Annotated in this window: 48 protein-coding genes and 1 pseudogene (2 of these 49 only partly in view); 21 read left to right on the top strand and 28 right to left on the bottom strand. The window is 72.8% G+C overall.

Going from position 1 to position 57,069, the window contains the following annotated elements; all coding sequences use genetic code 11:
• The 4 genes from OHB04_RS23155 to OHB04_RS23170 form a co-directional block, all read right to left on the bottom strand.
• On the bottom strand, positions 1-6 hold the 5' portion of the coding sequence (locus OHB04_RS23155; RefSeq protein WP_326689575.1) for a Uma2 family endonuclease. 603 nt of this gene lie to the left of the window's left edge; only the first 6 of its 609 coding nucleotides appear in the window; the start codon lies at positions 4-6; the stop codon falls past the left edge of the window.
• 69 nt (positions 7-75) lie between these two features.
• Positions 76-1,785: a PTS transporter subunit EIIC gene (locus OHB04_RS23160; protein ID WP_326689576.1), complete on the bottom strand. Its 1,710-nt coding sequence runs from the start codon at positions 1,783-1,785 to the stop codon at positions 76-78.
• 105 nt (positions 1,786-1,890) lie between these two features.
• Positions 1,891-2,889, bottom strand: coding sequence for an N-acetylmuramic acid 6-phosphate etherase (gene murQ / locus OHB04_RS23165; RefSeq protein ID WP_326808211.1), 999 nt, complete (start codon positions 2,887-2,889; stop codon positions 1,891-1,893).
• A gap of 142 nt (positions 2,890-3,031) precedes the next feature.
• A complete protein-coding gene (locus OHB04_RS23170) occupies positions 3,032-4,090 on the bottom strand; it encodes a MurR/RpiR family transcriptional regulator (RefSeq protein WP_405804253.1) in 1,059 nt (352 codons plus the stop codon).
• 125 nt (positions 4,091-4,215) lie between these two features.
• Here OHB04_RS23170 and OHB04_RS23175 point away from each other — a divergent pair, with 125 nt between their 5' ends.
• Together OHB04_RS23175 and OHB04_RS23180 are read left to right on the top strand one after the other, a co-directional pair.
• Positions 4,216-4,626 carry a hypothetical protein gene (locus OHB04_RS23175; RefSeq protein WP_326689578.1) on the top strand — a complete coding sequence of 137 codons (411 nt, stop codon included), beginning with the start codon at positions 4,216-4,218 and terminating at the stop codon, positions 4,624-4,626.
• A gap of 124 nt (positions 4,627-4,750) precedes the next feature.
• Positions 4,751-5,008, top strand: coding sequence for a DUF4031 domain-containing protein (locus OHB04_RS23180; protein WP_326689579.1), 258 nt, complete (start codon positions 4,751-4,753; stop codon positions 5,006-5,008).
• Here the strand turns inward: OHB04_RS23180 and OHB04_RS23185 are convergent.
• Positions 4,979-6,286, bottom strand: coding sequence for a Cmx/CmrA family chloramphenicol efflux MFS transporter (locus OHB04_RS23185; RefSeq protein ID WP_326689580.1), 1,308 nt, complete (start codon positions 6,284-6,286; stop codon positions 4,979-4,981). The genes OHB04_RS23180 and OHB04_RS23185 overlap by 30 nt on opposite strands.
• Before the next feature lie 167 nt (positions 6,287-6,453).
• Positions 6,454-7,158 (bottom strand): HD domain-containing protein, encoded by a 705-nt coding sequence (locus OHB04_RS23190; protein ID WP_326808212.1) that lies wholly within the window; start codon positions 7,156-7,158, stop codon positions 6,454-6,456.
• A 69-nt stretch (positions 7,159-7,227) separates the two neighbouring features.
• Here OHB04_RS23190 and OHB04_RS23195 point away from each other — a divergent pair, with 69 nt between their 5' ends.
• On the top strand, positions 7,228-7,935 hold the full coding sequence (locus OHB04_RS23195) for a copper homeostasis protein CutC (protein WP_326808213.1): 708 nt from the start codon (positions 7,228-7,230) through the stop codon (positions 7,933-7,935).
• A 106-nt stretch (positions 7,936-8,041) separates the two neighbouring features.
• Here the strand turns inward: OHB04_RS23195 and OHB04_RS23200 are convergent, their stop codons facing one another.
• Positions 8,042-9,337, bottom strand: a complete 1,296-nt coding sequence (locus OHB04_RS23200; RefSeq protein WP_405804250.1) for an MFS transporter — start codon at positions 9,335-9,337, stop codon at positions 8,042-8,044.
• 268 nt (positions 9,338-9,605) lie between these two features.
• On the opposite strand from OHB04_RS23200, the gene OHB04_RS23205 reads away from it, so the two are divergent.
• Positions 9,606-9,914 carry an ArsR/SmtB family transcription factor gene (locus OHB04_RS23205; protein WP_326692851.1) on the top strand — a complete coding sequence of 103 codons (309 nt, stop codon included), beginning with the start codon at positions 9,606-9,608 and terminating at the stop codon, positions 9,912-9,914.
• 124 nt (positions 9,915-10,038) lie between these two features.
• On the opposite strand, the gene OHB04_RS23210 is transcribed toward OHB04_RS23205, so the two are convergent.
• Positions 10,039-10,998: an alpha/beta hydrolase family protein gene (locus OHB04_RS23210; protein ID WP_326808214.1), complete on the bottom strand. Its 960-nt coding sequence runs from the start codon at positions 10,996-10,998 to the stop codon at positions 10,039-10,041.
• Positions 10,999-11,000: 2 nt separating this feature from the next.
• On the opposite strand from OHB04_RS23210, the pseudogene OHB04_RS23215 reads away from it, so the two are divergent.
• Positions 11,001-11,135 (top strand): annotated as a pseudogene (locus OHB04_RS23215) (TetR family transcriptional regulator); the annotation flags it as partial.
• Between the two features lie 165 nt (positions 11,136-11,300).
• Here OHB04_RS23215 and OHB04_RS23220 read toward each other — a convergent pair.
• The 3 genes from OHB04_RS23220 to OHB04_RS23230 all read right to left on the bottom strand — a co-directional run bounded on the left by OHB04_RS23220 (position 11,301) and on the right by OHB04_RS23230 (position 15,515).
• Positions 11,301-12,089 (bottom strand): alpha/beta fold hydrolase, encoded by a 789-nt coding sequence (locus tag OHB04_RS23220; protein ID WP_326689584.1) that lies wholly within the window; start codon positions 12,087-12,089, stop codon positions 11,301-11,303.
• A 92-nt stretch (positions 12,090-12,181) separates the two neighbouring features.
• Complete coding sequence (locus OHB04_RS23225) at positions 12,182-13,159, bottom strand: serine/threonine dehydratase (protein ID WP_326689585.1); 978 nt, start codon at positions 13,157-13,159, stop codon at positions 12,182-12,184.
• Positions 13,160-13,205: 46 nt separating this feature from the next.
• A complete protein-coding gene (locus tag OHB04_RS23230; RefSeq protein ID WP_442814929.1) occupies positions 13,206-15,515 on the bottom strand; it encodes a HelD family protein in 2,310 nt (769 codons plus the stop codon).
• Between the two features lie 534 nt (positions 15,516-16,049).
• On the opposite strand from OHB04_RS23230, the gene OHB04_RS23235 reads away from it, so the two are divergent.
• From OHB04_RS23235 to OHB04_RS23245, 3 genes are all read left to right on the top strand, one after another.
• Positions 16,050-16,310 carry a hypothetical protein gene (locus OHB04_RS23235; protein WP_326689586.1) on the top strand — a complete coding sequence of 87 codons (261 nt, stop codon included), beginning with the start codon at positions 16,050-16,052 and terminating at the stop codon, positions 16,308-16,310.
• A gap of 98 nt (positions 16,311-16,408) precedes the next feature.
• Positions 16,409-18,025, top strand: coding sequence for a glycosyltransferase 87 family protein (locus OHB04_RS23240; protein WP_442814930.1), 1,617 nt, complete (start codon positions 16,409-16,411; stop codon positions 18,023-18,025).
• Positions 17,910-19,256 carry an AMP-binding protein gene (locus tag OHB04_RS23245; protein WP_326689587.1) on the top strand — a complete coding sequence of 449 codons (1,347 nt, stop codon included), beginning with the start codon at positions 17,910-17,912 and terminating at the stop codon, positions 19,254-19,256. The genes OHB04_RS23240 and OHB04_RS23245 overlap by 116 nt, the downstream gene beginning before the upstream one ends.
• Before the next feature lie 80 nt (positions 19,257-19,336).
• Here OHB04_RS23245 and OHB04_RS23250 read toward each other — a convergent pair whose 3' ends face one another.
• Together OHB04_RS23250 and OHB04_RS23255 are read right to left on the bottom strand one after the other, a co-directional pair.
• The gene (locus OHB04_RS23250) at positions 19,337-20,989 is read right to left on the bottom strand and encodes a DNA repair helicase XPB (RefSeq protein WP_326689588.1); all 1,653 of its coding nucleotides are present in this window, start codon (positions 20,987-20,989) and stop codon (positions 19,337-19,339) included.
• A 189-nt stretch (positions 20,990-21,178) separates the two neighbouring features.
• Complete coding sequence (locus OHB04_RS23255) at positions 21,179-23,923, bottom strand: helicase-associated domain-containing protein (protein WP_326689589.1); 2,745 nt, start codon at positions 23,921-23,923, stop codon at positions 21,179-21,181.
• A 507-nt stretch (positions 23,924-24,430) separates the two neighbouring features.
• Here OHB04_RS23255 and OHB04_RS23260 point away from each other — a divergent pair.
• From OHB04_RS23260 to OHB04_RS23285, 6 genes are all read left to right on the top strand, one after another.
• Positions 24,431-25,591: a hypothetical protein gene (locus tag OHB04_RS23260; RefSeq protein WP_326808215.1), complete on the top strand. Its 1,161-nt coding sequence runs from the start codon at positions 24,431-24,433 to the stop codon at positions 25,589-25,591.
• Positions 25,592-25,857: 266 nt separating this feature from the next.
• The gene (locus tag OHB04_RS23265) at positions 25,858-27,912 is read left to right on the top strand and encodes a CocE/NonD family hydrolase (RefSeq protein WP_326808216.1); all 2,055 of its coding nucleotides are present in this window, start codon (positions 25,858-25,860) and stop codon (positions 27,910-27,912) included.
• The gene (locus OHB04_RS23270; RefSeq protein ID WP_326689592.1) at positions 27,909-28,850 is read left to right on the top strand and encodes an ABC transporter substrate-binding protein; all 942 of its coding nucleotides are present in this window, start codon (positions 27,909-27,911) and stop codon (positions 28,848-28,850) included. The genes OHB04_RS23265 and OHB04_RS23270 overlap by 4 nt, the downstream gene beginning before the upstream one ends.
• Positions 28,851-28,995: 145 nt before the next feature.
• Positions 28,996-30,120, top strand: coding sequence for an ABC transporter ATP-binding protein (locus OHB04_RS23275; protein ID WP_326808217.1), 1,125 nt, complete (start codon positions 28,996-28,998; stop codon positions 30,118-30,120).
• Complete coding sequence (locus OHB04_RS23280; RefSeq protein WP_326689594.1) at positions 30,117-30,827, top strand: ABC transporter permease; 711 nt, start codon at positions 30,117-30,119, stop codon at positions 30,825-30,827. The genes OHB04_RS23275 and OHB04_RS23280 overlap by 4 nt, the downstream gene beginning before the upstream one ends.
• A gap of 3 nt (positions 30,828-30,830) precedes the next feature.
• Complete coding sequence (locus OHB04_RS23285) at positions 30,831-31,484, top strand: ABC transporter permease (protein ID WP_326689595.1); 654 nt, start codon at positions 30,831-30,833, stop codon at positions 31,482-31,484.
• Positions 31,485-31,550: 66 nt separating this feature from the next.
• Here OHB04_RS23285 and OHB04_RS23290 read toward each other — a convergent pair whose 3' ends face one another.
• The 6 genes from OHB04_RS23290 to OHB04_RS23315 all read right to left on the bottom strand — a co-directional run bounded on the left by OHB04_RS23290 (position 31,551) and on the right by OHB04_RS23315 (position 38,263).
• Complete coding sequence (locus tag OHB04_RS23290; protein WP_326808218.1) at positions 31,551-32,774, bottom strand: serine hydrolase domain-containing protein; 1,224 nt, start codon at positions 32,772-32,774, stop codon at positions 31,551-31,553.
• Positions 32,775-32,951: 177 nt separating this feature from the next.
• A complete protein-coding gene (locus tag OHB04_RS23295) occupies positions 32,952-33,470 on the bottom strand; it encodes an excalibur calcium-binding domain-containing protein (protein ID WP_326689597.1) in 519 nt (172 codons plus the stop codon).
• Positions 33,471-33,760: 290 nt separating this feature from the next.
• Complete coding sequence (locus OHB04_RS23300; protein WP_405804231.1) at positions 33,761-34,762, bottom strand: ABC transporter substrate-binding protein; 1,002 nt, start codon at positions 34,760-34,762, stop codon at positions 33,761-33,763.
• Complete coding sequence (locus OHB04_RS23305) at positions 34,759-35,898, bottom strand: ABC transporter ATP-binding protein (protein ID WP_326808219.1); 1,140 nt, start codon at positions 35,896-35,898, stop codon at positions 34,759-34,761. Before OHB04_RS23305 ends, OHB04_RS23300 begins: the two co-directional genes overlap by 4 nt.
• Positions 35,895-37,091, bottom strand: coding sequence for a FecCD family ABC transporter permease (locus tag OHB04_RS23310; RefSeq protein WP_326809500.1), 1,197 nt, complete (start codon positions 37,089-37,091; stop codon positions 35,895-35,897). Before OHB04_RS23310 ends, OHB04_RS23305 begins: the two co-directional genes overlap by 4 nt.
• Positions 37,092-37,177: 86 nt before the next feature.
• Positions 37,178-38,263: a FecCD family ABC transporter permease gene (locus OHB04_RS23315; RefSeq protein ID WP_326689599.1), complete on the bottom strand. Its 1,086-nt coding sequence runs from the start codon at positions 38,261-38,263 to the stop codon at positions 37,178-37,180.
• A gap of 329 nt (positions 38,264-38,592) precedes the next feature.
• Between OHB04_RS23315 and OHB04_RS23320 the strand changes: the two genes are divergently transcribed.
• Positions 38,593-39,171, top strand: a complete 579-nt coding sequence (locus OHB04_RS23320) for an HAD family hydrolase (RefSeq protein ID WP_405807406.1) — start codon at positions 38,593-38,595, stop codon at positions 39,169-39,171.
• A gap of 56 nt (positions 39,172-39,227) precedes the next feature.
• On the opposite strand, the gene OHB04_RS23325 is transcribed toward OHB04_RS23320, so the two are convergent.
• Positions 39,228-39,461 (bottom strand): hypothetical protein, encoded by a 234-nt coding sequence (locus tag OHB04_RS23325; RefSeq protein ID WP_326808220.1) that lies wholly within the window; start codon positions 39,459-39,461, stop codon positions 39,228-39,230.
• Positions 39,462-39,732: 271 nt separating this feature from the next.
• Here OHB04_RS23325 and OHB04_RS23330 point away from each other — a divergent pair, with 271 nt between their 5' ends.
• The gene (locus tag OHB04_RS23330) at positions 39,733-40,116 is read left to right on the top strand and encodes a cold-shock protein (RefSeq protein WP_326689601.1); all 384 of its coding nucleotides are present in this window, start codon (positions 39,733-39,735) and stop codon (positions 40,114-40,116) included.
• Between the two features lie 374 nt (positions 40,117-40,490).
• Here OHB04_RS23330 and OHB04_RS23335 read toward each other — a convergent pair whose 3' ends face one another.
• The 4 genes from OHB04_RS23335 to OHB04_RS23350 form a co-directional block, all read right to left on the bottom strand.
• On the bottom strand, positions 40,491-41,369 hold the full coding sequence (locus OHB04_RS23335) for a 1,4-dihydroxy-6-naphthoate synthase (protein ID WP_326689602.1): 879 nt from the start codon (positions 41,367-41,369) through the stop codon (positions 40,491-40,493).
• Between the two features lie 56 nt (positions 41,370-41,425).
• Positions 41,426-42,067 carry a futalosine hydrolase gene (locus OHB04_RS23340; RefSeq protein WP_326689603.1) on the bottom strand — a complete coding sequence of 214 codons (642 nt, stop codon included), beginning with the start codon at positions 42,065-42,067 and terminating at the stop codon, positions 41,426-41,428.
• 301 nt (positions 42,068-42,368) lie between these two features.
• The gene (locus OHB04_RS23345; protein WP_326689604.1) at positions 42,369-42,890 is read right to left on the bottom strand and encodes a DUF2771 domain-containing protein; all 522 of its coding nucleotides are present in this window, start codon (positions 42,888-42,890) and stop codon (positions 42,369-42,371) included.
• Positions 42,891-42,916: 26 nt separating this feature from the next.
• Positions 42,917-44,347, bottom strand: coding sequence for an MFS transporter (locus tag OHB04_RS23350; protein WP_326809502.1), 1,431 nt, complete (start codon positions 44,345-44,347; stop codon positions 42,917-42,919).
• A 279-nt stretch (positions 44,348-44,626) separates the two neighbouring features.
• Here OHB04_RS23350 and OHB04_RS23355 point away from each other — a divergent pair, with 279 nt between their 5' ends.
• On the top strand, positions 44,627-45,583 hold the full coding sequence (locus OHB04_RS23355) for a DUF3027 domain-containing protein (RefSeq protein WP_326689605.1): 957 nt from the start codon (positions 44,627-44,629) through the stop codon (positions 45,581-45,583).
• Between the two features lie 123 nt (positions 45,584-45,706).
• On the top strand, positions 45,707-49,051 hold the full coding sequence (locus OHB04_RS23360) for a sacsin N-terminal ATP-binding-like domain-containing protein (RefSeq protein WP_326808221.1): 3,345 nt from the start codon (positions 45,707-45,709) through the stop codon (positions 49,049-49,051).
• 90 nt (positions 49,052-49,141) lie between these two features.
• Here OHB04_RS23360 and OHB04_RS23365 read toward each other — a convergent pair whose 3' ends face one another.
• The 3 genes from OHB04_RS23365 to OHB04_RS23375 all read right to left on the bottom strand — a co-directional run bounded on the left by OHB04_RS23365 (position 49,142) and on the right by OHB04_RS23375 (position 53,532).
• Positions 49,142-50,500 carry a YncE family protein gene (locus OHB04_RS23365; protein WP_326808222.1) on the bottom strand — a complete coding sequence of 453 codons (1,359 nt, stop codon included), beginning with the start codon at positions 50,498-50,500 and terminating at the stop codon, positions 49,142-49,144.
• Positions 50,501-50,679: 179 nt separating this feature from the next.
• A complete protein-coding gene (locus OHB04_RS23370) occupies positions 50,680-53,100 on the bottom strand; it encodes an HAD-IC family P-type ATPase (protein ID WP_326808223.1) in 2,421 nt (806 codons plus the stop codon).
• A gap of 177 nt (positions 53,101-53,277) precedes the next feature.
• Entirely contained in the window at positions 53,278-53,532 is a 255-nt protein-coding gene (locus tag OHB04_RS23375; RefSeq protein WP_405807402.1) for a DUF2530 domain-containing protein, read from the bottom strand.
• 253 nt (positions 53,533-53,785) lie between these two features.
• Here OHB04_RS23375 and OHB04_RS23380 point away from each other — a divergent pair, with 253 nt between their 5' ends.
• Complete coding sequence (locus tag OHB04_RS23380) at positions 53,786-55,264, top strand: NCS2 family permease (protein WP_326689610.1); 1,479 nt, start codon at positions 53,786-53,788, stop codon at positions 55,262-55,264.
• 344 nt (positions 55,265-55,608) lie between these two features.
• On the opposite strand, the gene OHB04_RS23385 is transcribed toward OHB04_RS23380, so the two are convergent.
• The gene (locus tag OHB04_RS23385; RefSeq protein WP_326689611.1) at positions 55,609-55,827 is read right to left on the bottom strand and encodes a hypothetical protein; all 219 of its coding nucleotides are present in this window, start codon (positions 55,825-55,827) and stop codon (positions 55,609-55,611) included.
• A 127-nt stretch (positions 55,828-55,954) separates the two neighbouring features.
• Here OHB04_RS23385 and OHB04_RS23390 point away from each other — a divergent pair, with 127 nt between their 5' ends.
• Complete coding sequence (locus tag OHB04_RS23390) at positions 55,955-56,425, top strand: MarR family winged helix-turn-helix transcriptional regulator (RefSeq protein ID WP_326689612.1); 471 nt, start codon at positions 55,955-55,957, stop codon at positions 56,423-56,425.
• 33 nt (positions 56,426-56,458) lie between these two features.
• A protein-coding gene (locus tag OHB04_RS23395) for an MFS transporter (protein ID WP_326689613.1) crosses the window boundary here: on the top strand, positions 56,459-57,069 show its start. The gene runs 778 nt beyond the window's last position; only the first 611 of its 1,389 coding nucleotides appear in the window; it begins with the start codon at positions 56,459-56,461; its stop codon lies beyond the right edge, outside the window.

Below are 57,069 nucleotides of genomic sequence, written 5' to 3' on the forward strand. Positions count from 1 at the left end.
GCTCATTGCTGCTCCCATGGCCGGGATCCTCGCCAGGGGCCCAGGCTACTGGGAGCCGTATGTGCGGTGCTTCATTCATACGAGTGAGCCGGGCGGGTCCGCCGAGGTGGCCGCCGGGGCCGGGGCGGGCTCGGGGCCGGAACCGGGCCGGGGTTCGGTCGTCGGCGGAGTGGCGGCGGCGGGCGCTGTCTCGGGCTCCGTTGCGGCGTTCAGATCGGTGAGCATCTGCTTGCTGAAGCCGAAGAAGTACGTCGCCAGGAAGCCCACGCCGTAGCCAGCGGCCAGGCCCACCGCGTAGATCGCGGCGATGGCGCCGAGGCCGTGGTTGCCCTTGAGCAGGGGGAAGAGGGCCCAGCCGGAGGGGCCGATGGCCGTGGAGCCGACCGAGGTTCCCAGTTGGTAGAAGAGGCCGACGATGCCGCCGCCAAAGGCACCGCCCACGCACGCCGTGATGAAGGGGCGCCCCAGCGGCAGCGAGACGCCGTAGATCAGCGGCTCGCCCACGCCCAGGAAGCCCGCGGGCAGCGCGGAGCGGATCGTCTTGCGCACCGAGGTGTTGCGGTGCAGGCGGAGGTAGATCGCGACGGCGGCACCGACCTGTCCGGCGCCCGCCATGGCGAGGATCGGCAGCAGGACGGTGAACCCGTCCTGCTCGATCAGCGTCGTATGGATCGGGATCAGCGCCTGGTGCAGGCCCAGCATGACCAGCGGGAGGAAGAGCCCGCCCAGGACGAAGCCCGCCGCGGCGCCGCCGTGCTGGAGCAGCCAGTTGGCGAGATGTCCGATGCCGGTGGCGAGCTCGCCGCACACGTACATCAGCCCGAACAGCGTCACCAGGCCCGCCACCAGCACCGTCACGGTCGGCGTGACCAGCACGTCGAGCGCGGTCGGTACGACGCGACGGCACCCCTTCTCGACGTAGACGGCGAGTAGGGCGGCGAACAGCGCGCCCAGCACGCCGCCCTGGCCCGGCGCCAGCTTCTCGCCGAACGCCGAGACGTCGGCGACTCCGGGGAAGACGATCACCGCAGCCGCGGCCCCGCCCAGCACCGGCGTACCGCCGAACTCGCGTGCGGTGTTCAGTCCGACGAAGACCGCGATGAGCGACATGAAGCCGCTCGCGACGGCGGTCAGCGCGGGGGTCAGGGACGGCAGCCAGCCCGCGTTGGTGAGCAGGCCGTTGATGCCCGCGACGATGCCGCAGCCGATGAGCGCCGGGATCAGCGGCACGAAGATGTTGGCGATACGGCGCAGCATCAGCTTCACCGGCGTCGCGTTCTTCTCCTTGCGGGCCGCGCGGATCGCGGCGCCCTCGGCCGCCAGTTCGTCCGCCGTGCTGCCCGCTCCGGCCGTCCCGGTCCGCGATTCGGCCGTCTCCGCTGCTTGTACGAGAGATTCGAACTCGGGGGTGATCCGCGCGACCTTCCCCGGGCCGAGCACGATCTGGTATGTGTCGTCGTCGACCACCCCCATCACCTGGGGCAGTGCCTTGAGCGGCTCGTCCTGGACGAGGGAGCGGTCGGCCAGGCCGAGCCGCATCCGGGTCATGCAGTGGGTGACGGAGGTGACGTTCGCCGCGCCTCCGACGAGGGGGAGGATCGCCTCGGCGGCCTCACGGCCGGGATTGCCGCCGGCGTTCTTGGAGGCGCCGGTGCTCTTGGGGGTGCTGGTGCTCTTGGGGGTGTCGGTGTTGTCGGGGCTGCCGCTGTTACCAGGGCTGCCGGTGTTGTCAGGGCCGCCGGTGTTGTCCGGGCCGTCTGTGCTGTCTGTGTGCTCTGTGCTCATGGTGCATTCGCTCTTCTTTGAGTGGGTGCCATGGTGCGGAGTGGGGGAGTGGAGGGCCCGGCGGACGGGCGCCGGGGTCGGTCTCGGGGTTGGCTGGGATCGGGGTCAGGGCTGGGCCGTGGCCGACTTCAGCGCGGCGCGCAGATGTCCTTGGGCAGCTGCCAGCAGTCGCGCGGCCGTCGGGCCGTCGACGTCACCGAGGAGGATGAGAATCGCGTTCTTGACCTCGCCGTCCGTCGCGGCCAGCGCCGCCTCGATCTCCTCGTCCGGCGCCCCGGTCGCCAGCGCCACGATGCGCCGCGAGCGCGCCCGCAGCTTCTCGTTCGAGGCGCGGACGTCCACCATCAGATTCCCGTAGGTCTTGCCCAGCCGGATCATCGTGATCGTGGACAGCATGTTGAGCACGAGCTTTTGCGCCGTGCCCGCCTTGAGCCGCGTCGAGCCGGTCAGCAGCTCCGGGCCGACGACGACCTCGATGCCGTGCTCGGCAGCGGCGGCCAGCGCCGAGCCCGCGTTGCAGGACAGCCCCACGGTGAGCGCGCCACACGTGCGGCGCGCGTGTTCGACCGCGCCGATCGCATACGGCGTACGGCCCGAAGCGGAGATGCCCACCACCGTGTCGTCGGCGGTCAGCTTCAGCGCGTCCAGGTCCGCCACCGCGGCTTCAGGGCTGTCCTCCGCGCCCTCGACGGAGGTCACCATCGCGCCGGGCCCGCCCGCGATCACTCCGGTGACCTGCCCCGGAACGGTGTTGAAGGTGGGCGGGCACTCGCTGGCGTCCAGTACGCCCAACCGGCCCGCGGTGCCCGCGCCCGTGTAGAAGAGCCTGCCGCCGCCCGCCATCCGCTCGGCGATGGCGTCGATCGCGGCGGCGATCCGCGGGAGCTGCGCGGCGACGGCGGCGGGGACGGTGCTGTCCTCACCGTTCATGATCTTCGCGATCTCCAGCGTGGGCAGCTGGTCGATTTCCGCCAGCTCGCTGCGGAACGCCTCGGTGGTGAGGGTGTCCAGCTGCTGCCGGAGCTGCTCGTACCGGCCGTTTCCGGCGTGCGCGTTCCCGGTGTGTGCGCTGTCGGCGTTCGTGGGGGGCTTCGACGTGGTCATTCGGTGCGGCTCTCTGGGGAGGGGGTGGCGTACGGCGCTCCGTCGTACAGGGGGCGTGGATCGGCGGAGCGGATCGGCGCGCTCGGACCGGGGGACCCGGATCGGCGGGCCCGGTCAACGGGTGCGGCTCAACGGGGAGGGCTCAACGGTTGCGCGGGCGCGGTGAGTGGCGGTGGGCCAGGGCCTCGTACGAGGCGGACAGCGCGGGTGCCGCCGTCTCGTACGTGCGCTGCGCCACCCCTATGAACAGGCAGTCCACGACCAGGAGCTGGCTGGTCCTGCTGGACATCGCCGCCGGGCGCAGCTCGCTCTCGCGTGCCGTGGAGGTCGTCAGCACGTGGTCCGCGTACTGCGCCACCTCGGCGTCCGGACGGCCGGTGATCGCGATGGTCGTGGCGCCCCGGTCGAAGGCGACACGCAGCGGCTCGATGACGTCCACCGTGCGGCCCGAGTGCGTGATGGCGAGGGCGACATCGCCGGCGCGCAGCTGCACGGCGTTGGTGACGGCGAGGTGGGGGTCCGCATGTGCGTGCGCGACCATGCCGATACGGAGCAGCTTCTGGGCCAGGTCCTGGCTGACGAGGCCCGAGGCGCCCACGCCGTACACGTCGATGCGGCGGGCGACCGCCATCGCCGCGACGGCCGCCTCCACCTGCCCGGTGTCCAGCGCGGCGGCGGTGTCGGCGAGGGTCTGCTGCTCGTCGAGCGCGAGCTTGGCGACGACGTCGCCGATCGGGTCGTCCACCGCGATGTCGGCGGTCACGGCGGGCGCGGCCCCCGACTCCTGCTGCGCGGCGAGGCCCGCCAGCGCGAGGCGCAGGTCGCGGTAGCCGGGGTAGCCGAGCAGCCGCGAGGTGCGGACGACGGTGGCCTCGCTGGTGCCGGTGCGCTCCGCGAGCCCGGTGACGGTGAGCTGTGCGCAGCCCGCGGGATCCCCGGCGACGGCCTCGGCGACACGCTGCATGGAGCGCGTCATGGAGGGGCCCATGGTGCGGACCTTGGCCGCCAGCGCGGACGGGCCGGGGCCGGGGGCGGCGGGGCTGGGCCCGGGTGCGGAGGGTCCGGGCCCGGGTGCGGAGGGGGCCGCGCTCTGGCGTGGTTCGTGGGGGCGTCGCTGGTGGCCGGGGCCCTTGGCAGGGGGCTGGCCCTGCGTCTGGGCGGCCGGGCGGGTGGCGAAACTTTCCTTCAGATTGCTGCTCACGGATGGAAGATATTTTCGAACGGGTCGCCCGTCAATGCCCGCCACGTCGGGTGCTTCCGATGGGTGCACATCCCGGGACAACGGGACAGCGGATCGGAGGGTGTGCTCAGTGGTGCAATGGAGGTATGGAACCGAAGGAAACCGGCCCGGATCCGGACCCGGGAGAGGGCGGCGGGCCACAGGACGCGCTGGAGCGGGCGCTGCATGCCGCGCGGGCGCTGATACTGGCCGATCTGGAGGCCGGGGACGTGGCGCGCGCGGACATCGTCTCGCTCGTCGAGGAGTCGGTCTCGCATCGCCGCTGGTGGGTGAGTCAGTGGCCCGAGGGCATCGCCTTCGTGGACGGGCTGGTGGCGCAGGACGTGCAGGACGCGCTGCTGGAGCGGTACGGGCGCTGGCCCGTCTGCCCCGTGTGCGTCGGCGCCGACCCGCACGCGCTGGATGTGGAGCCCGAGCTGGGGGAGGAGCCGCACTGGGTGTGCGGTAAGACCTCCACCGTGGTGGCGCGGGTGGGATCCCTGGGCGGACGGCTGTGAGCGGGGCTCCGGGCGGGCGGCCTTACGGGGTGTCCGGGGCGCCTGGGATGTCTGGGGTACCTGGGACGGGAGCCTCTCGCGAGAGGGCCGGGAGACGCGAGAGGGCCGGGAGAGTGGTGCGGAGATGACCCTCTACATCGACCCGCCGATGTGGCCCGGTCACGGGCGGATGTGGTCGCACCTGGTGAGCGACACGTCCTACGAGGAACTGCACGCCTTCGCGGCGGGCATCGGATGCCCGCCGCGTGCGTTCGACCACGACCACTACGACATCCCGTCGACGCAATACGCTGCCGCCGTCCGGGCCGGTGCCGTCGAGGTCGGCCCCAAGGAACTCCTTCGCCACCTGACCTCAGCGGGGCTCCGCCGCCGGAAGAGGTGAGCTCTCGCCGGGGGCGGGAGTCGGGGCGGGAGCCGAAGCGGGCGACGGGGCCGCGACGGCCGGAACCGACTTCGCGATCACGCGGGAGCGCACGTGGACCCGGGAGGCGACCGCCGTCACCGCGACGCCGCCCGCCGCCATCGCCGCGGCCACCCAGGCCACGGCCGCATAACCCCAGCCTGCCGAGATGACAAGGCCGCCGACCCACGGGCCCACGGTGTTGCCGATGTTGAAGGAGGCCGTCGTGGTCGCCCCGGCCAGCGTCGGTGCCGCGTTGGCGACGTTGAACATGCGGGCGTTCAGCGCCGGTGCCGTCGTGAAGGCCGTCACCCCGAGCATCAGCGCGAGCGCGACCGCCGCGACGCGGTATTCGGCGAGCAGCGCGAGCAGCCCCAGCACGACGGTGGAGGCGGCGATGCCGCCGTACATCGTGCCGAACAGGTGCGCGTCGGCGACCCGTCCGCCGATGATCGTGCCGATCAGCCCGCCGAGCCCGAACAGCCCGAGCACGGTCGGTACCCAGCTCTCCGGCAGCCCCGCGACATCGGTGAGCAGCGGTGCGAGGTATGAGAAGAGCGCGAAGACCGCACCGGCGTTGAGCGCGATCGTCACCAGCGCGAGCCACACCTGCTTGTCGCGGTAGATGCCCAGCTCGCGGCGGAGGTTGGGGGCGTCGTCGCCGGTCGGCACGGCGGTGCGCGGCACCACCGTGAGGACACCGACGAGACCGATGGCGGCCAGCCCGGCGACCGCCCAGAACGCCGAACGCCACCCGGCCTGCTGACCGAGGAACGCTCCGGCGGGCACGCCCGCGATGTTCGCGACACTGAGCCCGCCGACCATGATCGCCATGGCGCGGGCCCGGGCGTTGTGCGGGACGAGGGAGACGGCGACGGCCGCGCCCACCGCCCAGAACCCGGCGCAGGCGAGCGCGCTGACCACGCGCGAGGCGAACAGCACCTCGTACGTCGGCGCGAGCGCGCCCGCGATCTGCCCCAGCATGAAGACGGCGAGCAGCGCCAGGAGCGTCGTACGCCGCGGCAGCTTCAGCGTCGCCGCCGCCAGCACCGGAGCCCCCACGACCATGCCCACCGCGAACGCCGAGACCAGCAGCCCCGCCTTGGGGATGGAGACCCCCAGGTCCCGGGCGAGCGGTTGGAGAATCCCCGAAAGCATGAATTCGGAGGTCCCTAGGGCGAAGACAGATAGTCCCAATATGTAGACAGAAAGTGGGATACGAGCAGCGCGTGGCTCGTCCGTCGCGGGATCAGCAGGCATGTCAGGCACCAACCAGGCTCGGCCCCGGCCGCATTCCCGCCCGGCCCCGCCCCGGCTCCGGTGTGCTCGGGCTCACTCCCCGGAGGGCCGGGCCCGGGGGTGAGGAGCAGGGGGCAAGGAGTGGGGGACAGGGGCGGCGGTCAGGGAGCAAGAGGCAGGGGAGCCCCTTACGGCGTCAGCAACTCCAGCTCCGTCGTGAGGTTGCGGCGGGCGATGTGCTCCCACTGGGCGCGGCCGTACGCGGTGCGGAAGAGGCGGGGGAGGCCGAGGAGCTGTCCCAGAACAGAGGCCCTGCCCTCCCGGAAGGCGGCATCGGGGACGAAGGCGTACTCCTGGCGGACCTCGGCGGCGTAGTGCGCGTACTCCTCGGGGGAGCCGGCCAGGACGGCGAGGTCGGCGTCGCACAGCACCGCGCCGTTGAGGTCGCCGGACGCGGGGTCGTGGGTGACGGTGAGCCGCACGAGACGGGCCGTCTCGGCGGTGCGGGGCTCGCTCACCCCCACCTCGGGCAGCGCGCGCTCGGCGAGCCGTGCGCTGCGCTCCTCGTTCTCGCTGCGGTCGGGGCGGTAGACGGCGTCGTGGAACCAGGCGGCCAGGTGCACGGCGTCCAGGTCGAGGTCCTGGGCCCCGGGCTCGGGCGGGCCCTCCGGGTCCTCGACGTGTGAGGCGAGCTCGTCCACCCGGTTGAGGACGGTCAGCAGGTGGCTTGTCCCGTGGTAGTGGCGGTGCGGTTCGGCCCAGCGGGAGAGCAGCTCTTCGCCGTAGGGGGTGGGGTCGGGGCGGGCGCCGCCGTCGCGCGCGCTGACCAGCAGCGCGTTCCATCGCGAGAGGAGCGCTTCGTGTCTGCCGTCGTGCGGCTCGGTCGTAGCCATGTGAACAATTGTGTTCCGGAATGATCGGTGTCTTCCAGGGCTCCCTTCCCGTATGGCAGTCTATGGAATATGTCTAGACCAATTCTTGAGGTGATCGCGCTCAGCGCGGAGGACGCGGCAGCCGCCCAGGCAGGAGGGGCCGACCGCCTTGAGGTGGTCACCGACATCGCCGCCGACGGACTCACCCCTGCCCTGGAGACCTTCGCCGCCATTCGCGAGGCCGTCAGCCTCCCCATGCGGGTGATGCTGCGCCTCTCGGACGGCTTCCACGCGGGCGGCGAAGCGGGCATCGAGCGGCTGTGCGAGCGGGCCGGGGAGCTGCGGACCGAGGGCGCCGAGGAGTTCGTGCTCGGTTTCCTGGACGACGCGGGCCAGGCCGACCTGCGCGCCGTCGGCGCCCTGAGCGAGGTCATCACCGGATGCGGGTGGACCTTCCACCGCGCCATCGACCGTGCCGCCGACCGCGACGCGCTGCGCAAGCAGCTCACCGGGACGCCGGGCCTGGACGCCTACCTCACCGCCGGCTCCCCCGACGGGGTCGACCAGGGGTACGACACCCTCCTCACCGAGGCCGCCCGGACGGCCGACGGCGAACCGGGATACGGCGCCCGCCTGCTGGTCGGCGGCGGCCTCGCCCTGGACCACGTCGCCGGACTCCGCGGGGCCGGTGTGGACGCCTTCCACATCGGGGGCGCCGCCCGCCCCCGGGGCTGGGACGCCCCGGTCGACCCGGCCGCCGTAAGGGAGTGGCGCGAGGCCCTCGACCGGGAGGTCTGAGACTCCCGGCCAGGACCTGCTCCAGGGCGATCAGGGCGACCAGGCCGTCCGCTCTCCGGGCCGCGTCGTCAGCGGAGACCATGCCGGTGTTGGCGACCACGCCCGCCTAGGCCATCGCATCCGCGCGTCCTCGGTCCCCTCGGCCCCGCTCCCGTATGACGGCCGTCGCTCCCATCAGGGCCAGTGCGGCGACCGTGATGCCGAAGAGGGTCGTGCCTGTCGTGAGGCCCGCCGCGTCGCTGAGGGCGCCTGCCGCCACCGGGAGGGCGCCGGCGAGGAGGTAGCCGCCGGCCGTGAGTGCGGCGTTGGCCTCGGCGAGGCGGCCGGCGGGGACGTTCGCGCTGAGCATCGTCAGCGCGCCGAGCTGGGTCAGCCCCTGGCCGAGCCCCGCCAGCACGGCCGAGGCCAGCAGCGCGGTCACCGAGGTTGTGGCGACGGCGAGGACGAGGGCGCCCATGCTCAGCACCGTCAGCGCCGCTCCTGTCAGCAGGTCCGTACGCACCCGCAGACGGCGTGCGGCGAACTGGACGCCCGTCGCCGCCGCGAACAGCACGAAGATCGTCGCGCCCGACAGCGCCCGGTTGCTGGTGTGCAGCAGGTCGGCGAGGAGGGTGGGTCCCAGCGAGAGGACGAAGCCGGTCGCGGCGATCGCGGGTGCGAATACGGCAAGGCCCAGCAGTAGTTGGCGGCGGTTGGCGCGGGGTGCGGAGGGGATGCGTATCCAGCGTCGTGCCGCGCCCTCGTGGTTGCCCCGGGCCCGGGGTGGCAGCGGCATCCGTACGACGACCACGAGTGCGACCAGCAGCAGTGCGATCTGCACCAGGAAGACCGTCACCGAGGGGCCGGGCAGCACCTCGGACAATACCCCAGCCAGCAGCGGCCCGACCGCGGCGCCCGCCACCATCGAGGAGGAGGCGATGAGTCCCGCCGTTCGCTTCTGTGTGCTTTCGGCGAGATCCGATACGGCCGCCATCCCCGCCGAGAGGAAGGCGCCGACGGCGATCCCGCTCAGCAGGCGCGCCGCCGAGAGTACGGGGACGGAGTGTGCGGTGGCGAACATCCCCGACGCGAGCACGGCCAGTGCCAGCCCCGGGAGCAGGACGGGCTTGCGTCCGAACCGGTCGGACAGCGTGCCCGCCACGGTGAGGGTGCCGAGCAGGCCCGCGATGTAGAAGGCGTAGATCACGGTGAGCGTGGCGGAGGAGAAGCCGAATCTGCCCTGCCACAGGACGTAGAGCGGGGCCGGTTCGTTGGAGAGCGCGAGCACGGCGACGACGGGCCAGGCCGCCAGCCACATCCACCCTCGCCGGGCGGGGGTGGCTACGGGAGGTGCGGGGGGAGGGGCGGCAGGCGTGGGAGGGGCGCTGGTGGGACTGGTGTCGGGGGAAGCGACCGTGGACATAGGGGCTCCAGGGCAGGGGAGGGCGACCGAAGGGAGTACGAGTAGACTCGTACAAGAAGTACGAGAGAATTCGTACCAGGGGGAGTAGTACGATGCAACTCGTACTCCGCTGATCGAGGCAGCCGGAGGCAGCCGAATGAAGGTCGAAGGAGGTGGCACCCTCGTGCCTGCCGCAGCAGGAGCCCAGGCCCCGGCCGGGGCCGCACCCGAAGCCGTCGAACAGGGCTTCCGCGCCCCGCCGCCCCCACCCGGTGACCTCCCCGGGCCGCTGCCGGAACCCGCGCGTGACGAGATCCGTCTGGAGTCGGTCATGGCCGCGCTCAGCGATCCACTGCGCATGGGTGTGGTGCGCAAACTCCTCCTGGAAGCGGAGGACTTCGATCACGCCTGTACGTGGTTCGAACTGGACCGCCCCAAGTCCTCCCTCACTCACCACTTCCGCACCCTCCGCGAGGCGGGCCTCATCCGTCAGCGGCAGTACGGGCCCTCGCGCCGCAACCGCGTCCGCATCGACGACCTCGAAGCCCGCTTCCCGGGCCTGCTCTCCCTCGTCGCGGCCTGGTCCCCGGCCGAGTAGGGCTCTCTCGCCGCTGTCTCTCGCCGCTGTCCCTCGCCGCCGCCCCTCGCCGCTGCCCCGGGGAGGCCGGTGTGGCGACCACCTCGCGCCGTTGGCCCGCCCGCCGAGGTGGTGTCTCTTCGGTCTACTTGGATTCGACTCGTCCGAGCGGACCGGGGCCGGCCGCCAGCGCGTCACACGCCGCCTGCCAGGCGGAATCCCCCGGGTAGAGCGCGGTGCGGAGGTAGGCCGAGGTGAGCCGCTGGATCGCGGCCACTCGCTCCGGGCTCTCGTCCGTGGTCTCGGCGACGTCATATCCAGCGACCCCGCCGCGCCCGTGCTCCGCGTCGAACAGGGTGAGCAGGGATTTGGGGCCCGGGGAGAGGGAGTACGGATCGGCGTGCCGGCCCGGGCCCGCGACCGTCAGGTGGGCGGAGGTGTCCTTGTCGCCGACGACCACGAGCGTGGGTGTCGTCATCTTGGAGAAGTCCGTGGTCACGAGGAAAGGGAGATTCTCGGCCACGGACCGGGTGAGGGCATCGCCGCCTCTGCCGGTCGCGGCAAGCAGCACGCCCGCCTTGATCCGGGGCTCGGTCAGGTCCACCTCCGTTCCGTCGTCCGGATCGGTGAGCCGGGTGCCCAGCAGCAGGCTCGCGGTGTGCCCGCCCATCGAGTGTCCGGCCACGGCGACCTTGCTTCGGTCCAGGCGCCCGAGGAGCTGCGGTACGGCGGCCTCGATCGCGTCGAGCTGGTCGAGGACGCGCGTCATGTCCTCGACCCGTGAGCGCCAGAACAGCGGCGCCCCGGGGGTGTCGGGATCCAGGCTCAGCGTCCTCGAGCTCAGATGGGTGGGCTGGATCACGACGAATCCGTGCGCCGCCCAGTAGTTGGCGAGGGGGCCGTAGCCGTTCAGCGAGGAGAGGTTGTTCGAGTAGCCCTGACCGTGCGAGAGGAGGATGACCGGCAGGTCGCTCCCGGTCATGGGCGCGGAGACCCGCACCTCCAGGTCCACGGCGCGGCCGGGAGCTGACAGCACTACCGGGCTGACCGAGAGGACTGGAGCGGGCGAACTGGAGGTGCCGGCCGGGTGAGTGGGTTCGCTCATGGCCGGGTACGGACGCCTACGAACTGATGCGCGGCATCGGCAACCTCTGTATCGGACGTGACAGCGACCCTCGCTACGACCCCCGCCGACTGGTCGGACTGCTCCTTCAGGGGCTACAGCAACCGCAGCAATCCTGATGCCGACGGCGAATCCGGCTGCGGCGAGGGGCCGTTCGGGCAGCGCCCTGTCGCCCGGGGCCGGGAACTCGGAGCCGGGAACCCGGGACCGGGAACCCGGAACCGGGATCGAGGGTGGCGACCCTGACAAGGTCTGACAAGGTCTGAAAAGGACGGCGGCGGCTCCTACGAAGCGGCAGCGGCGGATGCCTGGGCGACCGCGCGGGCGTAGCCGTCCGGGTTCTCGCTGGGCATGGTGTGGCCGGAGGACGAGACCGTGAGCACTCCGGCCCCGGCTCCCACCGCGTCCGCCTCCTCTTCGTACGGCCTGCTCAGCTCGCCGATCAAGAATGTCTTGGGCCCCTCGAACGCGGCCAGCATCGCGGCGAGCTGCGGCGACGTGCCGCGCACCAGCCCCACCGCGCTACGGTGCAGGGCGTGCGGCGCGCTCAGCCGCAGGGTGGTGAGGTATCCCGGATCGGTCTCGTCCGCCATGAACTCCGTCATCCCACGTGCCACGAAGTCGCTCTCGCGCCACGCCGCGATCTTCGCGCTCCACGGCCCGCCTCCCGCGCGGAGGTTGGCCTCCGCCAGGGTGAGCGCCCCGACCAGCTCGGGCCGCCGCGCGGCCAGTGCCAGTGCGATGGCCCCGCCCATCGAGTGCCCGACGACCTCCGCACCGCGTATGCCCTCCGAGTCCAGCACCGCGGCCACCGCGTCGGCATGCTCCTCCAACGCGTACCCGAACTCCTCCGGCCGGTCGCTGTGGCCGAACCCCAGCAGGTCGACGAGCAGCGAACGCCGACCCGTGGCCACCAGCGACGGATGCAGGGCGATCTCGGAGTAGTCGTACGTCGAACTGGCGCCGATCCCGTGCAGGAAGAGCCGTACAGGAGCGTCGTCACCCTGCGAACCGGGCAGATCCGCCCACCGGATTCGGGCCCCGGATGCGAAGGAGAGCTGAAGCTGTTTCATCCCCACACCGTAGACGCGGCCACTGACAAGGCCGCCTCCGCCTCTACGGAGCGCCCAAGCCGGCACCCGCGACGTCCGGTCGCGACGTCAGGTCACAAATCCCCGAGCTCCGTGTTGGCCCCGCACAGCACGACCGCCACCCGCTCCCCGGAAGCAGGCACATACGGCGCCCCTTCCCCCACAACCCCCGCGAGCGCCGCCCCCGCGGCGTGCTCAACGGCCAGCCGGTGCGACTCCCACAGCCCACGCCGCGCGGCGACCACCGCCGCATCCGGCACCAGTACGGACCGCACATTGCGGTGCCCCGCCGCGGCCAGCGCCATGGGTGTGGCGCGGCGGGCCCCCAGCGAGTCCGCCGCGACGGAGTCGACCGGCACGTCCACCACCCGCCCGGCCTCGATCGCCGCGTTCAGCGCACGGCACCGCTCCGGCTCGACGGCGACGACCCGTATGCCGTGGTGCTGCGCCGCCGCCGCGACGCCCGAGAACAGGCCACCGCCGCCGACGGAGACGACGATCGTGTCCAGCAGCGGCACTTGGGCGCGGATCTCCTCCACGAGGGTCCCGGCGCCGGCGGCGATGAGGGGGTTGTCGTAGGCGTGCGACGCCAAAGCCCCCGTCGTGGCCACGAACTCCTCGCACGCCGCTGCCGCCTCCGCGTACTCCGTACCGGCGAACCGCACGTCGGCGCCGTACGCGCGCAGCCGCTCCACCTTCACCGGCGGCGCGCTCTCCGGCACGAAGACCGTCGCCGGAACGCCCTGCTCACGCGCCGCCCAGGCGCACGCGAGCCCGGCGTTGCCGCCGGAGGCGATGGTGACGCCCGCGTTCGGGAGGGTGCCCTGCTCGCGGTGGGCGAGCAGGAAGTTCCGGGCCCCGCGGGCCTTGAAGGTGCCGGTGTGCTGGAGGAATTCAAGAGCCAGCCACAGCTCGAAGCGCTCCCCCTGCGCGGCCGAACCGGTGCCGCTCGAACCGGCGCCACCCGAACCGCGAGCGAGCGTCACGGTCCGCACCTGCCCGTCGATACGCTCGGCGGCGGTCTTGACGTCTCCGTATGAGAGATGGTGCACGGCGCAACTCCTCGGGCGCGAAGGGACAAACGGCTACGTTACGGGGTTACGGGGAGGAGTGCGTCAGCGCCTCCGGAAGCGGTGCCGTATGCAGCACGGCGAGACCCGAGACGGCACGGGTGAGGCAGACGTAGAGCCTGCGCAGACCGGTGCGTTCATCCGGTTCGGCGGCGACGATCGCCGTCGGCTCGTCCAGCACGACGTAGTCGTATTCGAGCCCCTTCGCCAGTGTCGCCGGCACCAGCGTGAGGCGTGCCTCGCGGCTGGTCTCCTCGCCGGGTGTCAGCGCCGCGAGACCGGCGGCCGAAAGCGCCGCCTCCAGCGCGGGGATCCGGGACTCCGCCGCGATCAGACCGATCGAGCCTTCCTTGCGCAGGGCCGCCCGGCACGCCGCGACGATCGCCCCGTCCTGCCCAGACGGCTCGTCCGGCGAGGAGACCCGCTCGACGGCGAAGTCGCCCGGCGACTCCCGGACCGAGGTCGCGGGCGTCAGCGTCGGCGCGATGGCGCCCAGCAGCCGCGAGGCGTAGGCGATCACGTCGCGCGGCACGCGGAAGCCCTCCGTCAGCTCCTCGACGACCGCCTCGGCCTTGCCGAGATGGGCCAGCGCCTCGTCCCAGCTCTCGGTGGCCCAGGGGGTGGTGCCCTGGGCGAGGTCGCCCAGGATCGTCGCGGAGCCGGTGGTGCAGCGGCGGCCCACCGCGCGGTACTGCATCGCGGACAGGTCCTGCGCCTCGTCCAGGACGACATGGCCCAGGGAGTGGGTGCGCTGGACGAGGTCGGCGGCCTCGTCGACCAGCACCACATCGGCGGCCGACCACTTGGCGCTCCTCACACTCCGCGCGGGCCGCGTCCACAGAAGCTGTTTCTGCTCCTCGGACGAGAGGACACCCTGCGCGTGCTCGGCCAGAAAGTCCGCCTCCGACAGCAGGCGCAGCACCAGCCTGGCGGGATCCACCGTCGGCCACACCTCTTTGACCAGCGCCTTCACCGGGGCGCTGCGCGCCACCGCGTCCTGCACGCGGTCGTCGGGCGCCTCGCCCGCGCGCTCCATCCGGGTCAGCACCGCGTGCGCGATCCGCTGCGGCAGGGCCTCGCGTGCCGCGCCGTAGCGCATGTCGCGGCCCAGCAGTTCGCGGACCATCTCCTCGATCTCGTACGCCGGCACCCGCCAGCGCCGCGAGCCGCGCACGACCACCAGCGGCTCCTGGTCCCGCTCGGGGGGCGCCGACGTCCTGGTCGTAGGCGCATCCGAGGCCGTACGCACGTCCGAGGCCGTACGCACGCCCGAGCGCACCGCGCGGCGGAGCACCTCCGCCATGCGCGCGTCGCCCTTGAGGCGGGCGGCTTCGGCGGTGTCGGTGCCGCGTACCGGGACGTCGGGCCGTGCGACCAGGCTCTCGACCGTCGTCTGCCGCGCCTCGAACTCGCCCAGCGCGGGCAGCACCTGCTCGATGTAGCGGAGGAAGGAGTCGTTGGGGCCGATGACAAGAATGCCCGTACGAGTGAGCCGCTCGCGGTGCGCGTACAGGAGGTAGGCGACGCGGTGCAGGCCGACGGCGGTCTTCCCGGTGCCGGGAGCGCCCTGCACACAGACCGTGCCCTCGATGCCGGAGCGCACGATCTCGTCCTGCTCGGGCTGGATCGTCGCGACGATGTCCCGCATGGGGCCCACGCGGGGGCGCTCGATCTCCGCCTGGAGAAGGGCGCTGGTGCGGCGCTCGGCCTCCGCGGGGTCGGTCAGGTGCTCGTCCTCGTAGGCGGTCAGCTCCCCGGCCGTGTACCCGAACCTGCGGCGCAGCGCGACGTCCTGCGGGTCCTTCTTCGAGGCCCGGTAGAAGGGCTGCGAGACGGGGGCGCGCCAGTCGATGACCATCGGGTCGCCGTCGGGGTCGTGGACGTGGCGTCTGCCGATGTAGAGCGAGTGACCGGGGCGGCTCTTGGCCTGCTGGGCTTCTGCTGTGCCCCGGTCGCGGTCGCCGCCGCCGCTGCTCCTCCTGTCGTTCCTGTCGTTCCTGTCGCTGCCGTCGCCGGGGCCTTCGGCGGCGTCCGGCTCCGGGCCGCCCACCGTGTGCAGATAGTCGAGGCGGCCGAAGAACAGCGGCGCGTGCGCGAGATCGGCGAGCGAGGCGATACGGGCCTCGATGCCGGCGGCCAGCGCCTCGGCGTTGACCCAGTTCGCCGCGACATCGCGGATGTCGAGCGACTCGGCGTCCGCGCGCATCGCCCGCAGCGCGGTGCGGGAGGCGGTGAGATGGGCGCGCTCACGGTCGAGCGGATTGCTGTCGCCCTCGCCCACGCCCGCCGGGAGCGAGCGCTGCGCGGGCAGGGGTTCGGATTCGGATCGGGCGGTCACCAGGCTGCCTCCGGCATGGCACGCGGACGCGCCGCGACAGCCCGACCGGCGCTCCCTTCCTGGCGAGAACGCGGACCGCGAGAACGCGGGCATGCGAGAGCGCGGGCATGCGAGAACGCGAAAGTGCGGGGCACGCGAGGAGGGGGCGCGGGGTGCGGCTGGGTGCGGTGCGTCGTACGAATACGGTTCTGACGGACGGCCCGGCCGGTTTCCGTGCGGCGGGCGCCTCGGGGCCGGTGGACCGGCGGCGAGGGGGCAAGTCGGCGATTCTAGCCCCGCCTCTTCCGGTCGTCGAACGCTTTATGCGGGGCCTCGACGGGACCGCGACAGGGCCGCGACGGGGCCTTCGCAGGGCCCCGAAGAGGGGGCGCCAGGCGCGCGCGGGGCCGGACTCAGGGGCGCCCCTGAGATCCCCCCGGGGGTGGCCGTGCGACCGGAGGCGTACCGCCATGCGACTCGAGGCGTACAAAGCCCCTGCGTACCACGACCTTTCGGCCGATGCGCCGGGGAGCTGCGGAAATGGACCATGAGGTCATGGACACCGCATTCACGAACCCCGGACCGATGCGGCCCGCAGGCGCCACCGCGCTGGGCGCGGGCCGCCGCACCCGTATCGTCACCCCCCGTACCCGTAACGCCGGCCCCCGCACCAGCACCCCTGCCGATGTCCGCCTCCGCACCCGGTTGCGCCGCGGCGGCCACGAGGCGCTCCGCGCCATACGCGCCTTCGGCGGCGCCGCGTTCAGCGTCGTCGTCCTCGGTAGCGGCACCGAGGCCGCCCCGCCTCGCCACTGAGTACCACCGGCGCGGGCGCACGCGCCGTCGTCTAGGGTCGTCGGGCACGGAGCCAACGGCGATCCGGGAGCCGTCCCGGGGACGAGGAGTCGGCACGGGTGACTGCCCCCACCAGCCACACGTCACCCCCGGCGGTCCGCACGCCGCTCACCCGTACCCCACAGGCCCTCGGTCTGTTCGCCCTCTCCGTGGCGGGATTCGTGGTGCTGGCGGTCGCCCTGCGCTTCCCCATGTCGGACGTGCTGGTCTACCGCGCCGAGGGCAGCGCGGTGTGGAACGGCACCGATCTGTACGGCTTCGCGGTCACCGAGTGGCGGCTTCCGGCCACCTACCCGCCGTTCGCCGCGCTGCTGTTCGTGCCGGTGGCGCTGGTGCCGCTGGCCGTCGCCAAGGCCGCGTTCGTCGTCGGCAACGTCGCGCTCTTGGCCGTGCTGGTACGGCTGTCGCTACGCGCGGCCTCCGGGTCCCTCGCCCCCGAACGCCTCACCTCCGGGTCCCTCGCCCCCGCGCGGCTTCCGCTCGTGCTGGTGGTGACCGCGGGCGCGCTGTGGCTCGAACCGGTCTTCCAGACAGTCGCGTTCGGGCAGGTCAACCTCATCATGGCCTGCCTCGTCCTGGGGGACCTGAGCCGTCCCGACGGGGCGCGCGGCAAGGGCTTCGTGCTCGGGGTGGCCGCGGGCATCAAGCTCACGCCCGCCCTCTTCGTCGTCTACCTGCTGCTGACCGGACGGTTCCGGGCGGGCCTGACGGCAGTGGGGGGCTTCGCGGCGAGCGTGGCGGTGGGCGCGCTGGCGCTGCCGGGGGCCAGCGTGGAGTTCTGGACCCGACGGGTGTTCGAGACGGGGCGGGTCGGCAAGGCGTGGATCGTGGACAACCAGTCCCTCCAGGGGCTGATCGCCCGCCTCGCCCACGACCCCACGCCGGGCCCGCTGTGGCTGGTGCCCGCAGGAGCGCTGGCCGTCGCCGGCATGTGGCTGGCCCGGAGGGCGTACGTACGCGAGAGCGCGTCCCGAACGAGTACGTCCCGAACGGGGGACTTCTGGGGCGTGCAGGTGACCGCGCTGGTCTCGCTGCTCGTCTCGCCCATCAGCTGGTCCCACCACTGGGTGTGGTGCGTCCCGCTGCTGATCGGCCTCGCCGCGTTGGCGCGCCACAAGACGGGGCACAGGGCGGAGCACGAGGCGGGTCGTGAGGCGGAGCACAGAGCGGGTCGTGAGGCGGGGCACCCGGTCCCGCTCCCGGTATCCCCCCGGGTGCTCCGCCGGGTGAGCGCGGGAGCCGTCGTTGTCTTCGCCGCGCGCACGATGTGGATGATCCCCAAGAAGGGCGATCTCGACCTGCGTCTGCCCTGGTGGCAGCAGCCGTTCGCGGCGCCGTATCCGCTGCTCATCCTGGCGCTGCCGGCCGCGGCGGCGGCGCTGTCGGCCGTCGGCCGCGGAACGCTCCCGCTGACACCACGCGTTCCCCCGGCAAGAATCGGTAGGGACCATCCCGTGGGCCGGCCCACGGACCACCCCGTCGACAAGCACGCGGCAAGCCCCGCGGACCAGCGCGGAGGCCACCGCGAACACGAGTGTGTAGAGGCCCGAGGAGGCCGGTGTGCGAAGCACGATGCAGGACATCCCGCTGACCGTGACCCGACTGCTGGTGCACGGGGCGCTGGCACACGGCACGTCCCAGGTGACCACCTGGACGGGGACGACAGGCGGCGCTGAGCCCGACCGGCGCACCTTCCTCGCCTCGGGCGTCCGCGCCATCCAGCTCGCCCGCGCGCTCCACGAGGAGTTCGGGGTGGACTCGGGCGACACCGTCGCCACGTTGATGGCCAATACCGCCGACCACCTCGAGTCCTACCTCGCCGTGCCCGCCATGGGCGCCGTCCTCCACCCACTCGACCCGTGGCTGCCCGCCGACGAGCTGGTGGCCGCCGCCGCGAGCGGCGGTGCGAAGGTGCTGCTCACCGACGCCATCGGGCTGGCCCCGCTCGCCTCGGTCCTGCCGCGCCTCAAGCACGTACGGCACATCGTCGTGGCGGGCGGCGGCAGCGGCTCCGGCGCCGTCATCGGCGGCACGGCCTGCGGCGCCGAGGTGCACGACTACGAGGAGCTGATCGCCGACCGCCCCCGGCACTACGACTGGCCCGAGATCGACGAGCGCGACGCCGCCGTCCTGTGCCACACGACCGAGACCCACGGCTCCGGCTACGCCGACGTACGCGCCAGAGGTGTCGCCTACAGCCACCGCGCCCTGTATCTCCACGCGATCCAGGCCCAGACGCCCCAGGCGTACGGCATCGGGGAGCACGACCTGGTGCTCTCCGTCGTCCCGATGTCGCGCATGCTCGCCTGGGGCCTGCCCTACGCGGCCTTCGCAGGCGGGGCCTCGCTGCTGCTGCCCGGCGCCTACGACCAGCCGGCGCCGCTGGCGGAGATGGCCGAGACGGAGCGGCCGTCGCTGGTCGTCGCCGATCTGGCGGTGTGGGAAGGCCTGCGGGACGAGCTGGACGCCCTCCCGCGCGACCTGTCCTCGCTGCGGGAGGCCGTCGTCGTCGGGGGCCCGGGGGAGGAGCCGGGCGGGCCCTTCCTGGTGCGGGAGCTGGGCCGGCGGCACGGCATCAGCACGGCGGCGGCCTGGGGCGCGCCGGGCACGCTGTCGCCCGCGTGCGTGGCCCGCGCGGCGAGCGGCGAGGCCGGCAGATCCGACCACTACCGCTTCCCCGCCTCCGTCGAGTACGGCGTCACAGGCCCCGACCTGTCACCGCTGCCCTGGGACGGCGAGTCCGAGGGCGAGCTGCTGCTGCGCGGCCCGTGGATCACCGCCTCCTACGTGGAGGAGGAGGCTCCGCTGCACGAGGGCTGGCTGCGCACCGGCGAGACGGCGGCGATCACCCCGGACGGCAGGGTCGCCATCAAGAGCACGCACTCGGCGGCCGAGGACAGCGCGTAGCGCCCCGAAAGGGGCGCGGGGAACCGCGCGGCCAGCCACGACGCAGCCGCAGTCGCAAACCGAGGAGGCCCCCGGAGGGGCTACGCGTCGTCGTCCGACAGCAGGTCCGTCGAGTCAACGATCCGGTACGCGTAGCCCTGCTCGGCCAGGAAGCGCTGGCGGTGGGCTGCGAAGTCCTGGTCGATGGTGTCGCGGGCCACGACGGAGTAGAAGCGCGCCTCATGGCCGTCCGCCTTCGGCCGCAGGACGCGGCCCAGCCGCTGGGCCTCCTCCTGACGGGAGCCGAAGGTGCCGGAGACCTGTATGGCGACCGTCGCCTCGGGCAGGTCGATGGAGAAGTTGGCGACCTTGGAGACGACCAGGCAGTCGATCTCGCCCTGGCGGAAGGACTCGAAGAGCTTCTCGCGCTGGGCGTTGCTGGTGTCGCCCTTGATGACGGGGGCGCCGATGTGTTCACCCAGCTCGTCGAGCTGGTCGATGTACTGCCCGATGACCAGCGTCTGCTCGCCCGCGTGCCGGCGCACCAGCGCCTCGGTGACCTTCCGCTTGCTGTCGGTGGTCGCACAGAAGCGGTATTTCTCCTCCGGCTCGGCCGTCGCGTAGGCCAGCCGCTCGGAGTCGGTCAGGCTGACGCGCACCTCCACGCAGTCGGCGGGCGCGATGTAGCCCTGGTTCTCGATCTCCTTCCAAGGCGCGTCGAAGCGCTTGGGGCCGATCAGCGAGAACACGTCGGACTCGCGCCCGTCCTCCCGCACGAGGGTCGCCGTCAGGCCGAGGCGGCGGCGGGCCTGGAGGTCGGCGGTGAACTTGAAGACCGGCGCGGGCAGCAGGTGCACCTCGTCGTAGATCACCAGGCCCCAGTCGCGGGAGTCGAACAGCTCCAGGTGCGGGTAGACGCCCTTCCGCTTCGTCGTCAGCACCTGGTAGGTGGCGACGGTGACGGGGCGGATCTCCTTCTTCGTGCCGCTGTACTCGCCGACCTCCTCCTCGGTGAGCGAGGTGCGCTTGATCAGCTCGTGCTTCCACTGGCGGGCCGAGACGGTGTTGGTGACCAGGATCAGCGTCGTCGCCTTGGCCTCGGCCATCGCACCTGCCCCGACCAGCGTCTTCCCGGCCCCGCAGGGCAGGACGACGACTCCGGAGCCACCGTGCCAGAAGCCCTCGACAGCCTGCTTCTGGTACGGGCGCAGGGCCCAGCCGCTCTCGTCCAGCGCGATGGGGTGCGCCTCGCCGTCCACGTACCCGGCCAGGTCCTCGGCGGGCCAGCCCAGCTTGAGCAGCACCTGCTTGATCTGCCCGCGCTCGGAGGGGTGCACGGCCACGCTGTCCTGGTCGAGCCGCGCCCCGACCAGCGGCTGGACCTTCTTCGAGCGCAGGATCTCCTCCAGCACCGGGCGGTCCGTCGTCTCCAGCACCAGCCCGTGCGTGGGGTGCTTGGCGAGTGTGAGCCGCCCGTAGCGGGCCATCGTCTCGGCGATGTCCACCAGGAGCGCGTGCGGGACGGGATAGCGCGCGTACTCCACCAGCGCGTCCACGACCTGCTCGGCGTCGTGCCCGGCGGCCCGCGCGTTCCACAGCCCCAGCGGGGTCAGTCGATAGGTGTGGATGTGCTCGGGGGCCCGCTCCAGCTCCGCGAACGGCGCGATGGCCCGCCGGCACGCCTCGGCCAGCTCGTGATCGACTTCCAGCAGCAGAGTCTTGTCGCTCTGCACGATGAGTGGCCCACCGTTCACCCGCTCACCCTCTCCTCTGCGCCCTTGGGACGCGGTCTCTGCGCCCTTGGGACGCTGTCTCCGCGCCTTGGGGGACGCGGTCTCCGCGTCCTTGGGACGCGTTTCGTCCGTGCCCTGGGACGCGGCTTTGCCGCTGGGATGCGGCCAAACGTCCAGTGTGCAGCATCGCGGGGGTGGTGCGGGGCGCGCTCAGCTCTCCGTGACCTCGGCCACGCCCGTGATGCGGTGGAGGGGGTAGGTGCGGACCTCGTCGGCGGTGTGGTCGTAGGCGGTGACGAAGCCGCCTTCGACCTTGACGGGGGCGATGACGCGCTGGGAGGCGGCGCCGTCGGCGTTGACGTAGCCGATCCACAGGTGGCTGCCGGTGAGGGTCGCGGACTGCATGGTGGCGAGGGTCTCGGCCATGACCGTACGGGGCAGCCCGCCCTCGGGGACCGGGCCCGTGGGTGCCTGGCCCGTGGGGGCCTTGGGCTTGTGGGGGAGAGTGGCGGCGCGGTCCCCCGCGCGGATGGCCCGTATGGCAGCGGCCAGCAGCGTCCCGTCCGGCTGCGGCGGGCCGTCGGGCACCGGGTCCGGCGGGGTGCGCGGCGGGGTGCGGTGCGCGTCGGGCCGGGCGAGCAGCACGTCGCCCTCGGCGGACTCGGCCGCCGGCGCGTAGCCCATCTCGCGCAGCCGGGCCAGCAGCTGGTCGGGCGGCGCCGGTGAGGCCAGCACGGTCGGGGCCAGCAGCCGCAGGCGAAGCGGCGCTGAGCGGCGGTCGGCGAGGATCTCGGCGAGCAGCGCGTCGTCGTCGCAGCGTACGTACGAGGAGGCGGCGCCCACCCGCAACTGGCCGTGCTTGCGCGCCACATCGTCGATCAGGTACGAGAGCGGCTGCGGCACCGGGGTACGGGAGTGCGCCGTGAGGAAGGCGTGCAGGTCGGCCGCGGTGCGCCCGGTGTCGAGCGCGCGGCGCACCGAGCCGGGCGTGAAGCGGTAGACGGTGGCGCCGCCCTTGGACTCGACGTCGGCCAGCACCGAGAGCGAGGTGGCCAGTTCGCGCTCCAGAGGGCCTGGCGCGACGGCGGTGAGGTCGGCTTGCAGCAGCACCTCGGAGACCGGCTCGGGAAGGTGGGGGGTCAGCGCCTTGGCGGCCTCGCGGGTGGCGTCCTCCAGCAGGGGACGCGCGTAGGAGGCGAGGGCGCCCCTGCCGGTGACGCCGAGGGACTCGGCCTCGTCCAGCGCCTGGTGGGCCAGGCGGCTGCGGAGCCCACCGGTGGCGTCGGCGTGCCGGCCTGCGGCCCCACTCCCCGGCGCGCCCTGCCTGTCCGTGCCGCGCGCGTCCGCCTCGCGTCCGTCCGTGGCGCGCCCGTCCGTGCCGCGCGCGTCCGTGGCGCGTCCGTCCGTGCCACGTGCGCCGCGTTCGGCCGGGGACTCGCGGGCTTCCCTGGCGCCCTGCAACGGCCGCTCCCAGCGCAGCCGTTCGAGTACGGAGGTCCGGTCGGGGGCCGAGCCCGCCTCCAGCGTGGCGAGCAGGCCGAGTGACCGGCGCCGCACCTCGGGCGCGGAGCCGCGGTCGAGGCCCGGTCCCAGCGCGGCGAGGGAGCGCCCCTTCGCGTCGCGCTCGCCCACCAGGCCCGCCACCCGGGTCGCCGACATCCAGGCGGTCGCCAGCACCGCCCAGCGCTCCGCCGGGGCCGCGCGCAGCCACTCGTCGTAGGCGGGCGTCGGCGCGTACACCTCGTCCGCCTCGCCGTCCGAGGCCAACAGGCCCGCCGCGTAGGCGAGTTCCACCCAGAAGGCGGCAGCGGGCTCCGGCAGGTCCAGCGCGACGGCGGTGCGCTTGAGGTCGCGTACGCCCAGGCCGCCGGCGCGCAGCACCGTCGGCGGTTCCGTCTCCCAGTACCCCAGCAGCTCCTCGACGGTCGACAGCGCGGTCATCGCCTGCCCCGCGGCTGTCGCGTCCACCGTCGCCGTGGCGTGGGCGCGGGCCGCCGTCACCCGCGGCGCCACCGGCTCCAGCTCGCGGTGCGCCCGGCCGCCGCGCAGGTGCAGCGCCGCCTCGCGGGGCAGCACCACACTGCCCGTGCCCGCCGGGCCGCCGGGGGCATCCGGGCCCGCCGGGATGAGCAGGCCGCGGTCCAGGAGCCAGGCGACGGGCGGCGAGGGCGCGTTGACGTCGACGGCGCCGTAGGGCGGGCCCCACTCCAGCTTCCGGAGCACGGCCTCCGCGCCCTCGGGTGCCTGTGCGAGGAGGGCGGCCATGCGGTCCGGGTCACCGAACAGCGCCGCGAGCGCCGCCAGCGCGCTGACGGGGTCGTGGGTCGCGGGCAGCCCCGCCGCGCCGAGCACCTCCTGGAGGCGCGCGGGGGAGAGCTTCGCGCTGCCCGCCGCCTCCGCGAGCGTGGGCCCCAGCCCGGTGGGGGAGGGCGAGATGAGCAGCTCGCGGGCGGTGCGCACCAGCCGGGGGCGCTCCTCGTCGCCCCACACGAGGGCGCGCGCCCTCAGCTCGGCGAGCGCGTGCGGCAGCCGCTCGGCGGCCTCCTCTCCCGGGAGGAGCGCGGCGAGCGCGGCCCGGACCCGGGGCGTGCTCTCTTCCGGGTGACCTGGTGTCCGACCGGGGGCGGAGCCTGATCCGGACCCCTGCGCGGGCCCCTGCGCGAGTCCTTGGGCGGGCCCCTGCGCGGGGGCGACGGCCAGCGCCTCGGCGGTCTGGAGCGTGAACTGATCCAGCCGCTCCAGCGCCCGCACGACCGAGGCGCGCGTGCCCGCGCGGGTGGCGAGCTGGGTGAGGTCCCCCGGCACCGGCGAGAGCAGATCGGGCCGCACCCGCAGCAGCGCGGCGAGCGCGGCATCGTCCCGCCCCCGCAGATCCTCGGCGAGCGTACGCGGCGCCGACCCCGGCCCCCGGCCGTCCGGACGCCCACCACGACCACGCCTCTGCTCGCTGCTCATCCTCCCCACGGTAGCGGCAGGCGGGGGGCCGGGTCGCTGGCCGAGGCGCTGTGGGGTGCGCGGGGGCGCGGGGTGGCGCGGCCGAGGTGAGTCGGTGACTGAGGGTGAGTGACCGTGCGATGACGTCAGGAACGGTTCGGCGGTGGTGGGGTTGGTTCGGTTCGGGGAGCCGTCGTCCGGCGGAGCGCTCGAAGCGTCACCAGCCAGACCGGTGACGACCGCCGTGCCCCCCCGGGGAGGGGCGGTGGCGTCGTCGTGCGGCTCAGCCGGCCAGTCCTCGCTGTCCGTCGGCTCGGCCAACCAGGCATACGGCCGCAGTCGTTTCCGTGACGGGCGGTCAAGTCTGTGACGCACGGTCAATTCCGTGACGGGCAGTCAATTCCGTGACGGCCGGAGGCTTGTCGGTGCCGCGCCCCGCGGCTGACGCCGGGGCACGGCGAGGCGGCTCGGGCAGGTGGGGCCCCGTGGGGCCAATGGTTCGGGTGGGAAGATCCACAACAGGGGGGCGTGCGCGGTACGGTCGTTGCGGAGGCGTGGCGGCGGCCGGTGGCCGTCTACGAGCGAGCAGCCGTTGGGGACTTGGTGGGGATCGAGAGCGATCAGCTCGTATTCGACTATCTGAGCCGGATCGGGGATCTGGCCCACAGCACCCGCATGACCGCGGCCGAGCGGGCGAAGCTCGTCGGCGGGTTGCGCGGGGAGATCGACAAGGCGCGGGCCGCCGAGGGCGGGGCCGAGAGCAAGGCCGCCGTGCGCAAGATCCTCGGCCGGCTGGGGCGTCCCGAGGACGTGGTCGCGGCGGCCAACGGCGGCACCGGCACCGGGTCCGTCTCCGCCGCGCCGTCGCCCTCCGTGCCCACACAGCGGGGCGCCAGGGGGTCCGGCGAGGGGGCGGACGCCGATGAGGCCGCACCGCCGCCGTTGCCCGGCCGGGGCACCGGCCCGAGCGCGGCCTTCGGCGCCTCGTCCCCGCACCTGGCGAGCCTGGATGAGCTGGGGCCCGTGGGCGAGACCGACCCCGACTGGTGGCGGGTGGACCCGAGCCCGTACGGCAGCGGGCCCGGTGGCGGCGGCGGGGTGGCGGCGGGCGAGCCCGTGCCGGGCTTCGTCGGCGGCATCGAGCTGCCGGAGGTACTGAAGCCGCCGCCCACCGAGGAGGAAGCGGCGCGGGCGAAGAAGACTCCTGCCGCTCCTGTGGCTCCTGGTACCCCTGCGGCAGAGGAGGCCGTGCCCGCGCCCGCCACCGCGCCCGCCGGTACGGGGGCCCTGCTGCGGCGGGCGCTGGGCGGCGGACGCGGCCCCAAGGCCGAACGCGTCGCGCGCACCGGCGGCTTCGTGGAGCTGACCGCCGCGGGACTCCTCGTCGCGGGCGTCGTCACCGGCTCCTTCGTCCCGCTGGCCCTGGGCTGGCTGGCAGCCTGGTGGTCGCCCAAGCTCAGCCGCATCGAGGCGAAGTGGGCGGCCGTCGGCATGCCCGCCGTCGTCGCGGTGGGAACCGGCGTGTGGCTGTGGGGCCGCACCGACGGCCGCTGGGGCGCCCCCATCGCGCAGGGCGGCGACGCGTTGCGCGAGGCGATGGGTGATGTCTTTCCGATACTGCTCCGCGTGGCGGCGGGGGCCAGCGCCCTCTACCTGGTGTGGCGGGCCCGCCGCCCGTCGGGGGGCTGAGCGCCGCCACCACCCGTCGGGGGGTGAGCGCCACCACCCGTCGGCCCCCCGGCGGGGCGGCGGCGGGGCGGCGGCGGGGCGGCGACGGAGCGGAAATCGGGGTGCGGCCACCGCGCGATCGTGCAACCGGCAATCGTGCAAACGAGAGCGCGCCTACCCCATGCGGAGCCGTGCATTCCTGTGTTGTTGTTCATCGTTGAACAACCATCGAAAATCGCCGTACACAGGGCAAATAGGCGTCTAGCGCTCGTCTAGGGTGCCACCCCATGAGCACCGCCCGCCCCACCGGCACCCCGCACAGGCCGTCTCATGGCGACCGCACCCACGCCGTCCGCGTACTGCGGCACGTATGGGTCCCGCTCAAGGACGGGACCAGGCTCGCCGCGCGGGTGTGGCTGCCCGCTGACGCCGAGGGGCCCGTGCCCGCCGTCCTGGAGTACATCCCGTACCGCAAGAACGACGGGACCGCGCCCCGCGACGCCACGCTGCACGGACAGTTCGCGCAGGCCGGGTACGCCGCCGTGCGAGTCGACTGCCGGGGCAGCGGCGACTCCGACGGCGTGATGCTCGACGAGTACCACCAGACCGAGCTGGACGACGCGCTTGAGGTCCTCGCCTGGATCGAGCGGCAGGAGTGGGCGGACGGCCAGGTCGCGATCATCGGCAAGTCCTGGGGCGGCTTCAACGGGCTCCAGATCGCCGCGCTCCAGCCCCCGCAGCTGCGCTGCGTCGTCACCGTCTGTTCCACCGACGACCGCTACGCCGACGACGTGCACTACGCGGGCGGCTCCCTGCTCGCCTCCGAGATGCTGCCGTGGGCCGCGACGATGCTCGCCTACAACGCCCGCCCCCACGACCCCGCCGTACTCGGCGACGCCTGGCGCGCCGAGTGGCTGGACCGGCTCGACAAGACCGTGCCGTACGCCGAGGAGTGGCTCACCCACCAGCGGCGCGACGCCTACTGGCGGCACGGCTCGGTGTGCGAGGACTACTCCGCGATCAAGGTGCCCGTCTACGCGGTCGGCGGCTGGCTGGACCCCTACCGGGGCGCGGTCTTCCGCCTCATGGAACACCTCGACCCGGCGACGGCACCGGTCAAGGCCATGGTCGGACCCTGGGCGCACACCTACCCCCACCAGGCGGAGCCCGGCCCGGCGATGGACTTCCAGGGCGAGTGCGTGCGCTGGTTCGACCACTGGATGCGCGGCGCCGACAACGGGATCATGGACGAGCCCCGGCTGCATGCCTGGATACCCGAGTCCACCCCGGTGGGCAGCGACCGCGAGATACGCCCCGGACGCTGGACAGCCGAGCCCTCCTGGCCCGCGCCCGGTGTGACGGCGCGCCGTATCCCCCTCGCCGAGCTGGGCGGAGGGGAGGGGACGGCGCTGCTGCGCTCGCCACTGCCCCTCGGCGCGGCCTCCGGCGACTTCCTCAAGTTCGGCGACATATCCGGGCAGTACGGTGATCAGGCCGCCGACGACGGCCGCTCCCACACCTTCACCGGGCCGGTGCTGGAGGAGACCACCGAGATCCTCGGTGTCCCCGAGGTCAGCCTCCGCGTCACCAGCGACCGGCCGCAGGCGCAGCTCGCGGTGCGGCTGTGCGAGGTCTTCCCCGACGGCTCCGCCAAGCTGGTCACCACCGGACTGCTCAACCTCACCCACCGCGACGGACACGCCGAGCCCGAGCCGCTGGAGCCGGGCCGCGCCTATGAGGTGAGCGTGCCGCTGTTCGCCATCGGTCACGCCTTCGGCGCCGGCAACCGGATCCGGGTCGCCGTCTCCGCCTCGCTGTGGCCCTGGGCCTGGCCGTCCCCCGAAAAGGTGACGGTCGAACTCGACGCCTCGTACGGCGAGCTGACGCTCCCGGTGCGCGCCCCGCGCCCCGCCGAGGAGGCCGCGCTGCGCCCGTACGACCCACCACGCGAAGGCCCACCGCACAGCATCGAGCTGACGGGGATCCCCGGGGACCGCACGGTGACCCTCGACCTGGAGACCGGCGAGCAGACCGTCACCACCACCCCCGCCGACGGCACCATGGTCGACCACGCCGACGGGCTGACCCGCACCGGAAGCGACCTCAACCGTTTCCGCCTCACCGAGGGCGACCCCCTCTCGGCGGTCGTCGAGTGCGAGCGCGACGAGGCGATCAGCAGGGGCGAGTGGGCCACCCGCGTGCACACCCGCTCCCGGATGACGGCGGACGCCACCGACTTCCTCGTGGTCAACACCCTGACCGCGTATGAGGGCAGCGGCGCCGACGAGCGGCAGGTCTTCGCGCGCACGTGGACCTTCTCCGTCTCCCGGGACCAGGTGTGAGGCCGCCGCAGCCCCGGTTGTGGGGCTACCGCTCCCGGGGGTACGGCGTGGCCGTGGGGCTGCTGGTCCTGGGCCTGCTCCTGGCCCTCACCAGCTGCGGGCGGGCCGCCGCGACGGCGACCGGCGGCAGACCCACCGTCGTCATCGGCGCCAAGCAGTTCACCGAGCAGTGGATCATCGGCGAGATGTACAAGCAGGCCCTCACCAAGGCCGGCTACGACGTCGAGCTGAAGTCCAACATCGGCTCCACCAACATCATCGACGGCGCCCTCACCTCGGGCCAGATCGACCTGTATCCCGAGTACACCGGCGTCATTCTCCAGTCGCTCGCCCGGGACAACTCCATTCCGCACTCGGCGCAGGAGACCTTCCGCAAGGCGAAGGCGTTCCAGAAGACCCGCGGGCTGACGATGCTCGAGCCCACGCCCTTCCAGAACAAGAACGCCGTCGCCGTGAAGCCCGCGTTCGCCAAGAAGCACGGTCTGAAGACCATCGGCGACCTCAAGAAGGCGGGACACTTCCGCTTCGCCGAATACCCCGACAACATCGCGGGCGCCTTCGGCTACGGCGAGATGGCGAAGACGTACGGCCTCAAGAACTCCAAGGTCAAGTCCCTCAACATCGGCCTTCAGTACAAGGCCCTCGACAACGGGGACGTGGAGGCGGCCGACGTCTTCACCACCGACCCGCAGCTCGCCAAGGGCGACTACACGATCCTCAAGGACGACAAGAACTTCTACGGCTTCCAGAACGTCGCCCCCGTCGTGCACAAGGACGTACTCAAGGAGCAGGGCCCCGCATTCGCGAAGACGCTGAACAAGGTCGACGCCCTGCTGACGGAAAAGGCCGTACGGGACCTCAACCGCGCCGTCGACACCGTCCGGCTCACCCCCAGCGAGGTCGCCGAACGATTCCTGAAGGCCAACGACTTGCTCTGAGCCGCGGACGCGCCGGCCCCCCGCCATAAGCCGGCCTGGCCCCGCCAGAACTCGCCTGGCCCCGCCAGAACCTCGCCCGGCCCCGTCAGAACCTCGCCCGGCCCCGTCAGAACCTCGCCTGGTCCCCGTTAGAAGAAGGCACCCCATGAGTTCGGAAAGTACGCAAGCCCCCGACCGCAAGCCCCCTGCTGCGGCCCACAAGTCCCCTGCCGCAGTCCGTAAGCCCTCTGCCGCGGCGCAGGACATCGTCTTCGACCACGTCGTCAAGACCTACCCCAACTCCACCACCCCCGCCGTCGACGACCTGTCGCTCACGGTCCCCGCGGGCGAGATCTGTGTGCTGCTCGGCCCCTCCGGCAGCGGCAAGACGACCGCGCTGATGATGGTCAACCGGCTTGCCGAGCTGACCGGTGGCGACATCCGCATCGGTGAGCGCTCGATCATGGACCACGACCCGATCAAGCTGCGCCGCTCCATCGGCTACGTCATCCAGCAGACCGGGCTGTTCCCGCACCTGACCATCGCCGACAACATCGCGACCGTCCCCAAGGTCCTCGGCTGGGACAAGAAGCGGGTCAAGGAGCGGGTCTCCGACCTGCTGGAACTGGTCGGCCTGCCACCCGGCGAGTACGGCAAGCGCTACCCCTCCCAGCTGTCCGGCGGCCAGCGCCAGCGCGTCGGCATCGCCCGAGCCCTGGCCGCCGACCCTCCCGTGATGCTGATGGACGAGCCCTTCGGCGCGCTCGACCCGATCACCCGCGAACATGTGCAGGACGAGTTCCTGGCGCTGCACGAACGCATCCGCAAGACCGTGATCTTCGTCAGCCACGACATCGACGAGGCCGTGAAGATGGGCGACCGGATCGCCATCTTCCGCGAGGGCGGCAAGCTCGCCCAGTACGACACCCCGCGCACCCTCCTCAAGGAGCCGGCGGACGCTTTCGTCGCCCGCTTCGTGGGTGCCGATCGGGGTCTGAAGCGGCTGACGCTCACCAAGCTCGCCGACCTCGACCTCGACCCCGCCCCCACGGACCAGGACACCGCACAGCTCCCGGCCCTCACCGCCGACGCCAGCCTGCGCGCCGCGCTCTCCCTCATGGTGGCCGAGGGCACCGACGCCGTCCGCGTCACCGGGCCGGAGGCCGCGGGCGAGAACAAGGGGAAGGCCGAGGGGAAGGCTGAGGGGGAGGCCGAGGGGAAGGCTGAGGGGGAGGCCGAAGTGCTGGGCCTCGCGACCCTCGACGCCGTGCGGAAGGCGGGCGCGGCGTGAGCGCGGAACCCGTCATCCCCGACTTCGGGGACCCCAGCGCCTGCGTGGCCGGCGACGCGACCTTCTGCACCGACTGGTTCACCGGGCACTGGTCCAACCTCTTTTGGCCCGCGCTGCTCCAGCACCTCCAACTGACCCTGATCGCCGTCGTCCTCGGCTTCGTCCTCGCCGTCGCCGCCGCGATCCTGTGCCACTTCCACGGCTGGCTGGCCGCGCCGCTCTCCGCGGTGACCTCCTTCCTCTACACGGTGCCGCCGCTGGCGCTCTTCCAGCTGCTGGTCCCGGTGACCGGCTTCTCCGTCCTCACCGTCGAGACGGCCCTCGTCCTCTACAGCCTCTATCTGCTGTTCACCACCATCCTCACCGGCCTGCGCGAGGTCCCCCAGGACGCGGTGCGTGCCGCGCGCGGCATGGGGCTGACCCGGCTCCAGATCCTCTTCAAGGTCGAACTCCGGCTCGCCGTGCCCTCGTTGATCGCCGGCCTCCGGGTGGCCACGGTCATGACCATCGGCATCGTCGCCATCGCCGCCTACGTCGTCGACCAGGGACTGGGCTCGCTGATCCTCAAGGCGCTCCAGTCGCCCTTCAACACCCAGTTCATCGGCGCCGGCGCGCTGGCCGTCGTGCTGGCGCTGGTGGCCGACGGCGTGCTCGTCCTCGCCGGGCGGCTGCTCACACCGTGGGCGCGGACGAGGAGGGCCGCATAAGCCATGTCCACCTTTCTCGGGTCCTTCACCTTCATGGGAGACCAGCTCTCCCTGCTCCTGGACAAGACCGGCCAGCACCTGTGGATGTGCGCGGTCGTCATCGCCGTCTCGCTCGTCGTCGCCGTTCCGCTCGGGCTGTGGCTGGGTCACCTGCACAAGGGCGAGTTCCTGACCACGAGCATCTCCAACATCGGCCGAGCGCTGCCGAACCTCGCGGTCATCGCGATCGGTCTCGGCATCTTCGGACTCACCTTCACCAACATCGCCATCGCCCTCCTCATCACGGCGATCCCCCCGATCCTCAGCCAGGCATATCTGGCCGTCGACCAGGTCGACCCCGACATGGTGCGCTCCGCGCGCGGCATGGGACTCACCCCCACCCAGGTCCTGTTCAAGGTGGAGCTGCCGCTGGCCCTGCCGCTGCTGTTCTCCGGCATCCGGATCGCGGTGGTCTACGTCATCTCCAGCGCGACCCTCGCCACCGTCGCCGGGGGCGGCGGCCTCGGCGACATCGTCCTGGGCCAGGCCACCTACGGCCTGGAGGGCGTCATCGCCGCCGCGCTGTGGGTGGCGGCGCTCGCCCTCGCCGCCGACGGGCTGCTGGCCCTGCTCCAGCGTGTGCTCGTCCCGAAGGGCCTGCGCGTCAGCCGGGGCTGACGCCCCTCGCCGGGTCCGGCCCCGCGCTCGCCGGTCCGGCCCCGCCTTTGCGGGGGCGCCCGCCGCTCAGCCGTCCTTGCCGCACAGCGCGTGGTCGACCAGGCGGCGGGTCGCCGCGTTGAGCCGCACCTGGTCGGGGACGCCCCCGTCGCTGGTGACCGAGATCGCGACGGACCGGCGGCCGTCCTGGGTGACGCCCGTGCGGGTGTAGGAGCCGAAGCCGTCGCCCTCGTGGTGCCAGTAGCTGCCGCCGCACGAGAGCGGGGTCTCCCGCACCCCCAGGCCGTAACCGCCCTTCGGCCAGGCGGCGACGTCCTCCGGGTCGTCGGTGCGCTCCACCGTGTGCCGCATCTCCTTCAGCTGGGCCGGGGGAAGCAGCTTGCCGCCCATCAGCGCGCGGAAGAAGGTGTTCACGTCGCGCGTGGAGCTGATGACCCCGGAGTCGGCGGTGTGCTGGAGGCTGTGCTCCGTGGCATCGAGCGGCTTCCCGTCGGCCCCCGGCAGCGTGACCTTGGCGTGGGGGCCCGGCATGAACGGGTTGGCCCCGCCTATGGAGGTCTCCCGCAGCCCGAGGGGGGCTATGACGCGGTGCTCGACCTGCTCTCTCCACGGCAGCGTGCCCGCCTTCTCGATGATCATCTCAAGGAGCAGGTAGTTGGTGTTCGAGTAGGCCCATCTGGTCTTCCCGGCGCCGGGGGTGAACAGGGGCTTGTGCCGCATGGCCACCGCCACGTAGTCCCGCGCCGGGGTGGTGTCGTGGCGGTACTTGTCGAAGTCCTTGAGCACTCCGCCCAGCTCGGGGTCGTCGACGTAGTCGAACAGCCCGCTCGTCTGCCGCAGCAGGTCGCGCACGGTCACCCGGGAGCCGTCGTTGCCGTGCCCCGATACGACGCCCGGCAGCCACTTCTCCACGGTGTCGTCCAGGGACAGCTTGTCCTCGGCGGCCAGTTGCAGTGCGACGACGGCCGTGAACGTCTTGGACGTGCTCGCCGCGCGGAACCGCGCGTCCCACGGCACCTTCTTTCCCGCCCCTGCCCTGGCCCGCACCGAACCGCCCCCGTCCTCCGCCTGGGCCAGCACCTTGACCTTGCCGCCGCCCGCCTTCCGCACGGCGGCCACGTCCTTGTCCAGGAGCGCGGAGCCGGGCTCCGCGCGCGTCGTGCCGCCGGAGTGCCCGGCCGCGCCCGCCTGCTGGGCCCCGGTGAGCCCCGTGAGCCCCGCGATCCCGGCCAGCACGGCTGCCGTCGACACAGCCGCCGTCCCCCAGCGCACCCGTCGGTTACCGCCCATCGTGCATCCCCTCGTCCCCCCGGCCCGTGAGCACGGATACCGGCTCCCGCCAGGCCCATCGCCTCGTCGTGCGACCAGCCAACCAGGCAGAACAGGTGCCGCACGAGGGCAGCAGTACGAGTCTGCGGAGTAGACCTAGATCTACCTCGCGAGTGCGCCCACCGGCGCGGCGGCCGGTCAGGTGTCGCAGCCGACGCCGTCCCCGTCCCGGTCGAGATGCGGCCCGTACCCGGGATCGCCCCGGTGCACGGGCGCGGCGTTCGCCGCGCGCGCCTCGGCACAGTTGCCGAAGGGGCCCGAAGCGGCACCCCCGTCGCCCCCGCCGTCGCCGCCGCCCCCGCCTCCGCGCGCGGGCTGTGCGGTGACGGTGGCGCGCACGGTCCTCGTGGCCTTCACCGTCTTGGTGGCCGTGACCGTCGGACCCGCTTTCGGCTTCGCTCTCGGCTTCGCTTCCGCGGCGGGCGAGGCGGCGGCTTCCGCCGTCTTCGTGGCCGTGACGGTGGCCGTGGGACGAGGCCCCGCGGCGCTCGCACCAGCACTGTCGTCGCCGGCCCCGATTCCCGCACCGATGAGGAGCGCGAGCGCCGCGCCCGGCAGCACGTAGCGCTTGCGCGCCCATCGTGGCGCGGGGCGTGACGGTACGGGATATGGCGGTATGGGCTGCGGTGACTGCGGCGGTATATATGGATTTGCCATGACTCCCCCTGGGTTCAGGTGAGGTGACAGTAGTGTTCCGGGTGGTCCCGCACGAGAGGTTCGGTGCTAAGTGATGGTTCCGTGACCATTGGTCCGGGAACGCGCAGCAGGCGGAAGGGCTGCCGCCCCGCTCGTCCGCCCTCCGTCCTCCGTCCTCCCCAGTGACAACAACGGCGCGCCCGACCCAGTCGCGGTCGGACGCGCCATTCCCGTACGGGCTCGGGCTCGTACGGCTCGTACGGCTCGTACGTCCCGTACGGCCTATACGGGCCCCTACGTCGCCGGATCGGTCACTTCGCCAGATCCGCCTGCATCTCGTCGAGGATCTTTCCGGCCGCCGTGTAGCCGATGCCCTGGATCCACAGCTCGTCCTCGACGTGGAAGGCTTTGCCGTCCTTGACCGCCCGCATGTTCTTCCACAGCGGGCTCTTGACGGCCTTGTCCTCGCCGGACTTCTTCGGGTCTCCGAACGAGGTGTAGAAGACGGCGTCCGCGTCGCCCTTGTCCACCTGTTCGGGGCTGACCTCCAGCGCCAGGCCGCCGAACGCCTTCGCCTGCTTGACCACCGGGGGGCGGCCGAGTTTCACGTCGTCCAGCAGCGTCCCGATGTATGCCTTCTTGCCGTATATCCGGGTGTCCGCGCCCTGGGTGAAGCGGATGACGCTGGTCTGGAGGGACCTGGCCTTCTTCTCCCCGCCGAGTGCCTCGGTGACCTTCGCAGTGTGTGCGGTGTAGTCCGCGAGGACCTTCTTCGCCTCCGCCTTCTTTCCGAGCGCGTCCGCGTGCGCCTGGAAGTTCTCCTTCCAGGGGTATCCGGTCGTCTTCGTCATCACGGTCGGGGCGATCTGGGACAGCTCGTCGTAGCGGTCCGCGTCGCGGTCCTTGTTGGTGAGGATCAGATCGGGCTTGAGGGCGGCGATCTTCTCCATGTTGGGCTGGGCGACGGCGCCGACGTTCTCGACGCCCTTGAGCTCGTCCTTGGGCAGGTAGCTGAGGAACGGCTTGCCGGGCAGCGCCGTCGTCGCGCCGACCGGTTTGATGCCCAGGGTCACCACCGAGTCCAGCTCGGCGGTGTCGAGGACGACGACGCGCTTCGGCTTGTCGGGCACCTTCACCGGGCCGTTGACGGTCTTGACGGTGTGGGTGGCGCCCCCGCCCTTGTCCGAGCCGGAGTCCGCGTCGGAACCGCACGCGGACAGTGCGAGCGCCGAGGCGAGAACGACGGCCGTGCCCACGGCCGATCTGCCGACCACCTTCATACCCTGCTCCTTCATCCGGTCCCCCTGTGTCATGCCCCGCCCCTGCCCTCGGAAGCTTCGCCCTTCTCTGCCGACGCCCCGCCCTTCCCTGCCGACGCCCCGCCGCTTTCCGTCGTCGCCCTCCCGGATTCCGCCGTCGCCCCGCGTGGAGCAGGCACGTCGGCCACACCCACGCCCGGCTGCCATGGCGCGCCCGGCACCACCAGCGGATCGCCCGTCACGGGGCAGGGCACGACAACCGACTCCAGCCCGAAGACCTCGCGCACCAGCTCCGCGTTCACGATGTCGCCGGGCGGGCCCTGCGCCACGAGGCGGCCCTCCTTCATGGCGACGAGGTGATCGGCGTAGCGCGCGGCCTGGTTGAGGTCGTGCAGGACCATCACCACCGTGCGGCCCAGCGCCCCCTCACCCGTCGATGCGTCCCCTGCCGACGCGACCCCCGACGACGCGTCCCCCGTCGCCGCGTCTCCCGACGACGCCTCGGCCCTCGACGGGTCACCCGTCGACGAGGCGAGCTGCCGCACCAGGTCCAGCACTTCCACCTGGTGGGCGATGTCCAGGTAGGTCGTCGGCTCGTCCAGCAGCAGCAGGTCCGTCTCCTGCGCCAGGGCCATCGCGATCCACACCCGCTGCCGCTGACCCCCCGACAACTCATCGACGGGGCGGTCGCCGAGCGCGGTCACATCCGTGCGTTCCATGGCGTCCGTGACGGCCCGCTCGTCCTCCCGCGACCACTGCTGCCACCACCGCTGGTGCGGCTGGCGGCCCCGCGAGACCAGGTCGGAGACGGTGATCGCCTCGGGCGCCACGGGGGATTGGGGCAGCAGCCCGATCGACTGGGCGATCTTCCGCGTGGGCAGCCGCGCCAGTTCCTCGCCGTCCAGCAGCACCGCGCCCGCGCGCGGCTTCAGCAGGCGGCCCAGCGCCCGCAGCGTCGTGGACTTGCCGCACGCGTTCGGGCCGACGACGACGGTGACCTGGCCGTCGGGTATGTCCAGGTCCAGGTGTTCGACGACCGTGCGGTCCTCGTAGGCGAGTGTCAGCCCGCGTGCGGCGAGACGTCCGGCGCCACCCGCCCCGGCGACGGCCCCGGCGACGGTGTCGGCATCCCCATCCTTGGCGAGGCTGTGGGTCCCCCCGGCGAGGCCGTGGGTGTCGGATGTGCTCATTGCGCGGCTCCACTGCGGCTGCGGCCGGTACGGCCGGTACTTCCCCTGCCGGCACGGCCACCGGCACGACCGTCGGCACGACCGCCAGTACGGCCACCAGTACGGCCACCGGTACGGCTTCGGCTGACGCGGTCGCGGTCGCGGCCGGCGCGCCCGCCGCCGCCCGTCCGCATGATCAGCCAGATCAGATACGGGGCACCGACCGCCGCCGTCAAGACGCCCACCGGCAGCTCCGTGGGCGCGAACAGCTTGCGGGCCAGCAGGTCTCCCAGGGTGACGACGAACGCGCCCAGCAGCGCCGAGGACAGCAGCGGTATCTGTGCCGTGCGCGTGAGGCGGCGCGCGATCTGCGGCGCCAGGAGCGCGACGAAGTCGACGGGACCGGCCGCGCCCGTCGCGACGGAGGCCAGCACCACACCGGTGATCACCAGCAGCAACCGGTCCCGGCCCAGGCGGACGCCGAGCGCGGTGGCGGTGTCGTCGTCCAGCGTCACGTTGCGCTGGGCCCGCGCCGCCCACACCACGCACGGCAGCATCACCAGCAGCGCGACGGCCAGTGGCCCCGCCTGGTCCCAGCCGCGCCCGTTGAGGGAGCCGGTCATCCACACCTTCGCCTGCTGGGCCACCAGATAGTCGCCCTTGGTCAAGAAGAGCTGGGTGACCGAGCGCAGCGCCACGGAGAAGCCGATGCCGATCAGCACGAAGCGCGCGGCATGCAGCCCGCCCCGCCACGCGAACACGTAGACGAGGGCCGCCGCCAGCAGGCCGCCGGTGACCGACAGGTAGGGCAGCGTCGTGGAGGAGGTGACGCCGTACGTCATCGCGCCGACCGTCAGCGCCGAGGCCCCGTGCGTGACTCCGATGATCTCGGGGCTGGCCAGCGGGTTGCGGGCGACGGTCTGGATCAGTCCGCCCGCCACTCCGAGCGCGGCGCCCGCCATCAGCCCGACGACCATGCGGGGCGTCCGCAGCGTGCCGACGACCAGTTCGTCGGGGGACGGCCGGCCGAAGAGCACCTTGACGACCTCGGTGGGCGAGACGGTCGTCTCTCCCAGCGTCAGATTCGCGACGACGGCGGCGAAGAGGGCCACGGCGAGGACGACGGCCACCGCAGCGCCGCGCCGGTGCACGAGCCAGGAACTTTTGCGCCCCCGCACCACCGCGTACCCGGCGGGCCGGGTGCCGGACCCCACGGACCGGTTGCCGGACGCCGCGGGCCGGGTGCCGGGCGCCCCCGCGGGCCGGGCGCCGTTTCCGGCGGGCGGGGTGCTGAGCGCGCTCACGCGGGCACCGCCTTCCTGCGTACCAGGGCCACCAGGAACGGCACCCCGATCAGCGCGGTCATCACCCCGGCGGGCACCTCGCCCGGCGGCATCACCAGGCGGCCCACCACGTCGGAGACCAGCAGGACGACGGGCCCCAGCAGCGCGGCCATCGGCAGCAGCCACCGGTGGGCGCCGCCCACGAGCGCGCGGGCGATATGCGGAACGGCCAGCCCCACAAAGGCGATCGGCCCGGCCGCCGCGACCCCGGCGCCGGTCAGCACGGTGGCCCCCAGCCCGCCGAGGATCCGTACCCGCGCGACCCGCTGGCCCAGCCCCTTCGCGGTGTCCTCGCCCAGCGCGAGCGCGTCCAGCCCTCGCGCGACCGAGAGGACGAGCACGACACCGGCCAGCAGGAACGGCCAGATCTGCCCGGCGATTTCCGCGTCGCGGTCCGAGAGGGAGCCGACCTGCCAGAAGCGGAACTCGTCCATGGCGGCGGCGCGTGTCGTCAGGATGCCGGAGACGACGGCGACCAGCAGCGCGTTGACGGCGGCGCCCGCCAGCGCCAGCTTGACCGGTGTGGCGCCGCCGCGTCCGCGAGCGGCCACCGCGTAGACGGCGACTGCCGCGAAGCCCGCGCCCACGAAGGCGAACCACACGTAGCCGCTGAGCGAGTGGACCCCGGCGAACGCGATGGCGCACACGACCCCGAGCGAGGCGCCCTGGCTGATGCCGAGGATGCCGGGCTCGGCGATGGGGTTGCGGGTGACGCCCTGCATGACGGTCCCGGCGAGGCCGAGCGCGGCGCCCACCATGACGCCGACGAGGGTGCGCGGCACCCGCATGGTGCGGATGACATCGGCGGCCTTGCTGTCGCCGCCGTGCAGCAGCACGTGCCACACCTGGTCCGGTGCGATGGAGCGGCTGCCGAGCGCGAGGCTCAGCAGCACGGCCACGGCCAGCCCGCCCGCGGCGGCCAGGACCCAGGCGAGGCGGCGCGCGAGCACGGCCCGGCGCGGGGTCCGCAGCGCGGCGGCCTCAGTGCCGCTACCGCCGTGTGGCGCCCCGGCAGGGCTGGCGGTGGGCACGGCGGCAGGCATCGCGTTCCTCGGTGCGTACGACGGGCGGGATCGCTGAAAGAGGCGGAGCGGAGCAGGTAAGGCGGACCTAAGTGTAAGGCGTAGGGCAAGGCACAATGATCGACATGGTTTCGCACGCTTCGTCCCCCACGACCTCCCCCACGACCCCCGGCACGGCGTCCCCCACGGCCCCTGGCCCGGAGTCCGCCACCGCCTCTCGCACGGCGTCCCCCTCCGAGCCCATTGAGGCTTCCCCCACGGCGGCACCCGTAGCCCCCCGCACGGCATCCTTCGACGCGGCCCGCGCGGCCGGTGCCCCGGGAACCCTGACCATCGGCTTCGACCTCGACATGACGCTGATCGACTCCCGCCCCGGCATCCACGCGGCCTGGCGCAGGCTGTCCGCCGAGACCGGGGTGCGGGTCGACGCGGACCTGGTCGTCTCCCGGCTCGGCCCGCCGCTCACCCAGGAGCTGGCCCACTGGTTCGCCGAGGAGGACATCCCGGCAGCCGCCGAGCACTACCGCGCGCTGTACCCCGACTACGCGATCGAGCCGAGCCCCGCCCTCGCGGGCGCCCGCGAGGCCTTCGCCGCCGTCCGGGAGGCGGGCGGACGCGCGCTCGTCGTCACCGCCAAGCACCGGCCCAGCGCCCAACTGCACCTGGAACACCTGGGCATGGAACCCGACCTGCTCATAGGCGAACTCTGGGCCGAGGGCAAGGCGGAGGCCCTGGTCGAGCACCGCGCCGCCGCGTACGTCGGCGACCACGTGGGGGACGTGCGAGGAGCGCGCACGGCCGGAGTGGTCTCCGTCGCCGTCGCCACGGGACCGTGCTCGGAAGCGGAACTGACCGAGGCGGGCGCCGACATCGTCCTGCCCGACCTGACGGCCTTCCCCCGCTGGCTGCGGGAGTTCACACGCCCCTAGGGGCCGGACTCACGTGACCCCCCGGCCCGGGGGTCACGCCCCCTTGAGGCGCCGGTTCAAGCGCCCTCGGCGGCCCGACGCTGTGCCCTGGCCGTGCGGACGACCCCGGCGGCGGCCAGCGCGAATCCGGCGCCCATCAGCATGCAGACGAAATAGGCGGGCGCCGGGAGCGGTGTGGTGCCCAGGAAGAGCGGAGCGACGGTGGCGAGCGTGGCCACCGCCCCGACCAGGGAGACGATCCCGCCGATTCGTACGAGAAGATCACCGGCGGAGGGAGTTTCAGTGTTCACCCGCCCAGGGTAGATCGCACTGCGGGCGCTCTCCCAAACGGTGCGGGCGCTCTCTCAGCGGCACCGGGGGGTGCCCAAGAACCACTCGGTGGCACCTTGCCACCAGGGCGGGGGCCATTAACCTTGGTGGTAGCGGGTCTTTCGGCCCGCTCGACTGCTCTTCAGGGGGGTTGGGGGGCCATCGCAGGCGACCTTCGCCCCAGTACAGCAGACCCATTTTCCAGTAGCCGCAGCCCGGTGCTTCCGGACGAGTACGAGGACGAGGACAGACGTGCCTACCGGCAAGGTCAAGTGGTTCAACAGCGAGAAGGGCTTCGGCTTTCTCTCCCGTGACGACGGCGGCGACGTCTTCGTGCACTCGTCAGTGCTCCCGGACGGCGTGGACGCGCTGAAGCCGGGCCAGCGCGTGGAGTTCGGCGTGGTCGCCGGACAGCGGGGTGACCAGGCGCTTTCCGTGACGATGCTGGACCCGGCCCCGTCCGTGGCTGCGGCGCAGCGCCGCAAGCCGGACGAGCTGGCCTCGATCGTGCAGGATCTGACGACGCTGCTTGACGGCGTCTCCCAGTCCCTGGAGCGCGGGCGCTACCCCGACAAGCAGCACGGCCACAAGATCGCCGGCTTGCTTCGCGCCGTCGCCGACCAGCTCGACATCTAGTGCCGTGACCGGCAATGTTTGCCCGTCAAGGAGCGTCGTCGTGGGGGCACCGCCCGCGCGAGCGGAGCCGAGCGTGGGGGAGCGTGCGATCGCAAGGCGGCCGGAAGCCCTTGATCGGGGTCTCCTCTGCTCTGGGGGCACCTCCCGGCCGAAGGCCGGGGGAGGAGTTGAGAGCTTGGGGAAGGAGCTACCAGGGCTTTTGGCCAACGCCGCTGGGGGCACCCCCTGCTCGGAGAGCTTGGGGGAGTGCGTGCCGGGCGGCGCGACAGGGCAAAGCTTGCCGGGAGGGGCACTAGGGACTCCACGCTGGTCCAGGGGCGCCACGCTCCACGTCCGGGGAGAGACCGGCAGGGGGAGGGGATCCCAGGAGGGGATCAGGGAAAGCTGAGCGCGTCCGGGCCGAGGGGCGGTACGAGCCCCTCGGCCGCCGCGCGGCTGAGCAGCCCGCGCACCGCCGCGTAGCCGTCCTCGCCCAGCTCCTCGGTGAACTCGTTGACGTACAGCCCGATGTGCTGCTCGGCCACCGCCGGGTCCATCTCCTGGGAGTGCGCCAGCACATAGGGCCGCGAGATCTCGGGGTCCTTCCAGGCCGTCCGCACCGAGGTGCTGATCGTCGCCGCCAGCTCGCGCAGCTTCTTCTCGCCCAGCGAGCGCTTGGCGATGATCGCGCCCAGCGGGATCGGCAAGCCGGTGGTGGACTCCCAGTGCTCGCCCATGTCGGCGAGGCTGTGCAGGCCGTAGTCCTGGTAGGTGAAGCGGGCCTCGTGGATGACGAGTCCGGCGTCGACCTCGCCGTCGCGGACCGCCGGCATGATCTCGTGGAACGGCAGCACGACGATCTCGCCGACGCCGTCGGGCACCTCGGCGGCGGCCCACAGCCGGAAGAGCAGATACGCGGTCGAGCGCTCGCTCGGCACCGCCACGCGCTTGCCGCTCAGCGCCTTCGCCTCGCCCGCCTCGCGCGTGAGCACCAGCGGGCCGCAGCCGCGTCCGAGGGCGCCGCCGCAGGGGAGCAGGGCGTACTCCTCCAGCACCCACGGCAGGACCGCGTACGACACCTTCAGCACGTCCAACTCCCCGCGCTCGGCCATCCCGTTGGTGAGGTCGATGTCCGCGAACGTGACCTCGGGCGCCGCCGCGCCGGGCACGCGGCCGTGCACCCACGCGTCGAAGACGAACGTGTCGTTCGGGCAGGGCGAAAAGGCGATGGAGAGGGGGCGGGGGGCGGTGTCTGTGTCCCTGACTGTGTCCATGGCTGTGTTCATGGCTCCGTTCACGACTGTGTTCATGACTGCGGGGGGCCTGCCCCTTACCGGGTGAGCTTGCCGAAGGCGGTCGTGAGCGCGGCGAGCGCCTCCGGGATACGCCACGCCGCGCGGTCGCGGGGCCCGACGGCGTTGGAGACCGCACGGATCTCCATGACGGGCACCCCGTGCGCGGCGGCGGCCTCGGCGACACCGAAGCCCTCCATCGCCTCCGCCGCAGCGCCCGGATACCGCTCCAGCAGGAGCGCGGCGTGCTCTTGGGTGCCGGTGGCGGTGGAGACGGTCAGCACGGGGCCCGTGCGCGCGCCGGTCGCCTCGGCGGCGGCCCGTACGAGGTCCTCGGGGGGATGGTGCGCGGAGGTGCCGAAGCCCAGCTCCGCGACGGACGCGAACCCCGTCGGGGTCTGCGCGCCCAGATCGGCCGCCACGATGCGGTCGGCGATCACCGTGTCGCCGAGCGCGATGCCGCCGGCCGCGAAGCCGCCGCCGATTCCGGCCGAGACGACCAGGTCGTACGGCCGGCCCTCGTACGCGGCCGTCACCAGCGCGGTCGCCGTCCCGGCGCCGGCCGCGCCGGGGCCTACGCCCACGGCTGTGACGTCGGCACCGGGCGCCGCCCGTTCGACGGCCTCCCGCTCGGCGGCCACGGCCACGACGACGAGCACCCGTCCGAATGTTTCCAGCACGCGCCACACCTCCGGCGGCCCATTCTCCGCGTTGCCGACTCCCGCCTCGATGGCACCCCCCGCGTCAGTGGTGGGGCCGCGCCGCCTTGTTTCCGCCGCCTCCCGTTCCCGCCGCGATGACGGCTGGGGCCCGCCTCCCTTTCCGCCGCAACGGTGGCGCGCTACGACGGACAGGGTCCGGCGGAAGGGCCGACGGCCGAGGCCGGTTCGGCACCGCCGGTCCGCGCCGTGGGGCGTCTCGCCGTCACGGCGGGAAAAGGGGGTGCGGTCGGGAAGGGGTGCGCGGCGGGGCGAAAGGGCGTCAGTCCGTGGTGGTGCTCTTCAGAGTGAAGTGCCAGATGCCCTTGAAGTCGCCGCCGGAGGTTTCCACGATGCTGATCTGGACGCTCTTCTTCGGCGCCGAGGGCTGCCCCTGCGCCGACTGGCTCTGGAAGAACGCCTCGCCGGGGAGGGAGTAGTAGGTCTTCTTGACCGGTTCGGGCAGCGCGGGCTTGCCGTCGACGAGGACGAGCCAGCCGTGGTCGCCCGTCTCCGGGTCGACTCCGAGGCGGAGCTTGTCGCCCGTGCTGACGGAGACCGTCTTGTCGGCCTTCTTGCTGAGGCACTTGCGGACCTCGGCCTGCGGGAGCGCCTTGCCGTCGTCGTAGCAGGCGGCCTCGGTGGTCACCGAGTCGCTGCCGACCGTCGCGGTCACCATCGGGGTCGGCTTGTCGCACGCCGAGAGGGCGACGAGGCCGAGCGAGGCGGCACCGAGGGCGGTGGCGGTGCGCACGCCCCGCCGCGACTGTGACGACATGCGGCTCCGCCGCGTGAGCTTGCTCATGCGGGCAGGCTACCGGGCGGTTCCGGTCAGGCGACGCGGGGGTGCGGCGTGCCGCGGCGGGCGGCGACGAGCAGCCCTCGTACGGCCGTGAGCACACCGGCGGCCACCAGCCCGGCCGCCACGGCCATGCCCAGGCGGCCGACGAGGGGGAGGGCGATGCCGATGGCGCCCCCCGCGACCCAGGACATCTGCATCAGCGTCTCCGAGCGCGCGAAGGCGGAGGTGCGGACCTCTTCGGGCATGTCGCGCTGGATGAGCGCGTCCAGCGACAGCTTGCCGAGCGCCTGCACGATGCCCGCCGTCGCGGCGACGGCGGTCACGGCGACCGCGCCGTAGAAGGCCGCAGCGACGATGGTGGCGGCGAGCGCGCACAACAGGACGCAGGTGATGATCAGTTCGGGCCCACGGCTGCGCAGCAGCGCGCCGAGCGCGGTGCCCAGCGCGTTTCCGGCGCCGGCCGCGACGCCCGCCAGGCCGAGGGAGACGGCGGCCGACAGCCCGCCCAGCGGGTGCTCGCGCAGCAGGAAGGCGAGGAAGAAGGTGAGGAACCCGGACAGCGCGCGCAGCGAGGAGTTCGCGAACAGCGCGCTGAGCACCGAGGAGCCGACGGTCCGCAGCCCGGGCCGCCGCTCCGGCCGGTCCTGGCTGCGGGTCTGCTCCCGGGCCCGCTCCTGGCGGTTGGTCCGCTCCCGGCCCCGAGCCCGCTCCCGGCCCCGGGCCCGCTCCCGGCCCCGCCCGCGTGGCGCGTCGCGTACGAGGTGCGCGGGGCGCTCCCCCTTCGCGGAGTCGACCTTGTGGTCGAGGGAGAAGGAGAGGAAGGTGCCGACGATGAACACGGCGAAGGCGCCGTACAGCGGCCACTTGGCACCCAGCGCGTGCAGCCCCGCACCGGCGGGCGCCGCGGCGCCGGTGGCCAGCAGCCCGGCGAGGGTCACCCGGGAGTTGGCCTTTACGAGTGAGATACGCGGCGGCAGCAGCCTCGGTACCACGGCCGAGCGCACCACGCCGTACGCCTTGGAGGACACCAGTACGCCCAGCGCCGCCGGGTACAGCTCCAGGCCGCCGGTGGCCACGGCGGTCGCCATCGTCAGCGCCAGCAGCGCGCGGGCCAGCATCGCCGCGGCCATCGCCGCGCGCCGGCCGTGCGGTACGCGGTCGAGCAGCGGGCCGATCACGGGCGCGAGGATCGCGAAGGGCGCCATCGTCACCGCGAGGTACAGCGCGACGCGGCCTCGTGCCTCCCCCGTGGGGACGGAGAAGAAGACCGTCGAGGCGAGTGCCACGGTGATGAGCATGTCGCCCGCCGAGTTGACGGCGTGCAGTTCGATGAGCTTGCCGAGGCCGGACTCGCCCGCGCCTTCCGCGTGGGTGGCGCGGCGGATGCGGCGCGCCACCGCGGCCGGTGGCCGGCTGAGGGCGCGTGCGACACGGCGGAGCCCGCTGGGTTTCCCGGGCATGTCGGGAGCCACGCCGTTCAGTGTGCCCCAGAAGCCGGGCCGGAAGCCGGTGGCGCGAGGGCCGCTGCGGCTGGCTGCGGATTCCTTCTCGGGGCCCGTGGGGTAGCGTGGGTGAACGGTGCGCACCGCACGGCCCCTTTGAGCGCGGGCGCGCGGACGTCGCAGCGGCCCCCCGGTCCCGCTCCGTCCCCGACCCCGCCCCTCCTTCTGTGGCCGTACGGGCAGCGCATGCCGACAACGGCGCGACGGCCTAGGAGAGACGATTCTTGTGAGTGCTGCATGAGTGCCGCGACGCGGAGTGCGACCCGTAGCGCGCGGAGCCGCCGCGCCCCCGACAAGCTGTGTGCCGAGGCCGTCGAGCTGGCCAGGGAGGCGGTCGAGGAGGCCGCCGACCCGGGAACGGTCGGTGAGTGGATCGAGGCCGTCGCCGACGAGGACCGAGTCGTCACTCACCTCTTCGAGGCCCGCATGTCCGGGTACCGGGGCTGGCGATGGGCTGTCACCGTCGCCCGCGCCTCCCGGGCCAAGAAGGTCACCGTCGACGAGTCGGTGCTGCTGCCCGGCGAGGACGCGCTGCTGGGCCCCGAGTGGGTGCCCTGGAGCGAGCGGCTGCGCCCCGGCGACCTGGGGCCCGGCGACCTGTTGCCGACCGAGGCCGAGGATCCGCGCCTGGAGCCCGGCTTCCTGGGCGAGGACGTCCCGCCGCCCAACTCTCCCGTGGCCGACGAGGAGCTCCCGGTCCCAGGGCTGGAGCGGGTGGGTATCGGCTCCGTCGCCGACGAGCCCGGCATGGGGCGCAAGCGCGTCTTGTCGCGGGTGGGTCTGCACGAGGCGGCCGACCGCTGGGAGGAGTCCTACGGGCCCAAGACGCAGATGGCCCAGTCGGCGCCGGCGAACTGTGTGAGCTGCGGTTTCCTGGTGCCGGTCGCGGGCTCGCTGCGGCAGGCGTTCGGGATCTGCGCCAACGAGTTCAGCCCGGCCGACGGGCACGTGGTCTCCCTCGCCTACGGCTGCGGGGGCCACTCGGAGGCCGCCGTCATGCCGCGCCCGCCCCAGCCGCCGCCGCATGTGATCGACGAGACGCTCGCCGATCCCTTCACGCTCGCGGACCCGGCGCCGGGGGCGAACGGCGCCTCCTCAGCGGACGCCGTGAACGTCGAGGCCGGCGCCGAAGCGGCTGCGTCCGCCCGCGCGGACGCGGGAGCGGGCGCGCGCGAGGGCTCCACGGGCGAGTGACGTAGCCTCTCCTGGCCGCAGGGCCACCGCCGCACCGACCGACGGGCGTGGCCCCGCGCGGGCGGGGGACTCGGGCTCCCGTGAGGTGTCGGGACGGGACTCGTGGGTGAAGGAGCCGGTGACGTGAGGGACGCGTTCGGGACCGAACGGTTGCGACAGGGCGTGCTGGACGGGTGGGCGGCCTCCGCCGCGCGCTTCCGCGAGGACGCCAACGCCGAGCAGGACCTCGCGCTGGGGGGCTACCGCGACCGCCTCGTGGTCGAGCTGGCCCAGAACGCCTCGGACGCGGCGGCCCGCGCCGGGGTGCCCGGCAGGCTCCGGCTCACGCTCGGCGCCGACGGCACGCTGAGCGCCGCCAACACCGGCGAGGCGCTGGACGCCGCCGGCGTCGAGTCGCTGTCCACGCTGCGTGCCTCCGCCAAACGGGACGAGCCCGAGGCGTCGGGCGGCGCGTCCGTGGGCCGCTTCGGCGTCGGCTTCTCGGCCGTACTGGCCGTCACCGACGAGCCCGCCGTCGTCGCCCGTACGGGGGAGGGTGTGCGCTGGTCGCTGGCCGAGGCGCGGGAGCTGACCCGTGCCGCGGCCGGCCGCAATCCCGAGCTGGCGGGGGAGCTGGACCGCCGCGAGGGCCATGTGCCGCTGCTGCGGCTGCCCTTGCCCTATGGGATCGGCGAGGGCGGTGGGGATGGCGGGGCAGGGCCCGTACCCGCCGGATACGACACCGCCGTCCTGCTGCCTCTGCGTGACGAGGCGGCGCGCGCGCTCGCCCGCGAGCTGCTCGGCGCCGTCGACGACGGGCTGCTGCTCGCCCTCCCCGGGCTGAGCGAGGTCGTCATCGAGACCGGGGACGGCCCCGCGCGCACCCTCACCCGGCACGCGGGCCCCGGCGAGGGCGCCTACGTCCGCATCGAGGACAGCACCGACGGAAGCACCGAGAGCGGCGGCGCAGGGGCGGCCACCGTGACCCGCTGGCGGCTCTCGTCCGACAGCGGGACCGCCGAGCCCGCGCTGCTGGCCGACCGTCCTGTGGAGGAGCGCGCACGGCCCTCCTGGTCGGTCACCTGGGCGGTCCCCGTCGACGCCGACGGCGCGCCCGTCAAGCCGCGTACGGCGGCCTGTGTGCACGCGCCGACGCCCACCGACGAACCCCTCGGCTTCCCGGCTCTGTTGCTGGCCTCTTTCCCGCTGGAGCCCACCCGGCGGCACGTCGCGCCCGGACCGCTCACCCGCTTCCTGCTCGGCCGCGCCGCCGACGCCTACGCCGCGCTCCTGCGCGACTGGCGCCCCGTGAGCACCGGGACCATCGACCTGGTGCCGGGCCCGCTCGGAATGGGCGAGCTGGACGGGGAGTTGCGCGCGCTGGTGCTCAAGCGGCTCCCGGAGACGCCGTTCCTGGCGAGCGCCGCGACCCGGGGCGGGAGCGAGGGCGCGGCGGACGACGGCGCCACGGCGCTGGACGCCGGTGCCACGGCGCCGGGCGGCAGCGGTGCCGCCGTACCGGACGAGGGAGCCGCCGCGCTCGGCGAGGCGGAAGACGGCGCCGGGCCCTACGCGCTGCGTCCCCGCGACGCGGAGATCATCGAGGGCGCGGGCGCGGAGACGGTCGCCGTACTGGCCGAGCTGTTCCCCAACCTGCTGCCCGCCGGGCTGGAGCGCAGGGCCGAGCTGCGGGTGCTGGAGGTCGCCCGGGTGCCGCTGGGCGAGGCCGTCGACCGGCTCGCGGGCATCGAGCGCGACCCGGGCTGGTGGTGGCGGCTCTACGACTCCCTCACCGGCGTCGATCCCGAACGGCTGTCGGGGCTCACGGTGCCGCTGGCCGACGGACGTACGGCGGTGGGCCCGCGCCATGTGCTGCTGCCGCTGCCGGACGGCTCGGCGTCGTCCTTGGGGGACCGGCCGGACGAAGTCTGGGGGAGGCTCGCCCGCTTCGGCCTGAAGGCCGCGCACACCGACGCCGTCCACCCGCTCCTGGAGAAGCTGGGCGCCACCCCCGCCACCCCCCGCGCCGTGCTCACCACTCCGCAGGTGCGCGCGGCCGTCGCCGCGTCCCTGGACGCCGAGGAGGCGTGGGACGAGGAGGGCGCGGGGCTGCCCGACCCCGACGAACTGGCCGACACGGTCCTCGGCCTCGTCCGCGACGCCGGGCTCGCCCCGGGCGACGAGCCCTGGCTCGGCGCGCTCGCGCTGCCCGACGAGGACGGCGAGCCCGCACCCGCCGCCGAACTCGTCTACCCCGGAAGCCCCTTCGCGCGCGTCCTGCGCGAGGGCGAGCTGGCCGCCTGCGACGCGGACCTGGCCGAGCGGTGGGGCGAGCAGCCGCTGACCGCCGTCGGCGTGCAGGCCGCCTTCGCGCTGGTCCGCGCCACGGACGTGGTGCTCGACCCCGACGAACTGGAGCCCGGCGAGGGCGACTTCCCCGAGCCCGACGACCCCGGGCTGCTGGACGCCGTGGACGTGTGGTGCGAGGACGTGCTCGACCAGCTCGACGGCGAGGGCGACGGCGCCGGCGGGCTGCCGCCGGTCGCCACCGAGATCGTCGCCGTGCGCGATCTCGACCTGGTCGACGACGCGTGCTGGCCCGAGGCCCTGGCGATGCTCGCCCGGCCCCCGCTGCGGGACGCGCTGACCGCGCCGGTGCGGGTCCGGCTGGCCGACGGCACCACCGCCGACGTACGCCCCTACACCGCGTGGTGGCTGCGCGGCCACCCCGTGCTGGACGGCCGCCGCCCCGCCGGACTCCGCGCCTCGGGCGGCGACCCGCTGCTGCGCGGGCTGTACGAGGAGGCCGACGCGGGCGACGTCCAGGACCCGCAGGTGCTGCGTGCGCTGGGCGTACGCACCTCGGCCGCCGCGCTGCTGGACGAGCCGGGCGGCCCCGCCGAACTGCTGGGGCGGCTCGCGGATCCCGCGCTGGAGGTGGAGCCCGCCCAACTGCACGGCCTCTACACGCTGCTCGCCTCGGCGGGCCTCGACCCGGCCGAGGTCACCCTGCCCGATGCGCTGCGCGCGGTACGGGACGGCGAAACGGCCGTGGTCGACGAGGGGGAGGCCGTGGTGGCCGACGCGCCCGACCTCGTACCACTGGCCGCCGGGGGGCGGGCCCTGTTGCCGGTGCGGCCCGGTGCCGCCGCCGAGCTGGCCGCGCTGCTGGAGGTCCCCGCCCTGAGCGAGGCCGTGCCCGGCGAGGTCGCCGGGCACGGTACGGAGCGCGAAGTGCCCGCCGCCGTGCGGGCGTTGCTGCCGGACGCGCCGGCGAGCTACCGCGAACACGACGAACTGCTGGTCGACGGCGTCGAGCTGGACTGGCGCCGCGCTCCCGACGGCACGCTGCACGCCGCCACCCTGGAGGGCGTCGCCGCGGCGCTGGCCTGGGCGGCCGGCCACTGGTCCCGCCGCTTCGAGGTGGCCGCCCTCCTGGAGGACCCCACCCGCACGGAAGAGCTGTCCCGCTCCCGCTGGTTCGACTGACCTGACGTGGCTGCCGCCACCCTTGTCCCACTGGCGCGAGGTGGGACAAGGGTGGCGGCAGCCAACCGGGGGGAGAGGTCTCGCGGGGCGTCAGCCCTTGGAGCCGAAGACGGCTGCCAGGGGGCGGTCCTTGGCCTTGGTCGTGGACGAGGGCTCGCTGACGTTGTCGCCGCCGAGGTAGAGGCGACGGTTGGCGTAGAGCATGCGGGAGTCGCCGATGTCGAAGTTGCTCTCCAGCTCATAGCTGGCGGGGGAGTTCTGCTGGAGCTTCGTCTTCTTCTTCGCCTGCGGGTCGATCCGCCAGACCGCTCCGCCCTCTTCGCTGTACCTGTTGCTTTCCTGGTATGCCAGGACCTTCCCGCTGGGGTCGAGCCCGATGGGGGTCAGCGCGCCGTCCTCGGTGCCCTCGACCGTGCTGGTGGGCTTGCCGGTCTTCAGGTCGATGGCGACGATGTCGTTGTCCGCCTCGGAACCGGAGGACTCGTCGGTCGAGAGGTAGAGCGCGTTGGCCTTCTTGCTGACGGCGAGCTGCTTGCAGTCGGTGACCTCGGTGGCGGGGCAGTCGGGGTCGTACTTCCCGTACTTGCCGCCGGTCGCGTTGACCTTGGCGAGCAGCCGCCCGCGTGCCGCGCTGTCGTCGACGGACAGGAACGAGGACACCCCGGAGCCGCCCTGCGCCTTGCCGTTGTCGGCGGCGAGGACCAGCGGGTCGGTGGAGACCACGTGGACGTTCTCCGTCCCGGCGGGCAGCGAGAAGGTCGACTTCGCGGCGCGGGTGCGGGGGTTGACCGTCTGGACCTTCAGCCGTGGGTTGTCGGTCGTGCCGCAGTCCCGTACGGCGATCATCTTCTGCTCACTGCCCGCGTAGGCGTCGGCGGGGCAGCGCTGGTCGGAGTCGGGGGCCCACAGCGGCCGGCCGCTGATCGTCCAGCCCGCGGTGCCGGCGGTCCCTCCCGCGGCGACGGTGCCGCCGCCGATGGTCACCTCGTCGAACATCTGCTCGGAGCCGTCCTCCATGGCCTGCTTCTGCCACAGCAGCTTGCCCCGCTTCAGGTCCACGAGCCCGACCTCGGTGCACACGGCGGGGTCTTCCTTGTCGTTCTCGAAGACGACGGCGATCAGACCGTCCTTGGTGGGCTCCGGCGAGGACCAGCACAGCTCGCCGCCGAGCGGCACGGTCCACTGCGCCGCGCCGCCGTCCAGCGGGTATCCGACGATCTTTTTCAGGTCCGCCTTGACGAAGTTCTTGTCGGTCGCCCACATGCCCATGGCGCCCGCCATCTCGCTGACCTTGGCCATCGGCACCTTGTTGAGCAATTTCGCCTGGGGGGCCGATTCCGATGCGCCCTCTCCGCTCGCGCCGTCCTGTTCGTCCGAGCCGCAGCCACTGAGCACCATCGTGACCGCAAGCGCCGTCCCGGCGAAAACCGCTCTGCGGGAGGTAGGCATCTTGTTCTCCTTCATGCGCGGGCACGGCCGCGCCGAACCAACGATTCACTTGCCTCGGAATTCTTGCTTCCACGGCATGGTGATTTCAACAGAAAATGGCTTTTCGTTGGTTCAGTTGAAGTGATCCCGAGATTATTTCAGAAATCCTGGAAGTGAAAACGCCGGGTGTTCGTTCCCGGTTACGCGGGGAATTTCCGGGCGACCCACCGCCAGGCCACCTCCAGCAGCACTCCCGCGACCGCCGCGACCGCGACCGCCACCCACGGAAGGGCCGCGCCGACCAGGCGGAGCGCGAAGAAGTGCTGGAGCGCGGGCGTGACGAGGACGACGAGGAAGGCCGCTGCCATCGTCAGTACGAGGCCGATCCGCCACCACGTATAGGGCCTGGCGACGATGGCCAGCACCCACATGGCGATCAGGAAGAGCGTCAGCGTCGCCGCGCTCGTCTCGGCGGACAGCGCGTTCTCCCCCGAGTAGTGGTGCCGCGCCAGCAGATACGTACCGAAGGTGGCGGTGCCCGCGATGATCCCGGAGGGGACCGCGTACCGCATCACGCGCCGTACGAAATGCGGGCGCGCCCGCTCCTTGTTGGGCGCCAGCGCCAGGAAGAAGGCGGGGATGCCGATGGTGAGCGAGGAGAGCAGGGTGAGGTGGCGCGGCAGGAAGGGGTAGGGGAGCTGCCAGCAGATCACCAGAAGCGCCAGCAGCACCGAGTAGACGGTCTTGGTCAGGAACAGGTTGGCGACCCGCTCGATGTTGCCGATGACGCGGCGCCCCTCGCCGACGACCGAAGGCAGCGTGGCGAAGCTGTTGTTGAGAAGCACGATCTGCGCGACGGCCTTGGTCGCGTCCGAACCGGAGCCCATGGAGACGCCGATGTCGGCGTCCTTGAGCGCGAGGACGTCGTTGACCCCGTCGCCCGTCATGGCCACGGTGTGCCCGCGCGATTGGAGCGCGCCCACCATCTCCCGCTTCTGCTGCGGGGTGACCCGGCCGAACACCGCGTGGTCCTCCAGCTTCCGTGCCATGGCGCCTTGTTCGGCGGGCAGCTTGCGCGCGTCCACCGGGGCCTCGGCGCCGGACATGGCGAGCTTGCCCGCGACGGCGCCGACGGAGACCGCGTTGTCGCCGGAGACCACCTTGGTACCTACGGATTGCTCGGCGAAGTAGTGGAGGGTCTCGGAGGCGTCGGGCCGCAGCCGCTGTTCGAGGACGACCAGCGCGGCCGGCTCGACGCGCTGCGCGACCTGCTCCCCGGCGCCGCTCGCGCTCTCCAGCCCGTCGGCGGCGCGGGCCAGCAGCAGGACCCGCAGCCCCTCCCGGTCGAGCCTGTCCACCTCGGCGAGCGTCGGGTCGCCCTTGGCCAGCAGCACATCGGGTGCCCCCATCAGCCAGGCCACGGCGCTCCCGTCGCTCTCCTCGAAGGCGGCGCCGCTGTACTTCCGGGCCGAGGAGAAGGGCAGCGTGTCGGTGCACCGCCACCCGCCGTCGCCGTCCTCCGATGCCGGGTACGCCTCGATGATCGCCTGGAGGCTCGCGTTGGGGTTCGGCTCCGAGGCGCCGAGCGCGCCGAGCACGCGGCCCGCGTACTCCTCGCCGGTGCCGCTGAGCGTGCGCACCTCGCGGACGTCCATGCCGCCCTCGGTGAGGGTGCCGGTCTTGTCCAGGCAGACGACGTCGACCCGCGCCAGGCCCTCGATGGCGGGCAGTTCCTGGACGAGGCACTGCTTGCGGCCCAGCCGGATGACGCCGATGGCGAAGGCGACCGACGTCAGCAGGACGAGCCCCTCGGGGACCATGGGCACGATCCCGGCGACCATGCGCCGGATAGCCGCCCTGACGTCGCTGTGCTCCACCACGAGCTGGCTGAGGATGAGGCCGACGGCCGCCGGGATCATCATCCAGGTGATGTATTTGAGGATCTGGCTGATGCCGCTGCGCAGTTCGGAGTGGACGAGCGTGAAGCGGCTGGCCTCCTCGGCGAGCTGTGCGGCATAGGCTTCGCGCCCCACCTTGGTCGCGGTGAACGCGCCGCTGCCCGCGACCACGAAGCTGCCCGACATGATCTGGTCGCCCGGCCGTTTGACCACCGGGTCGGCCTCGCCGGTCAGCAGGGACTCGTCGGCCTCCAGGCTCTCGGACTCCGCCACCGTGCCGTCGACCACGCACTTGTCGCCGGGACGCAGCTCCACCAGGTCGCCGAGCACGATCTCGCCGGTCGGGAGCTCGGCACTCTCGCCGTCCCTGCGCACCCGGGGCCGGGCCTCGCCGATGACGGCCAGGTTGTCGAGGGTCTTCTTGGCCCGCAGCTCCTGGACGATGCCGATGCCGGTGTTGGCGAGGATCACGAAGCCGAAGAGGCCGTCCTGGATCGGTCCGACGACCAGAATGATCAGGAAGAGGATGCCGATGATCGCGTTGAAGCGGGTGAAGACGTTGGCCCGGACGATGTCGCCCGTGGACCGGCTGCTGCGGACGGGGATGTCGTTGACCTCCCCGCGCGCGACCCGCTCCTCGACCTCCGCCCGGGTGAGACCGCCCGCGCGGGGCGCTTCCCCCGCTCTACCGGCTTCGGCTCCACTTTCTGGGGGGTGCGTCATGCTTTGACGGTACGGTGCCGAATGCCCGTTTGGGCGGCGCGGATGCTGCCCGTGGGGCAGCCCTCTCCGCGCGTGAGGTCAGCGGTCCAGCCCCGCGCCCGGGTCGGCCGTCCGGGCCCTGCGCCTGGGTCAGCCATCCGGGCCTGCGCCCGGGGCGGTCGCCCGGCCCGTCCCGGATCAGTCCCGCTGCGCGGCCTCGCGGATCGCCGCGTCGCGGGCCCGTACGTACCAGATGCCGATGCAGCCCAGCCCGGCGCCGGCGGCGCACGTCCACAGCCACCAGGTGTGGCCGTGGTCGTCGAACCAGCCGTAGAAGGGGAGTTGGGCGAGGAAGAGAACGAGCCAGACGACGGTGCCGGTCACGACCGTGGCGATGACGTTGCCCTCCAGGGGCTCGGGTGCCTCGCGCTCACCGTTGGTCCACTTGTCCATGAGGCCCATCGCGGCGGCTCCCTCTGTTTCTCGGCCGCTGTCTCCGGCCTTGCCCCGCCGCCCGGTGTGCCGGGCGGTCAGTACACCAGCGTAACGAGCGCGGCCAAGGTTCTACGCGCGGAGATGGCGATCATCGGGCTTGTTTGTTCATACTGAACCTATCTGGATCCGACTGGTTTCTTTCGTCTGATGCTCCAAGCCGATCCGGTCCGCCCCCCAGCCTTCTCAGGCCAGCACGTACCCGAGGTCACGCATGTCCGCTTCGGCCAGCCCGGTCGATTCCGGGGCTTCCCCGTCCGAGGACGCCCCTCCGCCCGCTCCGTCCTCCGCCCTGGACCGCTTCTTCAAGATCTCGGAGCGCGGGTCGACCGTGAGCCGCGAGGTCAGAGGCGGGCTCGCGACCTTCTTCGCGATGGCCTACATCATCGTGCTGAACCCGATCATCCTCGGCGCCGGTACGGACAAGTTCGGCCATCACCTCGACAACGGCCAGCTGGTGACGGCCACCGCGTTCATGGCGGGGCTGACCACGCTCCTCATGGGCGTCATCGGCAACGTCCCCATCGCGCTGGCCACCGGCCTGGGCATCAACGCTGTCGTCGCGCTCCAGCTCGCCCCCAAGATGAGCTGGCCCGACGCCATGGGCATGGTGGTGCTCGCCGGCCTGGTGCTGATGATCCTGGTCGCCTCCGGCCTGCGGCAGCGGGTCATGGACGCCATCCCGAACGGGCTGCGCCGGTCGATCGCGATCGGTATCGGCCTGTTCATCTCGCTGATCGGCCTGGTCGACTCCGGCTTCGTCACCCGCAACCCGGACGCGGCCAAGACCACCGTGCCCCTCGGCCTCGGCCAGGGGGGTCAGCTCCAGGGCTGGCCGGTGGTGGTCTTCGTGCTCGGCCTCGCCCTGATGTTCATCCTCACGGTCCGCAGGACCAAGGGCGCCATCCTCATCGGCATCGCCGCCATGGCCGCCCTCGCGATCGTCATCAACCTCGTCGCGGACATTCCCGACGCCGCGTGGGGCCTGGCGGTGCCCTCGGTGCCGGACTCGGTGGTCGGCACCCCGGACTTCGGGCTGATCGGGCAGGTCAGCTTGTTCGGCGGCTTCCACGAGGTCGGCTGGCTGACCGGCTGTCTGTTCGTCTTCACCGTGCTGCTGTCGGGGTTCTTCGACGCGATGGGCACCATCATCGGCGTCGGCGAGGAGTCAGGGCTGGCCGACGAGCGGGGCCAGCTGCCGCGCATGGGCCGCATCCTCTTCCTGGACGGCGTCGGCGTGGCGGGCGGCGGGCTGGGCTCCTGCTCGGCCAACACCTGCTTCGTCGAGTCCACGGCCGGCGTCGGCGAGGGCGCCAGAACGGGCCTCGCCAACGTCCTGACCGGCTCGCTCTTCCTGCTGGCGCTGGTCTTCACCCCGCTGGCGAAGGTCGTCCCCTCCCAGGCGGCGACCCCCGCACTGCTGGTCGTCGGCTTCCTGATCATGGCCACGAACGTCCGGGAGATCGACTGGGGCGACTACACCGTCGGCATCCCGGCGTTCTTGACGATCGTCGCGATGCCCTTCACCTACAGCATCACCAACGGCATCGGCATGGGCGTCATCGCCTTCATCCTGCTGCGCGCCGCCACGGGCCGGCTCCGCCAGGTGCCGTGGCTGCTGAACGTGGTCGGCCTCTGCTTCCTCGTCTACTTCCTCCTGCACCCGATCGAACAGCTGCTCGGCGTCAAGTAAGGCGGGGCACCGCCGGCCCGCGCCGTGAGGGCTGGGCGCCGTTGCGGCCTCCTCTTTTCCGCCGCGACGGCGCGATGCACGTCGTATGCGACCGGTGGTCGGTACGCACCCCCGCCCCTCGGGGAGGGAGTGGCACCGCCGGGCCGCGTCGTATGGGCTGGGCGCCGTTGCGGCGGGAGGGGGGCCGTCCGCAGCGGCGTGTAGGCGCGATGTGCGTGACCGGCGGTTGGTACGCCCCACTGCCACCTCGGGGGTACCGCCGCGCCGTAGGGGCGGTAGGTGCGGGGCACTGCACGGCGTGAGGGGCCAGCAGGGGCGCGGGGAAAACAGGGGGCGAAAGCCCCCTACGCCGAGTGGCCGTAGAAGCGCTCGGTCTCGTCGACGGCAGTCTTGAAGCGTTCGTCGAAGTCGTCGCGAATGAGCGTCCGGACCACATAGTCCTGGACGCTCATTCCGCGTTTCGCGGCATGGTCGCTGAGGCGCTCGAAGAGGGCCGTCTCCACGCGCAGGCTGAGCACCTGCGAGTCCGGCTGGTCACGGTGGGCGGGCGTCAGTCGGGTCATACGATCCACGGTCGCGAAGCCACCCCGCCCGCTGTCCCGCGAATGTGCTCCGGCTCACCCGAACGTGTGAGCGCTGTGCGCCGAACCAGGTAGTACTTAGGCGGAGTAATGAGTTAGGCTAACGACCATGTCGGAACAGCTCTCCGTCCCGCCACTGGCGGACGGGCCACCACTGGACGCGCTCGACCGGGAGGCGGTCAATACGCTCCGTGCCGCGGTGCTCCGCCTCTCCCGCCGGCTCAAGAACCAGAGAGTCGACGAGTCGCTGAGCCCCGCGGAGATGTCCGTACTCGGCACCCTCGCGCGCTGCGGCACGGCCACCCCGAGCGAACTGGCGCGCAAGGAGCACGTACAGCCCCCGTCGATGACCCGCATCGTCGCGATGCTGGAGGCCAAGGGGCTGGTCCGGCTCCAGGCGCACCCCGAGGACCGCCGCCAGAAGGTGGTCACCCAGACAGAGCAGGCCGAATCCATGCTGGCCGCGGCCCGCACGAAGCGGAACGCCTGGCTGGCCGAGCTGTTCGCGGAGCTGGACGAGGACGACCGGGCGACGCTGCGCGCCGCAGCGCCCGCGCTGGAGAAGCTGGCACATCTGTAACGAGAAGGACCCAGAAGGGGAGGCGAACCCGCATTGAGTACGGGCCACGGAGCAGACTCCGCACCCGCACCATCCGCACCTGACGACAACGAAAAGCCACCGCGCGACAGCGACAAGGCTTCGCGGAACGCCGCGAAGCCCTCGATGTTCAGCTCGCTGAGGATCCGTAACTACCGCCTCTTCGCGATGGGCCAGGCGGTATCCAACACCGGCACCTGGATGCAGCGCATCGCCCAGGACTGGCTGGTCCACAGCCTCACGGGCTCCTCGACCGCCGTCGGTGTCACCACGGCCCTCCAGTTCCTGCCGATGCTGCTGTTCGGCCTGTACGGCGGAGTGATCGCCGACCGCTGCTCCAAGCGCAAGCTGCTGTTCGTCACCCAGTCCGCCATGGGCCTCACCGGGCTGGTGCTGGCCGCGCTCACCCTCAGCGGGAACGTGCAGGTCGCGCACGTCTACGCGCTCGCCTTCGTCCTCGGCCTGGTGACCGTGGTCGACAACCCCACCCGGCAGACCTTCGTCTCCGAGATGGTCGGCCCGGCGCAGATACGCAACGCCGTCTCGCTCAACTCCGCGAACTTCCAGAGCGCGCGGCTGGTCGGCCCCGCCGTCGCCGGTGTGCTCATCTCGGCCGTGGGCGGCGG

The sequence above is a fragment of the Streptomyces sp. NBC_01775 genome, assembly GCF_035917675.1.
In the GTDB taxonomy this organism is placed as follows: Bacteria; Actinomycetota; Actinomycetes; order Streptomycetales; family Streptomycetaceae; genus Streptomyces.

Excerpts from the sequence above, each read along its gene's own strand:
- OHB04_RS23160 (WP_326689576.1), bottom strand. The coding sequence starts at position 1,785 with ATGAGCACAGAGCACACAGACAGCACAGACGGCCCGGACAACACCGGC.
- murQ (WP_326808211.1), bottom strand. The coding sequence starts at position 2,889 with ATGACCACGTCGAAGCCCCCCACGAACGCCGACAGCGCACACACCGGG.
- OHB04_RS23175 (WP_326689578.1), top strand. The coding sequence starts at position 4,216 with ATGGAACCGAAGGAAACCGGCCCGGATCCGGACCCGGGAGAGGGCGGC.
- OHB04_RS23180 (WP_326689579.1), top strand. The coding sequence starts at position 4,751 with ATGACCCTCTACATCGACCCGCCGATGTGGCCCGGTCACGGGCGGATG.
- OHB04_RS23185 (WP_326689580.1), bottom strand. The coding sequence starts at position 6,286 with ATGCCTGCTGATCCCGCGACGGACGAGCCACGCGCTGCTCGTATCCCA.
- OHB04_RS23190 (WP_326808212.1), bottom strand. The coding sequence starts at position 7,158 with ATGGCTACGACCGAGCCGCACGACGGCAGACACGAAGCGCTCCTCTCG.
- OHB04_RS23195 (WP_326808213.1), top strand. The coding sequence starts at position 7,228 with ATGTCTAGACCAATTCTTGAGGTGATCGCGCTCAGCGCGGAGGACGCG.
- OHB04_RS23200 (WP_405804250.1), bottom strand. The coding sequence starts at position 9,337 with ATGTCCACGGTCGCTTCCCCCGACACCAGTCCCACCAGCGCCCCTCCC.
- OHB04_RS23210 (WP_326808214.1), bottom strand. The coding sequence starts at position 10,998 with ATGAGCGAACCCACTCACCCGGCCGGCACCTCCAGTTCGCCCGCTCCA.
- OHB04_RS23220 (WP_326689584.1), bottom strand. The coding sequence starts at position 12,089 with ATGAAACAGCTTCAGCTCTCCTTCGCATCCGGGGCCCGAATCCGGTGG.
- OHB04_RS23235 (WP_326689586.1), top strand. The coding sequence starts at position 16,050 with ATGGACACCGCATTCACGAACCCCGGACCGATGCGGCCCGCAGGCGCC.
- OHB04_RS23255 (WP_326689589.1), bottom strand. The coding sequence starts at position 23,923 with ATGAGCAGCGAGCAGAGGCGTGGTCGTGGTGGGCGTCCGGACGGCCGG.
- OHB04_RS23265 (WP_326808216.1), top strand. The coding sequence starts at position 25,858 with ATGAGCACCGCCCGCCCCACCGGCACCCCGCACAGGCCGTCTCATGGC.
- OHB04_RS23275 (WP_326808217.1), top strand. The coding sequence starts at position 28,996 with ATGAGTTCGGAAAGTACGCAAGCCCCCGACCGCAAGCCCCCTGCTGCG.
- OHB04_RS23285 (WP_326689595.1), top strand. The coding sequence starts at position 30,831 with ATGTCCACCTTTCTCGGGTCCTTCACCTTCATGGGAGACCAGCTCTCC.
- OHB04_RS23290 (WP_326808218.1), bottom strand. The coding sequence starts at position 32,774 with ATGGGCGGTAACCGACGGGTGCGCTGGGGGACGGCGGCTGTGTCGACG.
- OHB04_RS23295 (WP_326689597.1), bottom strand. The coding sequence starts at position 33,470 with ATGGCAAATCCATATATACCGCCGCAGTCACCGCAGCCCATACCGCCA.
- OHB04_RS23300 (WP_405804231.1), bottom strand. The coding sequence starts at position 34,762 with ATGACACAGGGGGACCGGATGAAGGAGCAGGGTATGAAGGTGGTCGGC.
- OHB04_RS23305 (WP_326808219.1), bottom strand. The coding sequence starts at position 35,898 with ATGAGCACATCCGACACCCACGGCCTCGCCGGGGGGACCCACAGCCTC.
- OHB04_RS23315 (WP_326689599.1), bottom strand. The coding sequence starts at position 38,263 with ATGCCTGCCGCCGTGCCCACCGCCAGCCCTGCCGGGGCGCCACACGGC.
- OHB04_RS23320 (WP_405807406.1), top strand. The coding sequence starts at position 38,593 with ATGACGCTGATCGACTCCCGCCCCGGCATCCACGCGGCCTGGCGCAGG.
- OHB04_RS23335 (WP_326689602.1), bottom strand. The coding sequence starts at position 41,369 with ATGGACACAGTCAGGGACACAGACACCGCCCCCCGCCCCCTCTCCATC.
- OHB04_RS23345 (WP_326689604.1), bottom strand. The coding sequence starts at position 42,890 with ATGAGCAAGCTCACGCGGCGGAGCCGCATGTCGTCACAGTCGCGGCGG.
- OHB04_RS23350 (WP_326809502.1), bottom strand. The coding sequence starts at position 44,347 with ATGCCCGGGAAACCCAGCGGGCTCCGCCGTGTCGCACGCGCCCTCAGC.
- OHB04_RS23355 (WP_326689605.1), top strand. The coding sequence starts at position 44,627 with ATGAGTGCCGCGACGCGGAGTGCGACCCGTAGCGCGCGGAGCCGCCGC.
- OHB04_RS23365 (WP_326808222.1), bottom strand. The coding sequence starts at position 50,500 with ATGCCTACCTCCCGCAGAGCGGTTTTCGCCGGGACGGCGCTTGCGGTC.
- OHB04_RS23370 (WP_326808223.1), bottom strand. The coding sequence starts at position 53,100 with ATGACGCACCCCCCAGAAAGTGGAGCCGAAGCCGGTAGAGCGGGGGAA.
- OHB04_RS23375 (WP_405807402.1), bottom strand. The coding sequence starts at position 53,532 with ATGGACAAGTGGACCAACGGTGAGCGCGAGGCACCCGAGCCCCTGGAG.
- OHB04_RS23380 (WP_326689610.1), top strand. The coding sequence starts at position 53,786 with ATGTCCGCTTCGGCCAGCCCGGTCGATTCCGGGGCTTCCCCGTCCGAG.
- OHB04_RS23385 (WP_326689611.1), bottom strand. The coding sequence starts at position 55,827 with ATGACCCGACTGACGCCCGCCCACCGTGACCAGCCGGACTCGCAGGTG.
- OHB04_RS23390 (WP_326689612.1), top strand. The coding sequence starts at position 55,955 with ATGTCGGAACAGCTCTCCGTCCCGCCACTGGCGGACGGGCCACCACTG.